At 64.6% G+C, this 45,053-nt stretch carries 49 protein-coding genes, 1 tRNA gene and 1 other RNA gene; 23 read left to right on the top strand and 28 right to left on the bottom strand.

What is annotated here, in order from left to right; genetic code table 11:
* Window positions 1-291: 291 nt before the first annotated feature.
* Window positions 292-768, bottom strand: coding sequence for an Lrp/AsnC family transcriptional regulator (locus tag A7V84_RS14410; protein WP_025515776.1), 477 nt, complete (start codon window positions 766-768; stop codon window positions 292-294).
* A gap of 144 nt (window positions 769-912) precedes the next feature.
* Between A7V84_RS14410 and hppD the strand changes: the two genes are divergently transcribed.
* Window positions 913-2,025, top strand: coding sequence for a 4-hydroxyphenylpyruvate dioxygenase (gene hppD / locus A7V84_RS14405; protein WP_025515774.1), 1,113 nt, complete (start codon window positions 913-915; stop codon window positions 2,023-2,025).
* Between the two features lie 64 nt (window positions 2,026-2,089).
* Here hppD and msrA read toward each other — a convergent pair whose 3' ends face one another.
* Together msrA and A7V84_RS14395 are read right to left on the bottom strand one after the other, a co-directional pair.
* Window positions 2,090-2,647, bottom strand: coding sequence for a peptide-methionine (S)-S-oxide reductase MsrA (gene msrA / locus A7V84_RS14400; protein ID WP_025515772.1), 558 nt, complete (start codon window positions 2,645-2,647; stop codon window positions 2,090-2,092).
* A gap of 17 nt (window positions 2,648-2,664) precedes the next feature.
* Window positions 2,665-2,994: a c-type cytochrome gene (locus A7V84_RS14395; RefSeq protein ID WP_025515770.1), complete on the bottom strand. Its 330-nt coding sequence runs from the start codon at window positions 2,992-2,994 to the stop codon at window positions 2,665-2,667.
* Between the two features lie 161 nt (window positions 2,995-3,155).
* On the opposite strand from A7V84_RS14395, the gene lgt reads away from it, so the two are divergent.
* Window positions 3,156-3,956 carry a prolipoprotein diacylglyceryl transferase gene (gene lgt, locus A7V84_RS14390; RefSeq protein WP_025515768.1) on the top strand — a complete coding sequence of 267 codons (801 nt, stop codon included), beginning with the start codon at window positions 3,156-3,158 and terminating at the stop codon, window positions 3,954-3,956.
* On the opposite strand, the gene A7V84_RS14385 is transcribed toward lgt, so the two are convergent.
* The 4 genes from A7V84_RS14385 to A7V84_RS21770 all read right to left on the bottom strand — a co-directional run bounded on the left by A7V84_RS14385 (window position 3,919) and on the right by A7V84_RS21770 (window position 5,773).
* Window positions 3,919-4,674, bottom strand: a complete 756-nt coding sequence (locus A7V84_RS14385; RefSeq protein WP_063491534.1) for an SIMPL domain-containing protein — start codon at window positions 4,672-4,674, stop codon at window positions 3,919-3,921. The two genes, lgt and A7V84_RS14385, sit on opposite strands and share 38 nt — an antisense overlap.
* 104 nt (window positions 4,675-4,778) lie before the next feature.
* Window positions 4,779-4,963, bottom strand: a non-coding RNA gene (gene ssrS / locus A7V84_RS14380) — 6S RNA.
* Window positions 4,964-5,015: 52 nt separating this feature from the next.
* Complete coding sequence (locus A7V84_RS14375; RefSeq protein ID WP_025515763.1) at window positions 5,016-5,327, bottom strand: cell division protein ZapA; 312 nt, start codon at window positions 5,325-5,327, stop codon at window positions 5,016-5,018.
* Window positions 5,327-5,773, bottom strand: coding sequence for a hypothetical protein (locus tag A7V84_RS21770; protein WP_252870557.1), 447 nt, complete (start codon window positions 5,771-5,773; stop codon window positions 5,327-5,329). The genes A7V84_RS14375 and A7V84_RS21770 overlap by 1 nt, the downstream gene beginning before the upstream one ends.
* 476 nt (window positions 5,774-6,249) lie before the next feature.
* Between A7V84_RS21770 and A7V84_RS14365 the strand changes: the two genes are divergently transcribed.
* The 4 genes from A7V84_RS14365 to A7V84_RS14350 all read left to right on the top strand — a co-directional run bounded on the left by A7V84_RS14365 (window position 6,250) and on the right by A7V84_RS14350 (window position 10,248).
* Window positions 6,250-6,705, top strand: coding sequence for a tripartite tricarboxylate transporter TctB family protein (locus A7V84_RS14365; protein ID WP_025515760.1), 456 nt, complete (start codon window positions 6,250-6,252; stop codon window positions 6,703-6,705).
* 21 nt (window positions 6,706-6,726) lie between these two features.
* Window positions 6,727-8,232, top strand: a complete 1,506-nt coding sequence (locus A7V84_RS14360; RefSeq protein WP_025515758.1) for a tripartite tricarboxylate transporter permease — start codon at window positions 6,727-6,729, stop codon at window positions 8,230-8,232.
* Between the two features lie 147 nt (window positions 8,233-8,379).
* Window positions 8,380-9,285 (top strand): NAD(P)-dependent oxidoreductase, encoded by a 906-nt coding sequence (locus A7V84_RS14355; protein WP_025515756.1) that lies wholly within the window; start codon window positions 8,380-8,382, stop codon window positions 9,283-9,285.
* A 33-nt stretch (window positions 9,286-9,318) separates the two neighbouring features.
* The gene (locus tag A7V84_RS14350; RefSeq protein WP_063491535.1) at window positions 9,319-10,248 is read left to right on the top strand and encodes a LysR family transcriptional regulator; all 930 of its coding nucleotides are present in this window, start codon (window positions 9,319-9,321) and stop codon (window positions 10,246-10,248) included.
* Window positions 10,249-10,277: 29 nt separating this feature from the next.
* On the opposite strand, the gene A7V84_RS14345 is transcribed toward A7V84_RS14350, so the two are convergent.
* The 5 genes from A7V84_RS14345 to A7V84_RS14325 all read right to left on the bottom strand — a co-directional run bounded on the left by A7V84_RS14345 (window position 10,278) and on the right by A7V84_RS14325 (window position 15,240).
* The gene (locus tag A7V84_RS14345; RefSeq protein ID WP_025515752.1) at window positions 10,278-11,801 is read right to left on the bottom strand and encodes a tripartite tricarboxylate transporter permease; all 1,524 of its coding nucleotides are present in this window, start codon (window positions 11,799-11,801) and stop codon (window positions 10,278-10,280) included.
* Window positions 11,802-11,807: 6 nt separating this feature from the next.
* Window positions 11,808-12,242 carry a tripartite tricarboxylate transporter TctB family protein gene (locus tag A7V84_RS14340; RefSeq protein WP_025515750.1) on the bottom strand — a complete coding sequence of 145 codons (435 nt, stop codon included), beginning with the start codon at window positions 12,240-12,242 and terminating at the stop codon, window positions 11,808-11,810.
* Window positions 12,243-12,469: 227 nt separating this feature from the next.
* Complete coding sequence (locus A7V84_RS14335; protein WP_063491536.1) at window positions 12,470-13,981, bottom strand: sensor histidine kinase; 1,512 nt, start codon at window positions 13,979-13,981, stop codon at window positions 12,470-12,472.
* Between the two features lie 22 nt (window positions 13,982-14,003).
* The gene (locus A7V84_RS14330; protein WP_025515747.1) at window positions 14,004-14,690 is read right to left on the bottom strand and encodes a response regulator; all 687 of its coding nucleotides are present in this window, start codon (window positions 14,688-14,690) and stop codon (window positions 14,004-14,006) included.
* The gene (locus A7V84_RS14325; protein ID WP_025515744.1) at window positions 14,671-15,240 is read right to left on the bottom strand and encodes an RNA pyrophosphohydrolase; all 570 of its coding nucleotides are present in this window, start codon (window positions 15,238-15,240) and stop codon (window positions 14,671-14,673) included. The genes A7V84_RS14330 and A7V84_RS14325 overlap by 20 nt, the downstream gene beginning before the upstream one ends.
* 64 nt (window positions 15,241-15,304) lie before the next feature.
* Here A7V84_RS14325 and A7V84_RS14320 point away from each other — a divergent pair, with 64 nt between their 5' ends.
* The 8 genes from A7V84_RS14320 (at window position 15,305) to ybgF (ending at window position 22,438) form a co-directional block, all read left to right on the top strand.
* Window positions 15,305-17,035 (top strand): proline--tRNA ligase, encoded by a 1,731-nt coding sequence (locus A7V84_RS14320; RefSeq protein ID WP_025515742.1) that lies wholly within the window; start codon window positions 15,305-15,307, stop codon window positions 17,033-17,035.
* A gap of 54 nt (window positions 17,036-17,089) precedes the next feature.
* Complete coding sequence (ybgC, locus tag A7V84_RS14315) at window positions 17,090-17,512, top strand: tol-pal system-associated acyl-CoA thioesterase (protein ID WP_025515740.1); 423 nt, start codon at window positions 17,090-17,092, stop codon at window positions 17,510-17,512.
* Between the two features lie 2 nt (window positions 17,513-17,514).
* Entirely contained in the window at window positions 17,515-18,189 is a 675-nt protein-coding gene (gene tolQ / locus A7V84_RS14310) for a protein TolQ (protein WP_025515739.1), read from the top strand.
* The gene (gene tolR, locus A7V84_RS14305) at window positions 18,189-18,650 is read left to right on the top strand and encodes a protein TolR (protein ID WP_025515738.1); all 462 of its coding nucleotides are present in this window, start codon (window positions 18,189-18,191) and stop codon (window positions 18,648-18,650) included. Before tolQ ends, tolR begins: the two co-directional genes overlap by 1 nt.
* Before the next feature lie 35 nt (window positions 18,651-18,685).
* Window positions 18,686-19,810 (top strand): cell envelope integrity protein TolA, encoded by a 1,125-nt coding sequence (tolA, locus tag A7V84_RS14300; protein ID WP_033535075.1) that lies wholly within the window; start codon window positions 18,686-18,688, stop codon window positions 19,808-19,810.
* A 16-nt stretch (window positions 19,811-19,826) separates the two neighbouring features.
* On the top strand, window positions 19,827-21,137 hold the full coding sequence (gene tolB / locus A7V84_RS14295) for a Tol-Pal system beta propeller repeat protein TolB (RefSeq protein ID WP_025515737.1): 1,311 nt from the start codon (window positions 19,827-19,829) through the stop codon (window positions 21,135-21,137).
* A gap of 31 nt (window positions 21,138-21,168) precedes the next feature.
* Complete coding sequence (pal, locus tag A7V84_RS14290) at window positions 21,169-21,669, top strand: peptidoglycan-associated lipoprotein Pal (protein WP_025515736.1); 501 nt, start codon at window positions 21,169-21,171, stop codon at window positions 21,667-21,669.
* An 88-nt stretch (window positions 21,670-21,757) separates the two neighbouring features.
* Window positions 21,758-22,438 (top strand): tol-pal system protein YbgF, encoded by a 681-nt coding sequence (gene ybgF / locus A7V84_RS14285; protein ID WP_025515735.1) that lies wholly within the window; start codon window positions 21,758-21,760, stop codon window positions 22,436-22,438.
* A gap of 6 nt (window positions 22,439-22,444) precedes the next feature.
* On the opposite strand, the gene A7V84_RS14280 is transcribed toward ybgF, so the two are convergent.
* A complete protein-coding gene (locus A7V84_RS14280; RefSeq protein WP_025515734.1) occupies window positions 22,445-22,942 on the bottom strand; it encodes a YbaK/EbsC family protein in 498 nt (165 codons plus the stop codon).
* 101 nt (window positions 22,943-23,043) lie between these two features.
* On the opposite strand from A7V84_RS14280, the gene A7V84_RS14275 reads away from it, so the two are divergent.
* The gene (locus tag A7V84_RS14275) at window positions 23,044-23,841 is read left to right on the top strand and encodes an alpha/beta fold hydrolase (protein WP_063491537.1); all 798 of its coding nucleotides are present in this window, start codon (window positions 23,044-23,046) and stop codon (window positions 23,839-23,841) included.
* A 6-nt stretch (window positions 23,842-23,847) separates the two neighbouring features.
* On the opposite strand, the gene A7V84_RS14270 is transcribed toward A7V84_RS14275, so the two are convergent.
* Complete coding sequence (locus A7V84_RS14270; protein ID WP_033535028.1) at window positions 23,848-24,312, bottom strand: Lrp/AsnC family transcriptional regulator; 465 nt, start codon at window positions 24,310-24,312, stop codon at window positions 23,848-23,850.
* A 218-nt stretch (window positions 24,313-24,530) separates the two neighbouring features.
* On the opposite strand from A7V84_RS14270, the gene A7V84_RS14265 reads away from it, so the two are divergent.
* Window positions 24,531-25,487, top strand: a complete 957-nt coding sequence (locus A7V84_RS14265; RefSeq protein WP_063491538.1) for a DMT family transporter — start codon at window positions 24,531-24,533, stop codon at window positions 25,485-25,487.
* 95 nt (window positions 25,488-25,582) lie between these two features.
* Here the strand turns inward: A7V84_RS14265 and A7V84_RS14260 are convergent, their stop codons facing one another.
* From A7V84_RS14260 to A7V84_RS14250, 3 genes are all read right to left on the bottom strand, one after another.
* On the bottom strand, window positions 25,583-26,047 hold the full coding sequence (locus A7V84_RS14260) for a universal stress protein (protein WP_025515726.1): 465 nt from the start codon (window positions 26,045-26,047) through the stop codon (window positions 25,583-25,585).
* Between the two features lie 78 nt (window positions 26,048-26,125).
* A complete protein-coding gene (locus tag A7V84_RS14255) occupies window positions 26,126-26,470 on the bottom strand; it encodes a protein tyrosine phosphatase family protein (RefSeq protein ID WP_025515725.1) in 345 nt (114 codons plus the stop codon).
* Between the two features lie 42 nt (window positions 26,471-26,512).
* The gene (locus A7V84_RS14250) at window positions 26,513-28,009 is read right to left on the bottom strand and encodes an aminotransferase-like domain-containing protein (protein WP_063491539.1); all 1,497 of its coding nucleotides are present in this window, start codon (window positions 28,007-28,009) and stop codon (window positions 26,513-26,515) included.
* A gap of 209 nt (window positions 28,010-28,218) precedes the next feature.
* On the opposite strand from A7V84_RS14250, the gene A7V84_RS14245 reads away from it, so the two are divergent.
* Together A7V84_RS14245 and A7V84_RS14240 are read left to right on the top strand one after the other, a co-directional pair.
* On the top strand, window positions 28,219-28,851 hold the full coding sequence (locus tag A7V84_RS14245) for a LysE family translocator (RefSeq protein ID WP_025515721.1): 633 nt from the start codon (window positions 28,219-28,221) through the stop codon (window positions 28,849-28,851).
* Between the two features lie 49 nt (window positions 28,852-28,900).
* On the top strand, window positions 28,901-29,794 hold the full coding sequence (locus tag A7V84_RS14240; protein WP_025515720.1) for an alpha/beta hydrolase: 894 nt from the start codon (window positions 28,901-28,903) through the stop codon (window positions 29,792-29,794).
* 7 nt (window positions 29,795-29,801) lie between these two features.
* Here A7V84_RS14240 and A7V84_RS14235 read toward each other — a convergent pair whose 3' ends face one another.
* Window positions 29,802-30,632, bottom strand: coding sequence for a ChbG/HpnK family deacetylase (locus A7V84_RS14235; protein WP_063491540.1), 831 nt, complete (start codon window positions 30,630-30,632; stop codon window positions 29,802-29,804).
* An 81-nt stretch (window positions 30,633-30,713) separates the two neighbouring features.
* On the opposite strand from A7V84_RS14235, the gene A7V84_RS20790 reads away from it, so the two are divergent.
* Window positions 30,714-31,121: a GtrA family protein gene (locus tag A7V84_RS20790; RefSeq protein WP_081695058.1), complete on the top strand. Its 408-nt coding sequence runs from the start codon at window positions 30,714-30,716 to the stop codon at window positions 31,119-31,121.
* On the opposite strand, the gene A7V84_RS14230 is transcribed toward A7V84_RS20790, so the two are convergent.
* On the bottom strand, window positions 31,033-32,646 hold the full coding sequence (locus A7V84_RS14230; protein WP_025515716.1) for an ArnT family glycosyltransferase: 1,614 nt from the start codon (window positions 32,644-32,646) through the stop codon (window positions 31,033-31,035). The two genes, A7V84_RS20790 and A7V84_RS14230, sit on opposite strands and share 89 nt — an antisense overlap.
* Window positions 32,643-33,692 (bottom strand): glycosyltransferase family 2 protein, encoded by a 1,050-nt coding sequence (locus A7V84_RS14225; protein ID WP_025515714.1) that lies wholly within the window; start codon window positions 33,690-33,692, stop codon window positions 32,643-32,645. The genes A7V84_RS14230 and A7V84_RS14225 overlap by 4 nt, the downstream gene beginning before the upstream one ends.
* Window positions 33,693-33,847: 155 nt before the next feature.
* Between A7V84_RS14225 and A7V84_RS14220 the strand changes: the two genes are divergently transcribed.
* The gene (locus A7V84_RS14220; RefSeq protein ID WP_101605097.1) at window positions 33,848-34,366 is read left to right on the top strand and encodes a GNAT family N-acetyltransferase; all 519 of its coding nucleotides are present in this window, start codon (window positions 33,848-33,850) and stop codon (window positions 34,364-34,366) included.
* On the opposite strand, the gene A7V84_RS21520 is transcribed toward A7V84_RS14220, so the two are convergent.
* The 8 genes from A7V84_RS21520 to A7V84_RS14185 form a co-directional block, all read right to left on the bottom strand.
* On the bottom strand, window positions 34,360-34,536 hold the full coding sequence (locus tag A7V84_RS21520) for a hypothetical protein (protein ID WP_025515710.1): 177 nt from the start codon (window positions 34,534-34,536) through the stop codon (window positions 34,360-34,362). The two genes, A7V84_RS14220 and A7V84_RS21520, sit on opposite strands and share 7 nt — an antisense overlap.
* A gap of 301 nt (window positions 34,537-34,837) precedes the next feature.
* Entirely contained in the window at window positions 34,838-35,296 is a 459-nt protein-coding gene (locus tag A7V84_RS14215; protein ID WP_063492537.1) for a YaiI/YqxD family protein, read from the bottom strand.
* A gap of 125 nt (window positions 35,297-35,421) precedes the next feature.
* A tRNA-Val gene (locus tag A7V84_RS14210) sits at window positions 35,422-35,496 on the bottom strand.
* A 73-nt stretch (window positions 35,497-35,569) separates the two neighbouring features.
* Complete coding sequence (dnaQ, locus tag A7V84_RS14205; RefSeq protein ID WP_033535025.1) at window positions 35,570-36,295, bottom strand: DNA polymerase III subunit epsilon; 726 nt, start codon at window positions 36,293-36,295, stop codon at window positions 35,570-35,572.
* Window positions 36,296-36,316: 21 nt separating this feature from the next.
* On the bottom strand, window positions 36,317-39,385 hold the full coding sequence (locus A7V84_RS14200; protein ID WP_025515705.1) for an efflux RND transporter permease subunit: 3,069 nt from the start codon (window positions 39,383-39,385) through the stop codon (window positions 36,317-36,319).
* 13 nt (window positions 39,386-39,398) lie between these two features.
* Complete coding sequence (locus tag A7V84_RS14195; RefSeq protein ID WP_063491543.1) at window positions 39,399-40,481, bottom strand: efflux RND transporter periplasmic adaptor subunit; 1,083 nt, start codon at window positions 40,479-40,481, stop codon at window positions 39,399-39,401.
* A 118-nt stretch (window positions 40,482-40,599) separates the two neighbouring features.
* Window positions 40,600-41,061, bottom strand: a complete 462-nt coding sequence (gene rnhA, locus A7V84_RS14190) for a ribonuclease HI (protein ID WP_025515701.1) — start codon at window positions 41,059-41,061, stop codon at window positions 40,600-40,602.
* 92 nt (window positions 41,062-41,153) lie between these two features.
* Window positions 41,154-41,906, bottom strand: a complete 753-nt coding sequence (locus A7V84_RS14185) for a methyltransferase domain-containing protein (protein WP_025515699.1) — start codon at window positions 41,904-41,906, stop codon at window positions 41,154-41,156.
* A 17-nt stretch (window positions 41,907-41,923) separates the two neighbouring features.
* On the opposite strand from A7V84_RS14185, the gene gloB reads away from it, so the two are divergent.
* From gloB to fabI, 3 genes are read left to right on the top strand one after another with little or no spacing between them, the layout of a single operon-like run.
* Window positions 41,924-42,733 carry a hydroxyacylglutathione hydrolase gene (gene gloB, locus A7V84_RS14180; protein WP_063492538.1) on the top strand — a complete coding sequence of 270 codons (810 nt, stop codon included), beginning with the start codon at window positions 41,924-41,926 and terminating at the stop codon, window positions 42,731-42,733.
* Window positions 42,734-42,740: 7 nt separating this feature from the next.
* Window positions 42,741-44,120, top strand: a complete 1,380-nt coding sequence (locus A7V84_RS14175) for a transglycosylase SLT domain-containing protein (protein WP_025515696.1) — start codon at window positions 42,741-42,743, stop codon at window positions 44,118-44,120.
* A 57-nt stretch (window positions 44,121-44,177) separates the two neighbouring features.
* Window positions 44,178-44,963 carry an enoyl-ACP reductase FabI gene (fabI, locus tag A7V84_RS14170; RefSeq protein ID WP_025515693.1) on the top strand — a complete coding sequence of 262 codons (786 nt, stop codon included), beginning with the start codon at window positions 44,178-44,180 and terminating at the stop codon, window positions 44,961-44,963.
* The last annotated feature ends 90 nt before the right edge of the window (window positions 44,964-45,053 follow it).

Raw genomic sequence — 45,053 nt, 5'->3', positions numbered from 1 at the left:
TGCCTGGACACCTCCGACGTTTCGCTTTGCGATAACCGCCCTGGAGCACTGCCCGGGAACTGCTTCGTTCCGGCCCGCCTCACTTGAACAACTTGGCGCCGGAGCGCTTGCGTTGTGTTCTGTGCTGCGAGGGGGCGAACTATAGCACAGAAGATTTCCTTGTGTCAGGAATATGGCACTTTTTTTAAAAAAAGATTGCGCCCATGGCTCGCTCCAGCCGCATCCGCCCCCGCCACCTGAGCGCTCTCTATATATAGGGGCCGGGAACCGGCGCTGCCAGCGCCTGTTTCACTATAGATGGAGGACGGTCGTTTCCTTGACCGGCTGCAAGGCAAAGTATGACTTCATGTCCACCACAGCCGGGTGCAGCATCAGCGTATCCATGGCAAAGCGCGAGAAGTCCGCCAGATCGGCCACCTGGATGCGCAGTAGATAGTCCATATCGCCGGACATGGCGTAGCACTCGACCACTTCCGGCCAAAGCTGGACGTCACGGTGAAAGTCCGCCATCGGAGCATGACTGCCTTCGACATGCTTGCTCAGGCGAATCGATACGTAGGCCAGCAAGCCCAGCCCGACCTTCTCGGCATCGACCAGGGCTGCATACCGTTTGATATAGCCCTGCTCTTCCAGGCGACGGACCCGCCTCAGACATGGACTGGGCGAGAGCGACACACGGTCTGCCAACTCCTGATTGGTCAGCCTGCCATCGCGCTGCAATTCGGCCAGGATGCGACGATCCGTTCTATCGAGTTCTTGTTCGGGCATTTTTAACCTGTTTTTTACACCACTGAGCAATCTGATTGCCGATGATAGGCTTTATATGGGCATATTCGCAATCTCCTGCCGCGCCAAACACCTAGAATCTGCTCTTTAGACATCATCACCACAACAACACAAGGGAGCCAGATCATGAGCACGCCATTCCAACCCTGGGACAACCCCATGGGTACCTGCGGATTCGAATTCATCGAGTACACCGCACCCGACCCCCAGGCGCTGCGCCAGGTGTTCGAGCTGCTCGGCTTCAAGGCCATCGCGAAGCACCGCAACAAGGATGTGACGCTTTATCGCCAGGGCGGCGTGAATTTTCTGATCAACGCCGAACCGGACTCCTTTGCGCAACGTTTCGCGCGGCTGCACGGCCCCTCCATCTGTGCCATCGGATTCCGCGTCAATGACGCCGCCCAGGCCTACCAGCGCGCCCTGGAGTTGGGCGCCTGGGGTTTTGACTCTCACAGCGGCCCCATGGAACTGAACATCCCGGCCATCAAGGGAATCGGCGATTCGCTGATCTATCTGGTGGACCGCTGGCGCGGCAAGGGCGGCCATGGCGGCATCGGCGACATCAGCATCTATGACGTGGACTTCGAACCGCTGGATCCCGACAACGCCGCCGCCGACCTGAACCACGCCGGCGCCGGCCTCACTCTGGTGGACCACCTGACCCATAACGTGCACAAGGGCCGCATGAGTGAATGGGCCGAGTTCTACGAGCGCCTGTTCAACTTCCGCGAAGTGCGCTATTTCGATATCGAGGGCAAAGTCACGGGCGTCAAGTCCAAGGCAATGACCTCACCCTGCGGCAACATCCGCATCCCCATCAACGAGGAAGGCACCGACGAGAAAGGCCAGATCCAGGAATATCTGGATCTCTATCGCGGCGAAGGGATCCAGCATATCGCCATGGCAACGGACAACATCTACGAAACCATCGAAGCCTTGCGCAAGAATGGCGTGGTCTTCCTCGATACGCCCCAGACCTACTACGAACTGCTGGATCGCCGACTGCCCGGTCATGGCGAAGATGTGGATCGCCTGTGCAAGAACCGCATTCTGCTCGACGGCGCACCCGATGGCGGGCTGCTGCTGCAGATCTTCACGGAGAATCAGATCGGCCCTATTTTCTTCGAGATCATCCAGCGCAAGGGCAATGAAGGCTTTGGCGAGGGCAACTTCAAGGCCTTGTTCGAATCGATCGAACTGGACCAGATGCGTCGCGGCGTGGTGAAGTCGGTCGAGTAGCCGTTCCGCAAAAAAAAAGCCCCCGGCATGAATCACTGCCGGGGGCTTTTTTTTGCAACCGCTGTCAGCGTTTCAAGCGATCGTGAAACTGGCGCCGGAACTTGGCGACCTTGGGCGCAATCACGAATTGGCAATAACCTTGCTCGGGATGCAACGCAAAATAGTCCCGATGGTAATCCTCGGCCGGCCAGAAATGGGCCGGCGGCAGCAGCCGGGTCACGAGGGGCGCGTCATACACCCCGGCCGCCTCGATCTCGGCCATGACGGCCTGCGCCTGTTCGCGCTGCGCCTCATCCTGCCAGAAGATCGCAGACTCGTATTGCGGACCGACATCATTGCCCTGACGCCCCGGCGTGGTCGGATCATGGGTGGCGAAGAACACACGCAACAGATCCGAAAATGTCAGCTCGGCCGGGTCGAACTCGATGCGCGCCACCTCGATATGCCCGGTTTGCTTGCCACACACCTGCTCATAGGTCGGCTGCTGGACATGGCCCCCTGCGTAACCGGGCTCCACGGCGCACACACCGCGCAGATCCGTGAAGACCGCCTCGACGCACCAGAAACAACCACCCCCCAACACCGCCACTTCGCGGTCGGGTCGTGCAGATAGCGTTGCCATGGTTACTCTCCCGTTGCTTACTTGGCGGGCGCCAGCGTCATGATCCACTCGGCCAGCGCGCGCGCATCCTCAGGCGAAACATGGGATTGCGCCGGCATCGGCACCGCCCCCCAGGCCCCGCGCCCGCCGCCGCGAATCTTGCCGGCCAGATAATCCACCGCGTCGGCCTGCCCGGCGTAGCGCTCGGCCACGCTCTTGAGGGGCGGCCCCACGCGCTTGTTCTCTACCTGGTGGCAGGCCATACAGGCCTTGCTCTTGGCCAGGTCGATGCCCGTGGTCTGCGCCGCAGCCGTCGCGGTACAGGCCAGCGCAGCACAGGCCAGGGTCAATTTGAGTATCGAGTGCATATATCCGGAATCCACAATACGGTACATCAGCCGAAACCTGTCCGGCCGCTACGATGGTACCCGAAAGCGGCCCCGGGCAAGTGCGACCGGCTGTCGCTGCCGCACCCCCGCGAGCCCGGCGCGCCGGTTATCATCGGACAACACTTTGCCTGCGGATTGCTATGCTTCAGTACCCTCAATTCGACCCCGTCGCCCTGCAGATTGGCCCCGTGGCCATTCACTGGTATGGCTTGATGTATCTGCTGGCGTTCGCGCTGGTCTATGGACTGGGCCGCTATCGCCTGGCGCGCGACCCCGCCGCCATCATGACACCCAAAGGACTGGAAGACCTGATCTTCTATAGCGTGCTCGGCGTCGTCCTAGGCGGGCGCCTGGGCTACGTACTGTTCTACAAGCCCGACTACTACCTGCAGCACCCGCTGGAGATCGCCTACCTCTGGCAAGGCGGCATGTCCTTTCATGGCGGACTGATCGGGGTAATCGTGGTGATGCTGCTCTTTGCCCGCAAGAAGGGGCTGCCTTTCCTGGCGGTCAGCGACTTTATCGCGCCGCTCATTCCACTGGGCCTGGGTGCAGGCCGCCTGGGCAATTTCATTAATGGCGAGCTTTGGGGCCGCCCGAGCGATGTGCCCTGGGCCATGGTATTTCCGCAGTCCGGCGACAACCTGCCGCGCCACCCGTCGCAACTGTATGAGTTGGGGCTGGAAGGATTGCTGCTGTTTGCCGTGCTGTGGATCTATTCGCGCAAGCCCCGCCCGCTGGGTCGGGTCAGCGCACTCTTTCTGATGGGCTATGGCGCGCTGCGCTTTGCCGTCGAGTTCACACGCGAACCGGATAACTTCCTGGGATTGCTGGCTGGCGGCATGAGCATGGGGCAATGGTTGTCCCTGCCCATGTTCCTCGCCGGCCTGCTGCTGTTCGTGCTTACTGCAGGAAAATCGTCCCAGCCACCGTCACGCTGACGGTCACTTCCCCGGCTTCCAGCGGCACGCCCGGCGCGCCGCTATCCGCCGCCCCCTTGGCCATGGCCGCCTCCATCATGACGCGCGGCATGGGCGCCGGCGATCCCCCGCCTCCCAACTCCAGCTTGGACAAGCGGTAGCCTGAAAACCCGAAAGCATTGGCGGCGGCCAGCGCACGCGACTTGAACGCCTGGGCGGCCTGGCTCAGCAGCTTGCGCTCCTCGGCCTCGCGCCCCTCGCGCGACAGGAAGAAACCAATATTGGAAATGGCCGTCTTGTCGCTGAGCTTGGCAGCCAGCGCGGAGGCGGCCTCGAAATCGGTGGACTCCAGGATGATCTCACCCTGGCCCCGCCAATTGGTGATCTTGCCCTTGGAGTTGGTATTGGGCCAGACGTTGTAGCCGCCGCTGCGAACCTCGACGTTCTTGGCGCCGCGCGCCCGCTTGACGACGTCATCGAGCGCTGCCGTCAGGCGCTTGCCGACGCTTGCCTGATCGTTGGCCTCGACCTCAGCTGACAGAGTGATGCGCACCGTATCCTGCTTGACTTCGCTCGACGCGGACGCCTGCAACGTCAGCTCAGGCGCGCTGCGCGCCGACTCGGCGGCGGCAGGCGTGGCGGCAGTCTGGGCCAGGCTGGGCTGAGCGACGGCAACAGCCAGCGAGGCAAAGCAGGCGGCAGCGATCCGATTCAACGAAAACGTGAAGGCACGAGTCATGTAAAACCCTGTTGTTGAGGAAAGCGAAATAAGAGGGAGAATCCGCGAAGCACGGAAAGGCTGATCGGGCAGGGCCCGCCGCCGATAGGGCGGGCCCGCCGAATAAATGCCCCGCATGTGCCGTCTAGGCCGGCATCTCGAACCCATAGGTTCAAGGTGGTCGCGATCCGAAGAGCATCGGGTTCGTCAGCTATGTGACGATCACTCCAGCCCTGCACTCCCGCAACCAGTATGCCAAAGGCATCGGTTCAGAGACTGTATGGCCATGTCACGAACACCGCAGGGACAAACTGCAGCGCTGCTGCCAGGCCGGCGGCAGCGCATATCTGAAACAGAAAGGCTTAAAGAAGCTTTTCCTGGCCCGACAAGGCATCGTCAAGCATCAGGTTCATTTCTTCAATTCTACGCTTGAAGTCGCCCACTGCCAAACCGCCCAGAGGACCATCGGGCGCCTTCATGGCAAGCAATTCACCGGCAATCTGCAGCGCCGCCATGACGGCGATGCGCTCGTTGCTGGACACTTTGCCCGTGCCTTGGATGCGCAGCATGAGCTGATCGACGTGTCGTACCGCAGCCAGCAGGATGGGTTTTTCTTCGGCCGAACACGCAAGCGAATACTCGCGGCCCAGGATAGAGACATCTAGGCGTTCCATCAGGCTTGCTCTCCAGCTGCGGCACCGGGCAGACGCGCCAACACGGCGTCGATACGCTCACGCGCCGAGGTGGCAACCGAACGCAGACGCTGCAACTCGGCCTCTCTGGCGGACAACACCTGCCGCATTTCTTCCTCTCGGGCGACAAAGCGTGCCTCAAGGGCCTGGCGCTGGGCAGTTTCACGGGCCAGTTGCTCGCGCAGATCGCTTTCGGCCTGCTGGGCCTGCTCTTTGGCGCGTTCCAGGAGGCCGTCGTGATCGCGCGACTGCTCACGCAAAGCGCGCAGCTCGGCATCGCGGTCGGCGCAACGCTGCGTCAGCGTCTGCACCTGGCCTTCACTGTCATTCAGACGGACACGCAACGCATCACGCTCGGCGTGAAGTTGCCGGGTGCGTTGCACCAATTGCCCTATGCGGGCGGCGAGTTGATCTAGGTCTTGCAGCATGGGCGATATCGTAAACCATCCGGAAGCGATTCGGGATGCTTCACGTAAGCAGATAAGTACGGCAATATTCGGTACAGGATGAAAGTTGTTTGGCAGAAGTCTGTCACCTCGCCGCAACGGCGAAATCCCCCAGCCGACAACCTGCTTTCGCACAACTTTCTAGCTCCTTTCAATTTCCTTTCAATCTCCCATCAGCCCATCCCCGCCGTTACAAAAAAAACCGGGAAGTTCCCCTAGTTGATGCGAAAACGAGGGAAAACCCCAGTGCATCAGGGTAGCCCCAGGGTTTGCACGCTTGATCCCCTCCATTACCATTCGGCCTTCAAAAAAGCGTCTTTCTGCTTTCACAACTGCGGAAAGCGCTTTCAATAAAAACGAATGGCACCTCCAAATGCCTTTTTGTGGCTGGCTGTCCGTGTCCCGGCACGGCAGCGGTCTATGAACCCTACACGCTGTAAAACAGGAGCCAACCAATCATGCAGCTACGCAATCGACAGGACTTCTGGTCGGGGGTGATGTTCATCGCCCTTGGACTGGGATTCGCCTGGCAAGCCACCAGCTACCAAATGGGCACAGCTGCCCGCATGGGCCCGGGGTATTTCCCCTTCTGGCTGGGACTTGTCCTGGCCTTGTTGGGCGCCGTCGTGTTGCTCGGGTCGTTGTCGAAGAAGGCCCAGGAAACGCACGTCGACCGTTTCGACTGGCGCATCGTCTTCCTGGTGATCGGCTCCGTTGTCTTCTACGCCGTGGTGCTCAACTATCTGGGCGTCTACATCTCGGTATTCCTGCTGGTGGTGCTCAGCAGCCTGGCCAGCCATGAGTTCAGCATCAAGGTCGCCGTTGCCAACGGCATTTTCCTGGTGGTGTTCAGCTACCTCGCCTTCATCAAGGGCCTGGGACTGATCTTCCCGCTGTGGCCGTCGTTCATTTAAGGCTAGAGGAGCACACTCGCCATGGAATTGTTTGACAACCTCATGCTGGGTTTCTCGGTGGCGTTCACGCCCGAGAACCTGGCCTATGCCCTGCTGGGCTGCATTCTGGGCACCCTGATCGGCGTGCTGCCGGGGATCGGCCCGGTGCCGACCATCGCCATGCTGCTGCCCATCACCTATGTGCTGCCGCCGGTGGCTGGCCTGATCATGCTGGCCGGCATCTACTATGGCGCCCAGTACGGCGGCTCGACCACTGCCATTCTGGTGGCGCTGCCAGGGGAGACATCCGCAGTGGTGACCGTGCTGGACGGTCACCAGATGGCTCGCAACGGCCGCGCAGGCGCCGCCCTGGCCATCGCGGCCCTGGGCTCGTTCTTCGCCGGTTGCGTGGCCACGCTGCTGCTGGCTGCCTTCGCGCCTCCGCTGGCGGAAGTTGCGTTCAAGTTCGGCCCGGCCGAGTATTTCTCGCTGATGGTGCTGGGCCTGGTGGGCGCCGTGGTGCTGGCCTCGGGCTCGCTGCCCAAGGCCATCGCCATGATCATCCTCGGCCTGTTGCTGGGCATGGTGGGCACGGACGTGAACTCCGGCGTGGCCCGCTATGACTTCGGCATCCCAGAACTGCAGGACGGCATCGACTTCGCCATCGTGGCCATGGGCGTGTTCGGCTTCTCCGAAATCATGACCAACCTGGAGCAGAAGGAAAACCGCGTCGACATCACCGACAAGATCGGCACGCTGTATCCCAACTTCCAGGAATTCAAGGAAGCGGCTCCGGCGGTCGTGCGCGGCACTGCGCTGGGTTCGGCCCTGGGCATCCTGCCGGGCGGTGGCGCCGTGCTGTCGTCGTTCGCCTCCTACACGCTGGAAAAGAAGATCTCGCGCAACCCCGAGCGTTTCGGCAAGGGTCACCCCGCCGGCCTGGCGGGCCCCGAGTCGGCCAACAACGCTGCCGCGCAGACCTCCTTCATCCCGCTGCTGACGCTGGGCATCCCCGGCAACGCCGTGATGGCTCTGATGGTTGGCGCCATGACCATCCACAACATCCAGCCGGGTCCGCAGGTCATGTCCAGCCACCCCGAGCTGTTCTGGGGCCTGATCGCCTCGATGTGGATCGGCAACCTGATGCTGGTGGTGCTGAACCTGCCGCTGATCGGCCTGTGGGTCAAGCTGCTCAAGGTGCCCTATCGCATTCTGTTCCCCGCGATTCTGGTGTTCTGCACGATCGGTGTGTATTCGCTGAACTACAACACCTTCGACATCTTCATGACCGCGGCTTTCGGCGTGATCGGCTACGTCTGGTCCAAGCTCAAGTGCGAAGGCGCCCCGCTGCTGCTGGGCCTGGTGCTGGGCCCCATGATGGAAGAGAACTTCCGTCGCGCCCTGCTGCTGTCGCGCGGCGACTTCATGACCTTCCTGAACCGTCCGCTGTCGGCCACCCTGCTGGCCCTGGCGCTGGGCCTGGTGATCCTGGTTGCCCTGCCGGCCATCCGCAAGAAGCGCGAAGAGACTTTCGTCGAGGAAGACTGATCCTCGCGACACCTCAAGGCGTCATCCGAACCGGGCCCTCGCGGGCCCGGTTTTTTATTGCCCCTCCCTTTCTCGCGAGACTGCACAGGGCCGGGAGGATTGGGGTAAGTTATCGGCTTCACAACCTCGTTTTCCGGAAAATCAGACATGCCAAGCATCGGTTCGAAAACCTACGACAACGTCGCCGCGCACAAGGTCGCTTTCCTGGGTCTGGGCGTCATGGGCCTGCCGATGGCGGGACACCTGGCGCGGGCCGGTCACGACGTCACGGTGTACAACCGCAGCCCGGCCAAGGCCGAGGCGTGGGTACAGGAATTCGGCGGCAAGCTGGCGGCCACCCCGCGCGAAGCCGCCCAGGGCGCACAAATCGTATTTGCCTGCGTGGGCAACGATGACGATCTGCGCAGCGTGGTGCTGGGCGAGGATGGCGCCTTCGCGGGCATGACTGCCGGGGCCACATTCGTCGACCACACGACCGCCTCGGCGGACGTGGCGCGCGAACTCTACGCGCTCGCCAAGAACCGCGGCCTGAACTTCATCGATGCGCCGGTATCCGGCGGCCAGGCCGGCGCGGTCAACGGCGTGCTGACCGTGATGTGCGGCGGCGATGCAGCCGTGTTCGACGCCATCCAGCCGGTGGCAGCGGCGTTCGGCCGGGCCGTCACCCGGGTCGGCGAGGCAGGCGCGGGCCAGCTGGCCAAGATGGTCAACCAGATCTGCATCGCCGGTGTGGTCCAGGGCCTGGCCGAGGCGATCGCCTTCGGGCAGGCCTCCGAGCTCGATATGAAACTGGTGCTCGACGTCATCAGCAAGGGGGCTGCGCAAAGCTGGCAGATGGAGAATCGTGGCGGCACCATGGTCGATGGCAAGTTCGACTTCGGCTTTGCCGTTGACTGGATGCGCAAAGACCTCGGTCTGGTGTTGAGCGAAGCGCGTCACAATGGCGCCCGCCTGCCCCTGACCGCGCTGGTGGACCAGTTCTACGGCGACGTGCAGCGGCAAGGCGGCGGACGCTGGGATACCTCCAGCCTGATCACGCGCCTGAACAAGTAATGGAGCCGGCGGCCGCGGCCGCCTGACAGCCCGATGCAGGACCTCAACGATCTCTACTATTTCTGCCAGGTGGTCGAGCAAGGCGGCTTCAGCGCCGCCGCGCGGGCGCTCGACATTCCCAAGTCGCGCCTGTCGCGGCGCATCTCGCAACTCGAAGAACGCCTGGGGCTGCGCCTATTGCAGCGCACGACACGTCGCCTGCGCCTGACCAGCGCCGGCGAACGCTATCTGCACTACTGCCGGGAAATGACCGCTTCGGCTCTGGCGGCCGAAGAAGCCATGCAGCAGTTGCAAAGCCAGCCGTCCGGGCCGGTGGTCGTGAGCTGTCCGATCTCGATTGCCCAGCAGTTGCTGGCGCCGTTGCTGCCGGAGTTCATGGAGGCCTGGCCGGAGATATCGATCCGCATGCTGGCCACCAACCGGCGAATCGACCTGATCAATGAGGGAGTCGACCTGGCGCTGCGCGTGCGCACCCGCCTGGACACCGACGCCGAGTTCGTGGTGCGCCAGCTGGGCATGGCCTCGGGCATGTTGGTGGCCAGCCCCGGCTATCTGGCCCAACATGGCACACCGGCCGCCCCCGAGGCGCTGGCGCAGCACCTGACCCTCAGCTTCAATGATCCACAGAGCGAAGTGGTCTGGGCCCTGCACCATCGCGACGGCGAAAAACGCCAGATCGTGGTGAGCCCGCGGCTGTCGTGCAACGACTTTATCGTTCTGACCGAAGCCGCCATGCGCGGACGCGGGATCGCCCTGCTGCCTTCCGTTGCGATCCAGGAGGCGCTGCGGTGCGGCGAGCTGGTGCCGGTGTTGCCCGATTGGCGCCTGCCCGAGGGCATCGTGCACTGCATCTACCCTTCACGACGCGGCATGATCCCGGCCGTGCGGGTGTTCCTGGATTTCCTCTTCGAACGCCTGCCACCAACCTACGAACCGCTGGGCATGCGGCGCATGGCGCCCTGAAGAGCAAGCGCGCACCGCTGCGGGCGACCTCAAGCCGCGCCGGGCGCCACGTCGGCGGGCTTGCGGCGATTGCGGCGCATGAAGGCCCACACCTGCACCAGGATAAGCACGGCGCTGGCGCCGATGAACCAGGCGCTGATGGGGCGCTCGACGAACACGGCCAGATCCCCGCGCGACAGCAACAAGGCTCGCCGGAAATTCTCCTCGACCATGGGCCCCAGCACGAACCCCAGCAGAATGGGCGCGACCGAGAAGTCCAGGAACATCAACAAGGCGCCGATCACCCCGAAGGCCAACACTTCCCAGATCTGAAAGAGGCTGTTCTGGGTACTGAACACACCGACTGCGATGAAGAACAGCGCCGACGGGAACAGATAGCGGTACGGCACCTGCAGCAGCTTGACCCACACGCCGATGAGCGGCACGTTGAGCACCATGAGCAGCACATTGCCGACCCAGAAGCTGGCGATCAGCCCCCAGAAGATATCCGGATGCTCGGTAATGAGCTGCGGCCCCGGCTGGATCCCCTGGATCAGCAAAGCGCCCAGGATCAGCGCCATCACGGCGTCGCCCGGGATTCCCAGGCTCATGGTGGGGATGAAGTCCACCTGCGTCTTGGAGTGCGAGGAAGCTTCCGGAGAGGCCACGCCGCCAATCATGCCAGTGCCGAATTTCTCCGGCGTCTTGGAGATCTTGCGCTCCAGTGCATAGGCCACGAAGGTGGTGATGGTCGGCCCGGTGCCCGGCATGGCCCCGAACAGGGTTCCCACCAGCGTGCCCCGCACCATGGGCATGAAGGCCTCTTTCATCTCGGCCTTGCTGGGCCGCATGTCCCGCACGCGCAGCTTGGCGCCGCTGCCGATGGATGCCATGCGGTTGACGCTCATCAGAAAGTCGGCCACGCCGAACAGGCCCATCGACACCGCCACCAGTTCCAGTCCGTCGGACAGGTCGATCAGGCCAAAGGAAAAGCGGATCGAGCCGGTGTTCACATCGGTGCCGACCACGCCGCATAGCAGGCCGAACAATGTCATCGCTACCCCACGCAGGGCAGAACCGCGCGACATCGTGGCGCCGGCCAGCAGGCCCAGCAGCATGATCGAGAAGATCTCGGTGGGGCCGAACTTGAAGGCCACCTCGACCAGGAGCGGCGAGGCGAAGATCATGACGATAATGCCGACCGAGGCGGCAAAGAACGAGCAGATCATCGTGATGCCCAGCGCCGTGCCGCCCTTGCCCTGCTTGGTCAGGGGGTAGCCGTCCAGGCAGGTGACGGCATGAGGCGGGTGCGAAGGCAGGTTCAACAGGATGGCGCCGATGGCGCCGCCGTACTGCGAGCCGTAGAAAATGCCGGCCAGCATGAGGATGGCCGGCACCGGCTGCATGACATAGGTCAGCGGCAGCAGAATCGAAATAGCCGACAGCGCCCCCAATCCGGGCAGTACGCCGATCAGGTTGCCGACCAGCACCCCGAAGAACGACCACATGAGGTTGTGCCACTGGAAGGCAATGCCAAAGCCATACCAGAGGTCACTCAGAGATTCCATGATCATGGCGCATCAGCTCCATTGAAACAGCGGCAGCTGCAGTTGCAAGGCCCACCAGAACACCGCCACGGCGACGGCGCACATGGCGAGTGACAACAGGAAAGCCTGCTTGAGCGTATTGCTGCGATCGCCCAGCGCCGAAATGAACACGATGGCGAAGGTGGCCGGCAGCAGCCCGCCCCACTCGCCCAGCAGCAGAAATGCCAGAATGCCCAGCACGATGCAGGCAGCCCCACGCAGGTCGGGAAAGGCATGCTGATGGCCATCCGCCGCGGGCTTGACGTCATCGGCAGTGGGCGCCGGCCGTGCCGACAAGGCGATCAGCAGGCCCACGAAGGCCAGCAAAGTGCCGATCGCCGCCGGGAAAAAACCCGGCCCCATGTGCGACAAACTCCCCAGGTGATACTGCGTACCGGCGTACACCGCACCCAGCCCGACGATCACCATCAGGGCCCCTCCGTAATAATCTTTTTGTCGACTTGATAAATCCACGCTCGCTCCTTTCGCGTCTTGGTGACGCGGTATCCCCCCAGGCCCGGAAAAGAGGCGCAGGGCCTGTCCTCGTGAAGAAAACAGGCCTGCAGGATAGGAAGCGAAGCTGCGAAAGCGCTTTCTACGCGCTGTCGGAAAACTGAATTCCGGGGTAATCCCTAGCCCCGCCGGAAGCGAAGCTTTTAATAAGCTTTCTTTTGATTGTCCATCAGCTGAATTTCGGCTGTCTCGAAAGCGCGGGGCATGTGAAACACGGCTGCCAGGCCATAGCCGCCGGCGGCATTCGGCTCGCCGTCACGCAGCTCGATATCGCCGCCATTGCGGCGCGCGAAGGCTCGGGCGATGGACAGCCCCAGGCCGCTGCCCGAGGAGGTCGCCGTGCGATCCACCATGATGCGTTCAAAGCGCGCAAAGGCACGCTCGCGCATGCTGGCCTCGATGCCCGGACCATTGTCGGCGACGATCACATCGACGCCCGAGCTGCCCGGCACCACCGAAACCGTGATCTGCGCACCGCTGCCGGCGTAGTTGATGGCGTTGTGGATCAGATTGGAGAGCACTTCGTGGACTTCGGCCTCGCTGCCCAGCACGGGTGCGACCGCCCGGCCATCTTCGGCCCACATGCCTTGATCCCCGCGCGCATCCACCCAGCCCAGATCCTGGCGACGCTCATGGGCCAGGGGCAGATACTGCAACACCACCTCGCGGGCCAGTTCGTTGAGGTCGAAGACACGGTGCGGCGTGGCCTCGGCCTGATGGGCGTGGGCCAGCGACAGCAGCTGTTCGGTCAGCCGGCGCGTGCTGCGCAATTGTTCGACGATGGCACGCAACCCTTCCTGCGCGCGCGCCGGATCACGCTCACGCAGGGCATACTGGGCCTGCGTCAGCATGATGGCCAGGGGCGTGCGCAACTGGTGCGAGGCGTCGGCCAGAAACTGGGACTGCTCGTCGATCACCCGGCGGTGGCGGGCGATGTGATAATTGACCGCCTCGACCAGCGGGATCACTTCGCTGGGCACGCGCGAGGCGTCCAGCGGTGTCAGGTCATCCTGTGGGCGCGAGCGAATATCGTTGCGCAACCGCCCCAGGGGCCGCAGCGCCCAACTCACGCCCCACCAGACCAGCAAAGCCACCAGCGCCAGCATGCGCGCATCGCGCAGCACCTCCTGGCGCTTGGCGGCCTCTTCGGCCGCCAGACGCTTGCCAATGCTCTCGGCCACGATCACCATGACCTGCCGGTGCACTCCGTGATAGTGCAGGTCGCGCAAAACGGCCACCATCCGCACTGGATCACTGCGGTAGACCCCGTCATAAAACACGGGCTCACCGTCACCCGACGGCCAGACCGGCGGGCGAGGCATTTCGGGCATGCCCGCCAGCGTCTGCCCGGGCGGAGGCTCCCCTTTCTGCGAGGGCTGCCAGGGCGGATCGATTTCCTCGATGCGATAGTACTTGCGCAGCCCGGCACGCGACTCCAGCATCACCTGGGCGTACAGCGGCGTGGCAACCTGAAGGTTGCCGTCGGGCATGAATTCGAGACTGCTTTCCAGCACCCTGGCAGGCTCCAGCAAAGCCGAGTCATAGGCTTCGTTGGTGATCGACGCCAGGGTGCGGTAGTCATTCAGGCTGTCGATGACCAGCAGCAGGATGACGCCGGGCAGCAGCAGGGAGATGAGCAGCGCCCGGATGCCCATGACGGGCCAGCGCGGCTGCGGGTCAGGATTCGGAAGACTCACGCGCCACGCTTTCGAGCATGTAGCCCAGGCCGCGTACCGTCACGATGCGCACGTCGCTGCCCGCCAGCTTCTTGCGCAAGCGGTGCAGCACAACCTCGATGGCGTCCGGGTTGGCCTCGCTATCGTGGGTGAAAACCTTGCCGAAGAGCTGCGCCTTGTCGACCGGGTAGCCGCTGCGGGTCAACAGCGCCGCCAGCGCGGCATGTTCGCGCGGCGTCAGAAACAGCAGCGAACCATCCAGTGTGAAAGCGCGGCTCTCGCCATCATAGGAGAGCGAACCGCATTGCAGGCGTGGATGCTGACGCCCGCGGCTGCGCCGCACCAGGGCGGTCAGGCGGGCTTCCAGCTCTTCGAGGGCGAAAGGCTTGGTCAGAAAGTCATCGGCCCCCAGGTTCAGGCCCCGCACCCGATCCTGCAAGGCCCCCTGGGCCGTCAGCAGCAGAACCGGCGTGCGGTCGTCGCGATTGCGCATTTCGCGCAACAGCACCAGGCCGTGCTTGTCGGGCAGACGCAAATCCATCACGATGGCGTCGTACTCGTTACCGGCCATCAGCCCTTCCGCCGTGCGCGCATCGGGCGCGTGATCAGGCAGGAAACCACTCTGGGCAAGCGCGCGCATGAGCCATGAAGCCATGTCGCGCTCATCTTCAACCAACAATATGCGCATGTCCGTCCGTTTCTGCCGGGTTGTCCGTATTCCTGGGGCCGTGCACACGCTGCCGCAAATAGCGGGTTTCGTGATGCCGACGGAACAGGATGGTGGCGAGTTCGTTGAGCGCCTGCGTGTAGACGTCGCGCTTGAACTCGATCACAGCATCCAGCGGTACCCAATACTGGCTCCAGCGCCAGGCGTCGAACTCCGGATGCTGCGTCGAGCGCAGGCAAACGTCGCTGTCACGCCCGGTCAGGCGCAGGAGAAACCAAATCTGCTTCTGTCCTTTATAGTGTCCACGCCACTCACGCCGGACAAAGTGGTCCGGCACGTTGTAACGCAACCAATCACGTGTTCGCCCCAAAATGCGGACATGCTCGGGCTTTAGGCCCACTTCCTCGTGGAGTTCGCGATACATGGCCTGCACCGGGCTTTCGCCGTACTTGATGCCGCCCTGCGGGAACTGCCAGGCGTGCTCCCGGATTCGCTTGCCCCAGAAGACCTCGTTTTTTCCGTTAACGAGAATGATGCCGACATTGGGACGGTAGCCTTCGCGATCAAGCATGGCCACCCCCACCGAATTCAATACAATTACGGACGATTATACGTATCTGCTGCCACCTTTAAACATGCGCGCATCCAACTACCACATCAACACCCTCAAAGAGGCGCCCGCCGACGCGGAAGTCGCCAGCCACCAGCTCATGACGCGCGCGGGCATGATCCGCAAGCTCGCAGGCGGCATCTACACCTACATGCCCCTGGGCCTGAAGGTGATCCGGAAAATCGAAAACATCATCCGCGAGGAAATGAACCGGGCCGGCGCCATCGAGCTGCTGATGCCGGTCGTCCAGCCGGCCGAGCTCTGGATGGAATCGGGCCGCTGGGAACAGTACGGCCCGGAACTGCTGCGCATCAAGGATCGCCACCAGCGTGATTTCGTGCTGCAGCCCACCTCCGAAGAGGTCATCACCGATGTGGCGCGCAATGAAATCCACAGCTATCGTCAGCTGCCGGTGAATTTCTATCACATCCAAACCAAGTTCCGCGACGAGCGCCGCCCGCGCTTCGGCGTGATGCGCGGGCGTGAATTCACCATGAAGGACGCCTACTCCTTTGATCGTGACGAGGCCAGCGCCGGGCGCAGCTACGACATCATGTTCGACGCCTACCAGCGCATTTTCGGCCGCCTCGGGCTGGAATTCCGCGCCGTGGCCGCCGATACCGGGTCGATCGGCGGCTCGCGCAGCCATGAGTTTCAGGTGATCGCCGATACCGGCGAAGACCTGCTGGTCTTCAACCCCGACTCCGACTACGCCGCCAACATCGAGCTGGCCGAGGCCGTCAGCCTGCTGCCCGAACGTGCCGCGCCCGCCGAAGCCATGGCCAGCGTGCCCACCCCCGGTGCGGCCAAGTGCGAGGACGTCGCCACGCTGCTGGGACTGCCGCTGTCGCAAACCATCAAGTCCATCGTTCTGGCCACCGATGGCGAGGACGGCAAGGTACAGATCTGGCTGCTGCTGCTACGCGGCGACCACGAACTGAACGAAATCAAGGCCGGCAAGGTGCCCGGCCTGCACAACTTCCGCTTCGCCACGGAAACCGAGATCGTCGAACACTTCGGCTGCAAGCCCGGCTATCTGGGTCCGGTCAAGACGGCCAAGCCGGTGCGCGTGATTGCCGACCGCACGGTGGCCAATATGGCTGACTTCGTTTGCGGCGCCAACCAGGAGGACTTCCACCTGCGTGGGGTGAACTGGGGCCGCGATCTGCCCGAGGCCGAATTGGTGACGGATCTTCGCAATGTGGTTGCCGGCGACCCGTCACCGGACGGCAAGGGCACGCTGGCCATCCAGCGCGGCATCGAAGTCGGCCACGTATTCTTCCTCGGCACCAAGTATTCGGAAGCCCTGAAAGCGACCTTCCTGGATGAAACCGGCAAGCCGGCCATCATGCAGATGGGCTGCTACGGCATCGGCGTGACCCGGATCGTGGGCGCGGCCATCGAGCAGAACTTCGATGCGCGCGGCATTATCTGGCCGCGCGCCATCGCGCCCTTCGAGGTCGTGATCTGCCCGGTCGGCTGGGGGAAAAGTGAAACTGTTCGCAACAAGGCCACCGAGCTCTACGAGGCCCTGCGCGAACGCGGCATCGACGTCATCCTGGATGACCGCGACAGCCGCCCCGGCGTGATGTTCGCTGAATGGGAGCTCATCGGCGTGCCCCTGCGGGTCACCATCGGCGATCGCGGGCTGAACGACGGCGTGGTCGAGTTGCAAGGCCGCCGCGATACGGAAGCTGCAAAAATTTCCGTGGATTCGGCACTGAAAGAGATACTGGACAAACTCGAAACGCTGTAGACTGCGCCCCGGGTCCTAGTAGACCCGGGTTTCCCCCAAGGCCTGCCATTTATCGTGAGCCCAACGTTGTCCACCGAGTCCATCTTTCGCGTCCGCGTCTACTATGAGGACACCGACGCCGGGGGAGTGGTCTTTTACGCCAACTACCTCAAATTCTTTGAGCGTGCCCGCACCGAATGGCTGCGCGAGTTCGGGGTCGATCAATCCCGGCTGGCCCTGGAAGAAAAACGCCTGTTCGTCGTCCAGTCGCTGAACATGGCCTACCGGCGCCCGGCCCGGCTCGATGACCTGCTGACCCTGCGCAGCCGGATCACACACCTGGGGCGGGCTTCGATACACTTTGCGCAAAGCGCCGAACGCAACGGGGAACTGCTGGCCGAAGGCCAGATCCAAATCTGTTGCGTCGATGCCGAACGCATGCGACCCGCCGCGCTCCCCGATTTTCTCCGCGCCAAACTGGAATTCACTCAGGAATAGCCATGCAAGTGACCAGCGACATGTCGTTGTCTTCGCTGATTTTCAATGCCAGCCTGCCGGTTCAGCTCATCATGTTGCTGCTGCTGGCCATCTCCGTCGTTTCCTGGACATACATCTTCGCCAAGCGCATGGCCATCCGCCGCGCCAACCAGCAGACCCGCCGGTTCGAAGATGACTTCTGGTCAGGTGGCGACCTGGCCATGCTGCAGCAGGCCGTCTCCAGCCGCCGCGATGAACAGGGCGCGCTGGCGCGGATCTTCGATGCCGGCATGACCGAATTCCTGAAGGCCCGCCGCGGCGGCGCCGATGCCGCCAGCCAGCTGGACGGGCCGCGCCGCGCCATGCGCGCCGCCTACCAGCGCGAAATGGATACGCTGGAGTCCCACCTGAACTTCCTGGCTTCGGCGGGCTCCGTCAGTCCGTATATCGGCTTGCTGGGCACGGTCTGGGGCATCATGCACGCCTTCATCGGCCTGTCCAACATGCAGCAGGCCACACTGGCCTCGGTGGCTCCCGGCATTGCCGAAGCCCTGATCGCCACCGCCATCGGCCTGTTCGCGGCCATTCCCGCCGTGGTGGCCTACAACCGCTTCACCAACGACATCGACCGCATCTCGATCCGCTTCGACAGTTTCGTCGATGAGTTCCTGAACATCTTGCAGCGGCAGGTGCGCTGATGCCTTCGGTACGCTCCAGCGGCCGGGGCAGCCGCCGCATGAAAGCCGATATCAACGTCGTACCGTATATTGACGTGATGCTGGTGCTGCTGGTGATCTTCATGGTCACCGCGCCGCTCATCACGCCCGGGCTGATCCAGTTGCCTTCGGTCGGCAGTGCCTCCGATGTGCCGGCCAAGCCGCTGGAAGTGCAAATCGCCGAGGACGGCAAGATTTCCCTTCGCCTGCGCGAGGCAGGCGCCGAGTTGCAGGATATCGCCCGCAACGAACTGGTCGATCAGGTGCGTTCGCGCATCACCGCGGAGACCCCGGTGGTGATTGCCGCCGATGGCAAAGTGCCCTACGAGACCGTGGTCAAGGTAATGGATGAGCTGCGCAGCAACGGCGTCACCCGTCTTGGCCTGCTGGTAGACCAGGGCGGCGCGCAGCCGGCCGACACCAAACCCGCCAGAAATCGTTGATCGGCTGGCCCCGTGCCAGCCACCGTTTTGAGCCCATGCCCCCGATCCTACGTTCCGACAGCCCTGCTTCCGGCTCCCTTGAGCGCAAAGACACCCGACGGTCCTTTGCGCTGGCGGTGCTGGTGCACGTGCTGCTGGTCGTCGTGCTTATCTTCGGCCTGAACTGGCAGACGGAAAACCCCGGTCCGGTCCAGGTCGAACTATGGATGAACGGCGACGACCCGCAGGCGGCGCCAACGCCGGCCAAGCCGGAACCGGAGCCCGAACCAGCGCCCCCCAAACCGGAACCCAAGCCGCAACCCAAGCCGGAACCTGCGCCGGCGCCGGAGCCAGAACCCGAACCACAGCCCGAGCCGCCCCCCGCACCCAAGGCTGCCCCGCCTGAGCCCGACCCCGAGATCGCACTCCAGGAGGCCCGCAAGCGCGAACAGGAAGAGCAGGCGCGCCAGGCTGCCGAGCGCGCCAAGGAAAAGGCGCGCCTGGAAGAAGTCCGCCGCCAGGCCGAGCTGAAGGAAAAGCAGCGCCTCGAGCAGGAGCGCAAGGTCGCCGAGCAGAAGGCCAAGGAAGAGGCTGAAAAGAAAGCCAGGGACGAAGCTGCCAAGAAGGCTGCCGCCGAAAAAGCGGCTGCCGAGAAAGCCGCAGCCGAAAAGGCAGCAGCCGAAAAAGCCGCAGCCGAAAAGAAAGCCAAGGAAGAGGCCGCCAAAAAGGCGGCGGCCGAGAAAGCGGCTGCCGAAAAGGCCGCCGCCGAGAAAAAGGCCAAGGATGAAGCCGCCAAAAAGGCGGCCGCCGACAAGGCGCTGCGCGACGCGTTCCGCAACGACATCCTGGGCAACCCCGGCCGCCCGGGCGGCACCGCCGACCGCAACCAAGCCGGAGGCGGGCGTGACACCGGCTACGGCGCCAAGGTACGCGCTTGCGTGCAGCCGGGTGTTGCCTATCCGACACCATCGCGCTCCGGATCGGCCAATCCTACCGCCGAATACCGGGTACAGTTAGGCAATGATGGCCGGGTACGCAACGTGACGCTGACGCGCTCATCCGGCAATTCCGGCTTCGACCGCGCGGTCGAAACCGGTATCCGCCGCTGCAACCCCTTCCCCAAACCGTCGACGGGCAGTTACGAGCCCCTGATCGACGTTGTGTACCGTATGTATGATTGACAGGAGACCGCCGACCATGACATCCGCTTATCGCCGAGCTACCCTGCCCGGCATCATGCAAGCCTTTATGGCGATGCTGATGCTGGCTGCCCTGCTCGCCTGGCAGCCCGCTCATGCGCAGCTGCGCGTTGATATTTCGGGCACCGGCGCCACGCAGTACCCCATCGGCATCGCCGACTTCTCCGGTGACGAAACCCGGGGCCGTGCAATGGCCGAAGTCATCCGTGCCGACCTGAGCCGCACCGGCCAGTTCCGCCTGATCAACACGGCCGGCGCCGGCCTGACGATCGACTCGGCCATCGCCTATGACGACTGGCGCGGCCGTGGCGCGGACTTCCTGGCCTACGGCACCATTGCCCAGGGCCCGGACGGGCGCTTCCGCATCAGCTACCGCCTGGCTGACACCGTCAAGAAAAACCAGCTCGATACCGCCGAATTCTCGGCCACCGAGCAGGAACTGCGCAGCATCGCCCACCAAATCGCCGATCGCATCTACGAAAAGATCACCGGCGTTCGTGGCGTGTTCAACACCCGCATCGCCTATGTGCTGAAGAAGGGCAACACCTACGAACTCCAGGTCGCCGACGCCGACGGGCAAAACCCGCAGGTGGCCCTGCGCTCGCGCGAACCCATCATTTCGCCCACCTGGTCGCCGGACGGCTCCAAACTGGCCTACGTAAGCTTCCATTCGGGCAAACCGGTGGTCTACGTCCAGTCGCTGCGCGGTCGCTCACAGATCCCGGTGGCCAACTTCAAGGGCAACAACAGCGCCCCGGCCTGGTCTCCGGATGGTTCGCAACTGGCTGTCGCCCTGACGCAGGATGGGCTGTCGCAGATTTACATCGTATCGGCCGACGGCAGCGCCAAGCCGCGCCGCATCACCCGCTCGCCCGGCATCGACACCGAGCCGGTGTTCACGCCCGACGGACGCTCGATCATCTTCACCAGCGACCGCAGTGGCGGCCCGCAGATCTACCAGATCAGCCTGGACGGCGGTGACGCCCGTCGCCTGACGTTTAATGGTAGTTACAACATCTCACCCCGAATTTCTCCTGATGGAACGACGTTGCTGTACGTTGCAAGACGCGATGGCGCCTTCCGTATCGCTTCGCTAAACCTCGCCACCGGTGCGGAGAACGTGCTGACGGATGGTCGTGATGACCAGTCACCGAGCTTCGCACCCAATGGCATGCAGGTGCTTTACGCCACGATGCAAAATGGCCGAAGCGCACTTGCCGGTGTATCGAGCGATGGCCGCGTACGGCAAACGCTGTCTGTCCTGAATGGGGAAATACGTGAACCGACGTGGGGCCCTTTTACTCGATAACACGTGTGACTCTCTTTGCAAAGGAACTATCATGAAGTCGCGCATTGCCAAAAGCCTAACCATTGCCGCGTTGGCTGCTGCTCTGGCAGCTTGCAGCTCCGTCCCCCTCGACGACAGAGCCGGCCAAGCTGGCGGCAACTCCCAGGATGGCTCGAACATGGGTCAAATCCTGGACCCCTTCAACCCCCAGAGCGTCCTGGCGCAGCAGCGCTCGGTGTACTTTGATTTCGACAGCTACGGCGTGTCGGATCAGTATCGTGGCCTGGTCGAAACCCATGCCCGATACCTGGCTGCCCATCCGCAGCAACAAATCAAGATCGAAGGCAACACCGATGAACGCGGCGGCGCCGAGTACAACCTGGCCCTCGGCCAGCGTCGTGCCGATGCCGTGCGTCGCATGATGACGCTGCTGGGCGTCGCGGATGCCCAGATCGAGGCGATCTCCTTCGGCAAGGAGAAACCCAAGGCCACCGGCATGACCGAAGCCGATTTTGCAGAGAACCGCCGCGCAGACATCGTCTATCAGCGTTAATCTCTAGCAATACCCAAGAGCCCCACACAAGCGTCGGGACGGTCTACCGGCCGTCCCGACGTTTCGTTTTCAGCGACCCAGGAATTCCATGCGCGATCGAGCTTACTCCCTACGCTACCTGACACTGTCCGCCAGCGTCCTGCTGGCTACGCTGGCCGCGCCGGCACAGGCCTTCTCCGATGACGAAGCGCGCCGCGCCATCCTCGACCTGCGCAAGCAGTTGCAGCAGCAGTCGGAACAGAATGCGCGCGCGCGCCTGCAATTGGCTGACCAGATCCAGTCCATGCAACAGGAAATGGCCCAATTGCGTGACCAGATCGAACTGATTTCCCGCCACCAGCCGGGTCCGCAAGGCCAGGGCGCACCCGGCAACGCGCCGGGCGGCCAGATCAGCGACCCGCAGGAGCAAGCCGCCTACGATGGTTCGATCGACCTGTACAGCAAGGGCCAGTACAAGGATGCCGCCGAATCCCTCGCGGCCTTCATCGCCCTGTATCCCAACAGTTCGCTCGCTCCCATGGCCCAGTTCTATCTCGGCCGCGCCCGCTACGCAACGCGCGACTACAAGGGGGCCATCGAGGAGCTCAACAGCATGGTGCAGAAGGCGCCCGACAACGAGCGCGCGCCCGATGCCTTGCTGGTGATCGCCGGCAGCCAGATCGAACTGAACAATCGCGCCGGCGCCAAGGCGACGTTGCAGCGCATCGTGCGGGACTATCCCAGCTCGGATGCCGCCGCCACAGCCAAGAGCCGCCTGCAGGTTCTCTGAGATGCCTCAGGCGCGTAGCGCCACCGCAGCGCTCGGGGCGCCGGTCATGGCTTGCAGCTGGGCCGGCGTCAGATTGAAGACGGCATGCGGGTGGCCCGCCGCCGCCCAGAGGCTGTCGTACTGGAACAGGTCTTCATCCAGCAGCATCACCGGCTTGACCGCGTGGCCGATGGGGCACACGCCCCCAATGGCATAGCCCGTGGACTCGCGCACGAAGCGCGCATCGGCCTTGCCCAGCTCTCCCACCAGCGCGGCCACCTTGGCCTCGTCGACGCGATTCACGCCGCTGGCCACGACAAGCACGGGCGCGCCATCGGACAGCCGGCGGAAAATGATCGACTTGGCAATCTGGGCGACTTCGCAGCCCAGGCCGGCGGCCGCCTCGGCAGAGGTTTTCCCGGTAGAGGGCAAAATCACTACTGGTTTGTCGTGGCCCAGGGACTGCAGCAACAGGGCGACCCGGCGGGCCGATTCCGGCAATTGTTCAATCTCGACAGCAAGCATTGGGGGACGTTCAAACGAAATGGATACCGATGCAGTGTATCAGCCAGCTTCAGACCGTTTCAGCCTAGAATCTTGCGCCATCGTCCCAACCCCTGTCGCCCATGCGCACCGAACCTGACCTTGATCTGAAAACCGTCGAGATTGACGGCTATCCCCTGCACTATGCCGAGGCCGGCAGCGGCACTCCGTTGGTGCTCGTTCACGGTTCTTTGTGCGATGCACGTTACTGGAAGCCGCAATTGCCGGCCCTGGGACGACACTTCCGGGTGCTGGCCCTGTCGCTACGGCATTACTGGCCCGAACGCTGGGATGGCAGCGGGGACGGATTTTCCATCTGGCGTCATACCGAGGATGTGCTGGCCTTCATCGAGCAGGTCGCCGGCGGCGACGCCCATCTCGTGGGCCACTCTCGCGGCGGACGCATCGCCCTGGAAGCCGCCCTGCGCTCACCCGCCCGCGTGCGCAGCCTGGTTCTGGCCGATCCCGGGCTGTCGCGTCCCGATCAGGACAGCCGCGGTGATTTCCGCCAGCGCGCCCGCAACATGATCGAAGCGGGCGACGCCGATGGCGGCCTGGCGCTGTTCATCGATACCGTCACCGGCCCCGATACCTGGCGGCGCATGGTGCCCTGGTTCAAGGACATGGTGCGTGACAATGCCACCACCTTGCTGGGCCAGGCACGCGAACCGGCCACCCCGCTGGGCGATGTGCGCGCCCTGACGCTGCCGGTGCTGCTGATCGGCGGAGCGCTCAGCCCCGCCCCCTACCCTGCCATGCTGGATTGGCTGCAAACACAACTGCCGCAGGCGCATCGCGTCGACATCGCCGGCTCCTCGCACGGCATGAACCTGGGAAACCCGCGCGCCTTCAACAACGCGATCGCCGATTTCCTGGCCTGAATGCCCTCAGACCGCCACTGAGGCGGATTGCTTCAGGCGTTTGAGCACAAACGTCGAACGACTGTGGCGCAGACCAGGCAGGCGGTACAGCCGCTGGCGCAGGAATTGTTCATAGCCTTCGGTTCCGCTGACTGCCACCTTGATGAGGTAGTCGTACTCGCCCGTCACCAGCAGGGCTTCGACCACTTCCGGCAACGCGATGATTTCTTCGCCGAAGCGCTGCAATGTGGCCTCGTCGTGATGCTCAAGGGTGACCTCGATGAGCACCGTGTCGGGCAGGCCGAGCGCCTTCTGGCTCAGCAACGCGGCATAACCTTCGATCACCCCCGCCTCTTCGAGCGCACGCACGCGGTTCCAGCAGGGGGTCGGGGACAGGCCGACACGCTCGGCCAGACGAATATTGCTCAGCCGTCCATCCTGGCGCAGTTCGCGCAGAATCTTCAGGTCTGTTTCATCAAGTTTGACGCTCATGACGGCTCTTTGGAGATGATTGTTTCTCGATTTTTTGATAATAAAAATTATCCTCTGCCAAAAACGCCTTTATAGCAAAAACAAAGAACCCTATTTTGACCACAACGGCATAGAATCTCCTTGAGTCGGCCCTTACCCGGGCCGGTTGCCCCCTGGGGCTGCCTTACCCGGCGCCCCGCCCTGCCTGTTGCCGCGCGTGATCCGCGCCGTTGTCGTCCATGTCTGCCGTTTCCGTTTCCAGCGCCCCTGCCGGGCGCGATGTCACCACGTTGGCCCTGCTGCTGCTGGCGCCCGCCCTCTTTGCCTCCAATATGATTGCCGCCCGCTGGGCCCAGGCCGCAGAGCTGCCGCCGGTGTTCCTCGCATTCGGCCGCTGGCTGCTCGCCTTCGTGCTGCTCGCTCCCTGGGTGGCGCGCAGCGCCTGGCGTTGTCGCGCCCAGTTGCGACGCGCCGCGCCAGTGCTGGCACCGCTGGCCCTGCTGGGCATGGGGGTGGCCGTGGCCCCGCAGTACATCGGTGCGCGCCATACCAGCGCCACCAATATCGCCTTGATCTTTTCCTGCAGCCCGCTGCTGGTCAGCCTGCTGGAAACCGTCATCTGGCGCCAGCCCATGCCGCCACTGCGCGCCGCCGGCCTGCTGCTGGCCCTGGCCGGCGTACTGGTCGTGCTCACACGCGCCGAAGCTGCCGCCCTGGCCAGCCTGCGTTTCGGGCAGGGCGATCTCTGGATACTCCTGGCGGCCACCGGGTGGGCGCTGTACACCGTACTCTATAAGCGGCTGCCCATGCCTGAGTTGCCCGACAGCCTGCGTCTGGCTGCGCTGATCGGCGGTGGCGCGCTGGCCCTGGCCCCCATGGCCGGCATGGAAAGCCTGATGGGCAATGCCCCGACATGGAGCGACCCGCGCCTGCTGCTGTGCCTGCTTTTCCTGGCTCTGGTGCCGAGCCTGGGCGCCTACTATGCCTACGGCAAGCTGGTCCGGCGCGCCGGCTCCTCAACGGCCGGCCTGGCGATGTTCCTGGTGCCGGCCTATGCCGCCCTGCTGTCATGGCCGCTCCTGGGCGAAGCGCCCAGACACTATCACGCGGTGGGCTTTGTCCTGATCCTGGCCGGCGTCCGCCTGGCCTCGCTGCGGGTGCGCCGCACGGCTGCCAGCCAGGTCGCAGCGGCCTGAGCGTACCGCCCCGCACGCCTCTCCCAAAAAAAAACCCCGCCGGCCGAAGGCCTGGCGGGGGGATCGTCAACCGGCCCTGAGACCGTCGCAGACGATTATTTCTTGTCTTCCTTGACGCGATAGACCAGCACGGCGGTGGTGGCCAGCGACAACACCTTGGCGGTGACGCTGCCCAGCAGCAGGCGCGACAGGCCGCTGCGGCCGTGACTGCCGATGAAGATCAGGTCGCAGCCGGCGTCCGTGGCGGCCTGCACCACGCCATCGGCGACGTTGAAATTGGACACGGCACGCGACTCGACCGTCACGCCGGCGGTGTGGGCGCGGTCGACGATCTGCTTGAGGTACTTGTCGGCCTGCTCGGCAGCAGCCTTTTCGTAGTCTTCGTCGGTGATGGCATAGGCGGCAGCCATGCCGTCAAAGCCGATGGTGGCCGCAAAAGGCTGCGTCACATGCAGCGCGACGACTTCGGCGCCCACGGAACGGGCAAAGCTGATGCCTGCGTTGGCCGCCTGTGCGGACAGCGGGGAACCGTCGGTGGGAATCAGGATCTTCTTGAACATGCTGCCTGCTCCTTTCTAGTCAGAAATATCATGCTACCGGAAAAACGCCATTGCGCGCGGTTGCGCGGTTGATACCGGTCAAGCCAGTTGCTGCGCAGCGGCGAAAAGATTGGTACAGCGCGTGCCCGTGCGGCAATAGGCCAGTACCGGCGCGGGCAGGGTCTCCAGCAACTCGGCAAAGCGGGCCACATCGGCCATGGTCATGGCACTGCCCACCACCGGCTGGTAGACCACGGCCAGGCCGGCGGCCTCGGCAGCGGCGGACACATCGGCGGCGGTCGGCTGATCGGCACCGGCCTCGAAATCAGGGCGGTTGATGATCACGCTTTTATAGCCGGCCTCGGCCACGGCCGCCATATCCTGCGGACCCAATTGCGGGGCGACGGCGAAATTCTCGGTCAGGGGTCGAATCGGCAAGCTCATCCAGGCATCCTTCGGTAAGCGCCCACGCGGTCGCGGACGGGATCAAGCCTGAGAGTATAGTGGCCCGGCATCGTTCCTGGCGCTGCCCGGCCCCATCAAATCGCGCAGGATGTCCCAAGCCTGGGGCGCGTCGACCATGGCCACCGAGAAACGCAGCATCCGCGAAGGTTGCTGAGCCGGCGAAAACAGGGTTCCCGGCGCCAGCAGCATGCCGCGATCGGCCGCCTGGCGCGCCAGCGCTTCCGAGTCGCGGCCGCAATCGGCCCAGATGAACATGCCTGCCTGCGGCTCGTGCTCCACCGTCAGGCCAAGAGGCTGCAACCGGCGCAGACATTCACGCCTTGCCTCATCGACCCGCTGGCGCACCCGGTCGACATGACGCCGGTATTGACCATCCATCAGCACCCGGTGCACTACCCGCTCCCCCAGCTCAGGCGAGGTCAGGCCGGCCAGCATTTTCAGGTCTGCCAGGGACTGCAGAATGTCGCTGCGGGCCGCCACATAACCGACCCGCAGGCTGGCAGCCAGTATCTTCGAGAACCCGCCCACCAGGATGACGCGGTTCAGGCGATCGAGCGCGGCCAGGCGCATGGCGCCGCCAGGATGCAGCTCGCCATAGGTATCGTCCTCGACCACCATGAAATCGTGTTTCTCGGCCAGTCGCAGCACGCCGTAGGCCGATCCGGCCGACAGGGAATGCCCGGTCGGGTTGTGCACCACGCTGTTGATGATGAACAACCGGGGCTTGTGCTCAGCCGCCAGGCGTTCCAGCCTGGCCAGGTCCGGGCCATCCGGGCCGCGCGGCACTCCGATCACGCGCGCCCCGAATGTCGCCAGACGCCCGAAGAACACGAACCAGGCGGGGTCTTCGACCAACACGGTGTCGCCCGGCTTGACCAGCAGACGGGCGATGAGATCCAGCCCATGCGTCACGCCGTTGGTCGTCAGCAGGTGGAGTTCAGGATGGGCGGGAATGCCCTCGCCCTGCAGCATCGACGCCAGTTGCTGGCGCAGCGGCAGATAACCCTGTTGGCTGCCATAGGAAACCAGCTGCTGGCGCACCGAGCGGCCCACGGCGCGGATGGCGCCTGCCACGAGATCGGGATCGAGCCAGTCGGCCGGCAACAGGCCTGCCCCGCCCGGCGAGCCCGGCACGCTATCGCGGAACATGCTGCGCAGCAGCCAGGCGACATCGACCCGGGCCGGCACAGTCAGGCCACCGGCGCCGCGGTTGACCGGGGCCAGCGGGTTGCTGCGGGCGCGCACGAAAAACCCCGCTCCCCGACGCGACTGCACCAGACCGCGCGCCACCAGGCGATCGTAGGCCTCGACCACGGTGAAACGGCTGACGCCCGCCTGCTCGGCCATGCGCCGGATGGACGGCAGGCGCGTGCCCGGGCGCATCCCCTGCTCGTCAATGCGGCGCGCCAGGTCATCGGCCAGTTGGGAGACCAGGGTCGCGTCGCTCTCGCGTACGGGCTGCCACCCGGCGGGCGGGCCGGCGGTTGCGCCGCCTGGGAGTTCGGAAAAGACTGTCATGGAAGTTCTACCAGGCCAGTTATCAAACTGACCCGTCAAAGTGTACCGGTACTGTATTGCTGGCAATGCGTAGAGTGACAGGGTTCCCGGTGTCCGGCAAGTGCGGCGCAATGCACGCGCCGCCCCCCCGATCCCGCCCCCTCCAGGGGCGGGCGGATTGCCGGGCCCCACGTTGAACTGCTATCGCCCTGACCTTTCCGGAATTGTCCATGCTGACGGAACACGCCCCCATCCTGTCGCTGTCGCTGCTCGGGCCGCTGGCCCTGTTCGCGCTGGTGTCCTCCATTACCCCCGGCCCGAACAATGTCATGCTGGCCTCATCAGGGCTGACCTTCGGATTTCGCCGCAGCATCCCCCACATGATGGGCATCACGATCGGCTTTTCGGTCATGATCCTGCTGGTCGGTCTGGGCCTGGGCGCCCTGTTCGCCCGCTTTCCCTGGCTCTATACCGCGCTCAAATATGGCGGCGCCGCCTACCTGCTCTATCTGGCCTGGCGCATCGCCCGCTCCGGTCCGCTTGAGGACGGTTCGCAGCGCGCCCGCCCGCTGACCTTCCTGCAGGCGGCCCTGTTCCAGTGGGTCAACCCGAAGGCCTGGGTGATGACGGTCGGCGTCGTCGCCACCTATACCCCGCAACAGGGCTTTCTGAACAATCTCTGGATTGCGGCGCTGGTGTGCGGCCTGGTCAATCTGCCCAGCATTTCAGTGTGGGTGTCTTTTGGCATGGCGCTGCGCCGCGTGCTGCACCGGCCCGCTGCCATCCGCGCCTTCAACGTCAGCATGGCCATCCTGCTGGTGCTGTCGCTCTACCCCATCGCCCTGGAGTTGCTGCAGACCTGAGGTAGCCGGCGGGAACTCGCCTGCCGGGAGGCAGTCTGAGTCAAACCCTATGCTGACCCTCCTGTACCGATTCCGCTTCTGGTTCCTCTCCGCCCTCTTGCTGGCCGCCGGCGCGGGGGGATGCGCTGCCATCGACAGCTGGCAGCGCCAGACTATTTTTTCGCCGCAACCCGCGCCCCAGCGCTGGTGGCGGGAAGCGCCGGCCGGCACCGAGGTCTTCGATCTTGCGGTGGGGGGCAATGAAACCGTGCGCGCCTGGTACTGGGCAAGCCCGCTGCCAGATGCCCCCACCGTGCTGTATCTGCATGGCGCACGCTGGAATTTGAATGGCAGCGTGTTCCGCCTGGAGGCCTGGACCCGGCTGGGATACTCGGTGCTGGCGATCGACTACCGCGGATTCGGCGACTCGTCGGCCCGCCTGCCCTCGGAACAAAGCGCCCTGCAGGATGCCGGTGTGGCCCTCCAGGAATTGGCGCGCCGCCAACCCGATCCGGCTCGCCGCTTCGTGTATGGGCACAGCCTGGGCGGCGCAATCGCCATCGGCCTGCTGTCCGAGCCGGCCCGGCCGCCGGTGGCCGGCCTGATCGTGGAGTCGAGCTTCAGCAGCATCGCCGACATGATGACGCTATACCGCTGGGGCCGCCTGCCGGGCGCCTCCTGGCTGGTGACCCAACCCTTTGACTCCGCCCGGAAGCTGGCGAACCTGTCGACGCCCTTGCTGCTGCTGCATGGCACATCCGACCAGGTGGTGCCTCATGCCATGAGCGACGTGCTGTACGCCGCGGCCGTGGCCGTACCCGCCGGGCTCAAGCGGCTGGTCAAGCTGGATGGGGTGTCGCATTCGGGTGCGGTGCGCGCGGGCAGCAGCTATTCGGAGGCCGTGACGCGCTTCATTCAGGATGCGAGCCAGGCCTATCGCCCGGCCAGGATGGCCGGCCGCTGAGCCTGGTTCAACGGCCTGTCGCGGGCCGCCAGCGTGCGCCGACCGCGCCCGGCGCAGCCCAGGCGGCCGAGGCCAGGATGACGCTCATGCGTTGCACCGACAGACCATTGACGGCCAGCCAGCCGCCCAGATCCGGATCGGCCAGCACTTCGTATTCCGCCTTGCGCTGTGCGGCATGTTCAATCTCACCGGCGAGGGCCGGGTGGCACATGAGCAGATCGCCATCACGGGCATGCACAAGCCAATGGTGCAGCATGCGCGCATAGCCGCGCCGCCCGCCCTCAAACCCATAAACGCCGAGAAACCCCCGGTTGGATGGCCAGTTCAAGGCCCGCGCGCGCGCGGCCAGCGCGTGACCACCCAGGCTGGCGATGGCGTGAGCCTTGATGTGTGCAGCCCAGGGCAGGCCGTCCAGCGCGGCCACAGACGTCAGGCGCAGCCAGGGCCGGCGCCCGGCATAGCGCCGCTGCAATTCGGCCAGCAGCAACTGACGCACGCCGGGGAGTTGGTGGACATGCTGGTGGCCGTCGATGTAATCCGGCGCCAGGCCCAACACATCTTCAAAGCGGTCAAGCTGGCGGCAGATCTCCTGGTTGACCCATTGCAGATCGAGTTGGCGGCTGTAGGCCCGCCACAGCAGCCGGCGTAGCGCCGGCCGCGGGGTATCGGCCAGCCCCAGGCGTTCGGTGAGGTTCAGGTGCAGGCCGATATCCGCGCCACTGTTCAGCAGCTCGGCGCCCCGGGTGGCAAAGCCTGGCGCGCTGCTCATGCAGCTTGCCGCGCTCAGGCGGCGCGCCTGGATCAGGCGGAGAATCGCGTGATCAATGCCGGCATCCATGCCAAAATCATCGCCGCAGATCGCGACACGACGAGCCTGCCTTAACGTATCCATCCCTGCATCCCTTACTGACTTCCCTGCCTGCCCACCGTGCTTCGCCAAATTGCCTGGTTCGTCTGCGTCGGTACCGCTGCGGCCGCCACCCACTGGTTGGTGGTCGTGCTCTGCGTACAACTGGCCGGCCTGCCTGCCGCATGGGCCAATGTGATCGGCTGGCTGGTCGCCTTCGTGGTGTCTTTCAGCGGTCACTATCTGCTGACATTCCGGCATCTTGCAATTTCCTGGACCATAGCAGCGCGGCGTTTCTTTCTTGTGTCAGCCGCCGGATTCGCCCTCAATGAGGCCGCCTACATCTGGCTGCTGCACGTCACCCGCGTGCCCTACGAACTCTTGCTTGCGTTCATTCTGCTTGCTCAGGCGGGGCTGACTTTCGTGGCGAGCCGCCTGTGGGCGTTTGCCCGCAAACCCGCTGACGCACGGCATCGTTGACCTCGATCCGCCAGACCCGGCGGCGGCTGTCGCCCACCAGGGCGGACTCGCCTCGCAAGGCCGGATAGGCATCCTGATCGGAGGGCTGCCCCCAGATCCAGAACCTGGCCCCCGTGTCGGCCCTGCACAGCCTGGCATTGAAGTCCTCGTTGGAGACCAGCACCCCCTGCCCCACCTCGGGCTCGAACTGAGCCGCGTCATAAAGCTCCTTGCGCCAATTGTCGCGCGTCGGGATCTCGGGATTGCGCCAATCGTCGACCACCCAGACCGGTTCACGCAGGTTGCCGTAAACGCCCAGGTCGAACGGGAACTGGTGCAGGGCCACCGTGGTGTCGCCGGGCTGCATCAGCGTGATCACCTGACGCGCCAACGGGCCATTGCCACCGCGCGGCTTGAGGGTGGCCACCGCGATGCCCGTGACGCACAGCGCCGCGGCCACGCCCGCCGATACCCATACACGAGCGCGCCGCCCCTGCTCCCAGGCAGGCAGCACCAGATCCGCCACCAGAAAGGCCAGCGGCGGCAGGGCCGGCAGCACATAGCCGATGAGCTTGGAGCTGGGAATGGAGAAAAAGCCCACGATCACGGCCAGCCACAGCAGCATCAGGCCGCGCAGGCCGTCCTGGTCTTCGTGGCGCCAGAACGACCGCCGCAGCGCGCCGCCCAGCCACAAGCTCCAGGGCAGGGTCAGGCCGATCAGCACGGGTGGATAGAACCAGAACGGCTGCACATTGTTGAAGCCGGTCAGGGTGAAACGCTGGAACTGCTGATAGATGAAGAAGTAATGGAAGAAACCCGGATAGCGCCATTGCAGGTAGGCAAACCAGGGCACGGCAACCAGCAGAAACATGCCGATGGCAGGCGGCCAGAGCAAAGCCTTGATGCCGCGCCAGTCACGTCGCAGCAGCAACCAGCCCAGCACGATGGCCCCCGGCAACACCAGCCCGATCAATCCCTTGGCAAGCACCGCCAGGCCGGCAGCCGCCGCCGTGGTCAAGGCCCAGCGTCGCCAGGGTTGCCCCGCGGCCGCACATAGCGCCGTGTGCACACCCGCCAGCACGCACAGGGCGATCAGGCCCGCGACCGACATGTCGGTGTTGGCAAACTGCGCTCCGCCGTAGAAGAACGGCATGGTCGACAGCACCGCAGCCGCCGTCAGCGCGAAGCGCTCGCCCCGGTAACGGCGCGCAAAAGCATACAGCGCCGCCACGCTGGCCCAGGCGATCAGCAAGGACGGCAGGCGCGCGGCCCATTCGTTCAGGCCGAACACGGCAAACGACATCTGCGCCAGCCAGTAATAGAGCGGCGGCTTGTGAAAATAAGGCATGCCATTCATGAGCGGCACCATGGGCGAGTCGCTGCGCAACATCTCCCACGCCACCCCGGCATAGCGTCCTTCGTCGGGCAGGGTCAGAGGCCGTGCCCAGGCCAGGCAGGCCAGCCACACGGCAATGCCGGCCAGCACCACCCAGGCGGGCAGACGAGGGGCATCGGCGGGCGCCCTGGACAACGCGACCGCCTTCATCGGGCCTCCCCCTGGCGCGCGCCCCGGGCCCGGCCACGCCGCTGGCGCGCGATATAGAGCGGACGCCCCTTGACCTCATCGAAGACCCGCGCGACATACTCGCCCACCACGCCCAGGGAGATCAGATTGATGCCGGCGAAGAAAAGCAGAGCGGTCACAATGGTGGTCCAGCCGGACACGGCGTTGCCCTGCGCGAAATAGGCGGCCACCAGATAGCCGCCGTAGATCATGGCCAACACCGCCAGCGCCAGACCCAGCAGGCTCACCATGCGCAACGGCCAGGTCGTGAAGGCCGTCAGCCCGTCCAGCCCCAGGCGGATCAGCCGCCAGGGACGGAAATGGCTTTCCCCGTGCACGCGGGCCTGCGGCACATAGGTGAGGGCCTCGCTTTTGAAGCCTACCCAGGCATACAGCCCTTTCATGAAGCGCGTGCGCTCGGGCAGGGACACCAGGGCCTGCACTACCCGGCGATCGAGCAGCCGGAAATCGCCGGCCCCGGGCGGCACCTGGACGCGTGCCCCGGACATCAAACGGTAGAAGCAGGCGGTTCCGAAGCGCTTGAAACGCCCTTCGTCCTGGCGATCGCGGCGCACGGCGTAAACCATCTCGGCGCCGGCGCGCCAGCGGCGCAGCATCTCCTCGATCAGGGCAGGCGGATGTTGCAGATCGGCATCCATGCAGATGACCGCCTCGCCATCGGCAGCCTCCAGCCCTGCGCTCAGCGCCGCCTCCTTGCCGAAGTTGCGCGCCAGCTGCACATAGCGAAATCCGTCGACCAGCGTCCATTGCGCCATGAGGTCGGCGGTATCGTCCGTACTGCCGTCATCGACGACGATGATTTCCCAGCGATCGCACATGGCCTCCAGGCGATTGCGCAGCGCTGGCAACAACAACCTGAGATTGTCCGCCTCGTTGAGGCAGGGCACGACACAGCTGACCAGCGCCGGGACGAAGAACGCCTGACGGGTTTCAGCCTCGATGTCGGCGCTGGCCGGCGTGCCGGCCAGGGCGGCGGGCAAGGAAGAAGAACGGAATTCATATCGCATGCTGCAGACCCACTGGGTGGAATGTGCTGCGAGTATGCAAACCCGAATGTCAAATTTTTATCAAATCCGCCTTCACCAATGCCCGAATCCGCCAAAAGCAGCCCTTACGCCCGGCGACTACAATGATTACCGGTACCAAACCTCTTGATCCGACCATGCTGCAAACCCTCTGCCGCCCCATGACGGACAGCGATCTGCCTGCCGTGCTGGCGCTTCAGGCCCAGGTCTATCCGGCCGACATCCTCGAAGAAGAAGCTTTTTTCCTGAACCGTCTGGCGCTCGCCGCCTGGACCTGCCGGGTGACGATCCGGGAGGAGCGCCTGTTGGGCTATCTGGTCGCCTACCCCTGGAGCGCCGATCTGCCGCCTGCACTCAACCAGCCCCTCGAGCGCCTGCCGCAACAGGCCGACAGCTGGTTCGTCCACGATTGTGCGGTCTCGCCACAGGCCCAGGGCCTGGGCCTGGCCAGCCTGATGCTGCGCGACAGCGCCCTGAGCGCGGGCCAGGCGGGCCTGACGCGCGCCAGCCTCGTGTCGCTGGCACCCGCGGTGGGATACTGGGAAAAACAGGGCTATCGGCCAGTGCCGCACACACCGGCACTGGTTGCCAAGCTGGCCGGATACGGCCCTGGCGCAAGCTATATGACGCGCGAGCTGGACGGCTCCGGTCAGTAAAAGGAACTGAAGGTGATGTAGGCCTTGTAGACGATCGTCAACACCGCCACGATCAAGCCCAGGCCCATCAATCCCAGGCCCAGATTGCGGTCACGCAATCCAAAGCCGACCAGCATCAGCGCAACCGCGATGCAGATAATCACGATCATGGTGTTGGTGCTAGGGTGCATCTTATCGTCCTCCAGACGGAAGGCGGTCGCTTCCGGCCGCCACCTTGCCCCGGATTCCGCCCGCACGACTTCAACTACGCAACGCGCCCAGCGCCGTGGGCTGACACCCCGGCGCCTGCTGGCCGCACGCTGGCGCAGGCACTCCCCGCGCCTGCATCAGCAAGATGATGCCATGGTAACCAGATAGGCGGGGACGCAACAGAGGCCCCGAAGCAACACTGCGTTGCGCCACGTCAAGCCACTACACTGAAAACAAGACTTATCTTTATCTTTCCGCTCAGATAGACGCGATCATCGGTCATCAGGGGCGCAAACGGGCAACATCCAGCATCAGCCGATCCAGGGCGCTGGCGAACGCACGCCGATCCGCCTGGCTCAGGGCAGACGGGCCGCCCGTGTCCACGCCCGTGGCCCGCAGCTCTTCCATCATGTCGCGCAGGGCCAGACGCTCGCGGATCGTGTCGGCCAGATAGCGCTCGCCACGCGGGCTGAGCACCAGGGCGGCCTTTTCCAGCGCCTCGGCAGCCAGGGGGATATCACCGGTGATCACCAGGTCGCCAGCCACCAGATGGCGGACGATATAGTCGTCGGCGACATCGAAGCCTCTTGGCACCTGCACCGCCCGCAATAAAGGCGAGGGCGGCGTGCGCAGCATCTGATTCGCCACCAGCGTCAGGGGATGCTGCCAGCGCTGTGCCGCCCGGAACAGGATCTCTTTGATGACGGCCGGACAGGCGTCGGCATCAACCCAGATGTGCATGGCGGCCACCGGCAGTCAGGAAGAATCGGGACGAGGACACGCGACAGGCCTCCCGCAGCGCCGCAGGCGCGCAAAAACAAAAAACCCGCTGCACGGAATGCGGCGGGTTTTCTCTTTGGGGTTCTTGGTGGGCGGTACTGGGTTCGAACCAGTGACCCCTGCCGTGTGAAGGCAGTGCTCTACCACTGAGCTAACCGCCCCAAGAGAAGAAAGATTCTAGCATGTATTTTTTTAACTATGCAAGCGTTCTGGAAAAAATCTGAAGATTGCGACTCAGGATGGGGTCTGGCCAGCAGGCTCAAAGGTACGCCAGAGGCAGCTTCCGTCCGCAGATTTGTCGAGCACTTCCAGGTAGGCGAGATGCTCAGCCAGGTCTTCGCCCTCGGCGGCGACCACCTGCAGCACGGAAGCATCGAACTGCCCCAGCTCAATTTGCGCGCCGCCGCTGCCGGCGCCATCATCGACGTCGATCAGCAGGGCATCCTGGCCGCGCGTCATGGCCAGCCAGACCTCGGCCAGCAGTTGCGAGTCGAGCAAGGCGCCGTGCAGGGTGCGGTGGGCGTTGGAAATGCCGAAGCGATCGCACAAGGCATCGAGCGAGTTGCGCTTGCCCGGGAACAGCGTGCGCGCATGCGCCAGCGAGTCCGTGATGCTGCCGCAGTAGTTGTCCAGCGTCTTGTGCCCGGTGTTCTGCAACTCGGCGTTGAAGAACTTGACGTCGAAGTTGGCGTTGTGGGCGATCAGTTCGGCGCCTTCGATAAAGCGCAGGAACTCCGCAGCCACCTCGCCAAAGCGCGGCTTGTCCGACAGAAAGTCGGTGGTCAGGCCGTGCACGGCAAGCGCCTCGGGATCGCTGTCGCGATCCGGATTGAGGTAGATATGCAGGTTACGGCCGGTGACGGCCCGGTTGACGACTTCGACACAGCCGATTTCGACGATGCGGTGACCCTGGGCAGGGTCCAGTCCGGTGGTTTCGGTATCGAAGATGATCTGACGCATGGCAGGCAGGAATAACAGTAGCTACTTGGTGGCTGAGGCCGGTTCGGCGGCGACCCCGGCGGCGTGCCGGATGGACGGCGCAATAAGGGTATAGGCGACCGGCACCACGAACAAGGTCAATAGTGTACCCAGGCTAAGCCCGCCTACCAGCACCCAGCCGATCTGCTGGCGCGACTCGGCGCCGGCGCCGCCTGCCAGGGCCAGCGGCACGGTGCCCAGCACCATGGCGCCGGTGGTCATGAGAATCGGGCGCAGGCGCAGCACGCTGGCCTCGATCACCGCCTCGACCATGGGCTTGCCCTGCTCGCGCAGTTGATTAGAGAACTCGACGATCAGGATGCCATGCTTGGTGATCAGGCCCACCAGGGTGATCAGGCCGATCTGGCTGTAGATGGACAAGGTTCCGCCGCTCAGCCACAGCGCCAGCAGCGCCCCGGTCATGGACAAGGGCACCGACAGCATGATGATGAAGGGACTGCGCCAGCTCTCGAATTGCGCCGCCAGCACCAGATAGATGAAGGCCAGCGCCATGGCGAACACCAGATAGATGCTGCCCGACGAATCGCGGAACTCGCGCGACTGCCCGTCCAGGTCGATCACCACGGTCTGGGGCAGCACTTCGCGCGCCACCTTGTGCATGTGATCGAGAACCTCGCCCAGGGCATAGCCCGGCGCCACCGACGCGTCCACCTTGACGGCCCGCAGGCGGTTGAAGTGGTTGAGCGATTGCGGCGATACGCTTTCATGGACCGACAGCAGGTTATCCAGCTGCACCATGCTGCCGTCCCGCGCCCGGACGTAGATATCGGAAATGTCGGTAGGCGTGGCCCGATCGCGCGGGGTGACCTGCACGATCACGTCATATTGCTCGCCTTCGTCCTTGTAGCGCGTGACCTGGCGCCCGCCCAGCATCGACTCAAGCGTGCGCCCCACCACATCCACGTTGGCTCCCACGTCGGCCATCTTGTCGCGATCGACCTGCACGCGCAGCTCGGGCGTGTTGAGCCGCAGGTCGGTGTCCAGGTTCTGCAGACCGGGATAATCACGCAAGGCATCGAGGAACACCGTCACCAGCTTGGAGAGCTCGGGATAGGAGGCCTGGCTCATGATCACGAATTCGATCGGCTTGGAGCGTGCCGACTGCCCCAGCGACGGCGGGTTGGTCGGGAAGGCTTTCACACCCGGCAGGGCCGCGAACTTCGGTTGCAGCTCGCGGGCGATCTCCTGCTGGCGGCGGCTGCGCTCCTCCCAGGGTTTCAGCCTCAGGATGGCCGTGCCGTCCGTGACCGTGGGGAAGCCCACGGTGCTTTGCGCCACGCTTGCCTCGTCGATCCCCCCGTACAGCGCTTCGATGGCCAGCATGCTGTCCAGGGTGTAACTCAGGGTGGCGCCTTCGGGCGCGTTGACAATGCCGAAGATCACGCCCCGGTCCTCGATCGGGGCCAGTTCGCTCTTGACCACGCTGAACAGCCCCACGCTGCCGGCCGCCACGACCAGCCCCAGGCCCACCACCGTCGCGCGATGCGACAGCGACCAGCCCAGCGCCGTGCGATAGCCCCGCCCCAAGCGTTCCAGCCCGCGCTCGATGAAGTTGTAGCAACGATTGTGACTGGTTTGATGGCGCAACAGCAGGGCGCACATCATGGGCGTCAGCGTCAGCGCCACAAAACCCGAAACCAGCACGGCGGCCGCCAGGGTCAGGGCAAACTCGATGAACAGCCGCCCGGTGCGGCCCGTGGCGAACACCAGCGGCGCATAGACGGTCACCAGCGTGAGCGTCATGGCGACCACGGCGAATCCGATCTCGCGCGAGCCCTGGATGGCCGCCTGCAGCCGCGGCATGCCATCCTCGATGTGGCGGAAGATGTTCTCCAGCACCACGATGGCGTCGTCGACCACCAGGCCGATAGCCAGCACCATCGCCAGCAGGGTCAGGGTGTTGATGGAGAACCCGAACATGTACATGATGGCGCAGGCGCCGATCAGGGACACGGGGATGGTGACGATGGGCACCAGGCTGGCGCGCAGGTTGCGCAGAAAGAAGAAGATCACCAGCACCACCAGCACGATGGCCTCGGCGATCGTCTTGTAGACCGACTCGATCGAACGTTCGATGAACACCGAGGTGTCATACGAAATGTTGAGCTTCATGCCCTCGGGCAGGCTGAGGTTCAGGCGCTCGACCTCCGCGCGCGCGGCGGCCGAGAGCTCCAGCGGGTTGGCGGTGGACTGGCGCGTGACCCCGATATTGATGGCTTGCTTGCCGTTGAAACGCGACAGGATGCGGTCATTGGCGGCATCGATGCGAACGTCGGCCACGTCGCGCAAGCGCAGAGGATAGCCCTTGACGTTGGCGATGATGATGTTCTCGAACTGCCTCGGCGTTTGCAGGTCGGTCGAGGACACCACCGAGAATTCGCGCGCGCGGGATTCGATCCGACCCGCCGGAATTTCCACGTTCTGGCTGCGCAGCGCCGCCTCCACATCCTGCACGGTCAGGTTGTAGCCCGCCAGCTTGTCGCGATCGACATAGATGCGCATGGAAGGCTGGCGATCGCCAAAGACGCGCACCTCGGCCGCGCCCGGCAGCACCGACAAGCGCGTCTTGACGTAGCGGTTGATGATGTCCGAGGTCTGGATGGCCGAGTACGGCCCTGACTCTACGGCAATGTAGATGATGGGCTGGGAGTCGGCCTCGACCTTGCCGATGATGGGCTCGTCGATCTCGTCGGGCAGGAAGCGGCGCGCGCGCGAAACCTTGTCGCGCACTTCGGCGGCAGCGGCGTCAGGGTCGCGCGTGAGATTGAAACGGATATTGATCAGGCTGCGTTCGGAGCGGCTGCGCGAGGTCATCACGTCCACCCCTTCGATACCGGCCAGCTGGTCTTCCAGCGGCTTGGTCACCTGCGACTCGACCACCTCGGGCGAGGCCCCCTTGTAGGTGGTGTCCACCGAGACGATGGGCTCGTCGATCTTGGGATATTCGCGCACGGTCAGGCGGGAATACGAAATGATGCCGATCAGCAGAATGACCAGCGACAGCACCGTGGCGAACACAGGGCGGCGTATGCAGATTTCCGAGATGACCATGGCCGGCTCCGGATCAACGCGCCGCGTCCGGATTGAGCACGCGCACCGGCGCGCCATCGGTCAGGCGCTGCAGGCCGGCAATCACGACCACATCGCCCTCGCCCAGGCCGCTGAGCACTTCGGCACGGCCTTCGCGCCGCTCGCCCAACACCACCTCGACCCGTTCGGCCCGGCCGTCGGCCACCCGGAAGACATACTGTTTCTGGCCCGACGGGGCGAGCGCCGCCTCGGGCACCGCCAGCGCCGGCTCCGCGCCGAACTGCAGCTGCACGCGCGCAAACATTCCGGGGCGCAACACATCATCGTCGTTGGGCACGGTGGCGCGCAGCAGGATGGACCGCCCGCCGGCGTCGACCAGCGGGCTGACCGCATACACAGTGCCGACGCGCTCCTGCCCCGGCAGGGCATCCATGCGCACGGCCAGCGACTGCCCCACCCGCAGCTTGCCCAGATACATCTCAGGCACGCGGAAATCCACCTTCAGCGGGTTGACCGCCTCCAGCGGCGCAAGATCCTGCCCCTGGCTGACGTAGTCACCCACCGACACGTTGCGCAGGCCCACGATACCGGCGAAGGGCGCGCGGATGGTCATTTTTTCGAGCTTGGCCTGAGCCAGTGCGGCCGCGGCCTGCTGCACTTTCAGGCTGCTGACCGCCTCGTCACGCGCCTGCTGGCTGACGAAGCCGCGCCCGTGCAGATCCACGGCACGGCGGTGCTGGGTCTCGGCCAGCGCCAGATTGGCGCGCGCCTGCTGCCACTCGGCCCGCGGGATGGAGGCGTCCAGCTGCACCAGCACCTGGCCCTTCTCGACCGCCTGACCTTCCTTGAAATCGATCTGCTGAATGCGACCGGCCACTTCCGGGCGCAGCATCACCGCCTCGTCAGAGCGCAGACTGCCGACCGCAGAAATGCCGCGCGGCCAGGGCAATTGCACCACCGGGGCGACTTCCACGCGCACCGGCGCGGCCACCGGGGCGGCGTCGACCTTTGGCGTGACCTCAGGCGTTGCGGCCATCCAGCGGGGCACAAACCAGGCGCCAGCGGCCCCGACGGCCAGACCGGCGACAAGCGCGGCGAGCAATGCGGCTTTTTTCATGCGGAAACAGGATGGCGCCGCCTGGCGCGCACAAAGGAACGGAAGCTAGCGACTGTAGCATCAGGTCTTACCTCCCGGCAGCAATGCGGGTGAGCACCTAGGGCTTTCCCGCCTCGCCTCAGCGCCGCATGACGCTGGCCACGCCCTCGTTGGCGAGCTGGTCAGCCATTTCATTGCCCGGGTCGCCGTTATGGCCGCGCACCCAGCGCCAGCTGACCTGGTGCCGCGCCACCTGGGCATCCAGTTCCTGCCAGAGCTCGGCGTTCTTGACCGGTTTTTTGTCGGCGGTGAGCCATCCCCGGCGCTTCCAGTTGGGCAGCCATTCGGTCATGCCCTTCATGACGTACTGGGAGTCGGTATGGATGATGACCGTACAGCGCCGCTTCAGCGCGCGCAGACCCTCGATGACGGCGAGGATCTCCATGCGGTTGTTGGTGGTTTGCGGTTCTCCGCCGCAGAAGGTCTTGCGATGCTCGCCGAAGGTCATGAGCACCCCCCAGCCGCCCGGGCCCGGGTTGCCCTTGCACGCCCCATCCGTCCACATTTCAACGACATCGGCAGGGGCAGCAGCAGTAGACATGGGAGTATCCGGTAATTCTGGGAAAGCCGCCCAAGATACTGGAAAAACTCCCGGCCTGCATGACACCGCCCCCGCAGGCGGTCGGGCCGGGATCAGTCGGTCTGGCGGTTGACCACGACGGCGGCCCGCTTGGGCGCCTTGCGTTTTTTCTTCCAGGACGGCCCGATGATGCGCATGCTGGTCACCCGCTTGACGGCCGAGACTACATAGACCGCGCCGCCCATGCGCCACCAGCGCTCGCCCACGCCTTCCATGAAACGCCAGCGCCGCAGCCATTGCTCGCTGCGGCAGGCCGGCACGAAGCAGCCATAGCGGCCCCGGTCGACATCGAAGGACAGCAACTGCAGCCAGTCGCGCAGCCTGTGCAGCGAGACCTGCGATTTCACCGACACCGGCAGCCAGGCCTCCATGCCCGGCAGGGCATTGCGCGCCCCCCAGAGGCTCCAGGGGTTGAAGCCCGAGATCACCAGCCGCCCTTCCGGCATCAGCACGCGCTCGGCCTCGCGCAGCACGCGGTGCGGCGCCTGGGCGCATTCCAGCAGATGCGGCAACACCAGCAGGTCGACGCTGCCGGACTCGAACGGCAGGGACTCGGGCTGGGCCAGCACCCGGGCCGGCCACGGCGCCTCGGCGTTCAGGATCTCGCCCCCCGCCCAAGCCTTGAAGGGCATGCGATTGCTGCGCAGGAAATCCGGCTCGTCCAGCCCCAGTTGCCAGGCGTAGTAGCCGAACACGTCGGCCACCTCTTCGTCGAAGCGGGCGCGCTCCCAGTCCAGGACGTATTTTCCCGGGGGAGTCTCGAACCAGTCGGCCAGATCTACAATCGGCGATGTCATTTCCGCCACTTCGCCTTCCTCTCATGATGCCAGCTCATCCCGAACTCCAGGACAAGGCCAGCCAGGTCATTCCCATCGCGGCCTTCAGCGACAACTATATTTGGGCAATCGTGCGCGACGGCCAGGCCGTCGTGGTCGACCCCGGACAGGCCCAGCCCGTACTGGAATTCCTGGCCGCGAACCGGCTCGGGCTGCGCGCCATTCTACTCACCCACCACCATGGCGACCATGTCGGCGGCGTGCTCGAACTGCTCGATCACGCGACCGTGCCGGTCTATGGCCCGGCCCGGGAGAGCCTGCCGCACTGCGATGTCCGCCTGAGCGAGGGAGACCGGGTCGAGATCCCCGAAGTGGGTCTGTCCCTGACGACCCTGGATGTGCCCGGCCATACCGCCGGCCACATCGCCTATGCCGGGAATGCCGGCGGCGGGCCGCTGCTGTTTTGCGGGGACACGCTGTTTGCCGCGGGCTGCGGCCGCCTGTTCGAGGGTACACCCGAACAGATGACGGCTTCGCTGGCCAAACTGGCGGCTTTACCGGAAGATACAGAGGTTTTTTGCGCCCACGAGTACACTCTTGCGAACCTTCGCTGGGCGATGGCGGTAGAATCGGCCAATTCCGCCCTGCGTCAATGGCAGCAACAGGCGTCCCAACTGCGCGCCTGTAACCGCCCCACCCTGCCGTCCACGATCGACAGGGAGCGGCAGACCAATCCGTTTCTTCGGACGTCGCAGCCCGCCGTGATCCAGGCAGCCGAGGCATGGGCCGGGCACAGTCTGGCCGGTCCGGTAGCGGTATTCGCAGCCCTGCGCGATTGGAAAAACAATTTCAAGTGACACGCCCATGAGCTTTCTACGACTCCTGCTACCCGTTTTTCTTGTCGTTCTGGCCGGCTGCGCCAGCAGCGGACTGAAGCAGGGGGCCGAAGGCTCATCCAGCCGCTACGTGGCCAAGGACACCTCTCGCACGGTGGACCTGACCAGCCCCCCGCGCGATGCCTGGGACCGCATCCGCCGCGGCTTCGCGATCCCCAACCTGAACACCGACCTGTCGCAGCAGTGGACCGATTATTACGCGGCCCACCCGGAATCGGTGCAGCGCATGGCCGAGCGTGCTGGCAAGTATCTGTATTTCATCGTCGACGAGGTCAACCGCCGCGGCCTGCCCACCGAACTGGCGCTGTTGCCGTTTGTCGAAAGCGCCTACAACCCGACTGCACTGTCGCGCTCGCAGGCCTCGGGCCTGTGGCAATTCATCCCCTCGACCGGGACCTATTTCAAGCTCAAGCAGGACTGGTGGCGAGACGAGCGACGCGACCCCATCGCCTCCACTTACGCCGCCCTGGACTACCTCGAAAAGCTGTTCGAAATGCAGGGTGACTGGTACCTGGCCCTGGCCTCTTACAACTGGGGCGAGGGGTCGGTGCAGCGGGCCATGGCCAAGAACGATGCCGCCGGCCTGCCGACCGACTATCTGTCGCTGAGCATGCCCGACGAAACACGCAATTACGTGCCCAAGCTGCAGGCCATCAAGAACATCATCGCCGATCCGGGCAAGTATGCCGTGGCCCTGCCCAAAGTGGAGAACACGCCCTACTTCGTGGCGGTGCAGAAAAATGCCGACATCGACGTCGAGCTGGCTGCCCGCTTCGCCGAAATGTCGGTGGAGGAGTTCAAGGCGCTGAACCCATCGTTCAACCGCCCCCTGATCCGTGGCGAACATGCCCCCACGCTGCTGCTGCCTGCCGACCGCGCCGCAGCCTTCCAGGCCAATCTGCAGAATCACAAGGGCGACCTGAGCACCTGGGGAACCTACGCTTCCCGCCGGGGCGAGAGTTACGCCGCCATTGCCAAGCGCTTCGGCGTCACCGAGGCCCGCCTGCGCGAAATCAACGACGTGCCCTCGCGCCAGAAAAGCGCCCTCGGGCAGACGTTGCTGGTGCCGGCCAAGCCGGACGCCGGCAGCGCGGTGCAACTGGCCTCGCTGAGCACGCCGATCGGCGCGCTGGACAGCCCGGCCCTGGCGCCGGCCAAGCCGGCCGTGCGCACTGCGGCCCGCGCCCACGTGCGCACGCACAAGGTGGGCTCCGGCGACACGCTGTTCAGCCTGGCCAAGCGCTACGGCACCACCGTGGATGCGCTGCGCGCCCTGAACAACCTCAAAGGCAACAACCTGAAGATCGGCACGCAATTGCGCGTGCCCGGCACCGGCTCGCGCGGCTGATCGTCGCGCTGGCCGTAAAATAGCCGTCTTCAAGCAAGGCAACCAAAGGAAAACACAATGGGCTTTCTCGCTGGCAAGCGCATCCTCGTGACCGGGGTGCTCTCGAACCGTTCCATCGCCTACGGCATCGCGCGCGCCTGCCACCAGCAAGGCGCTGAACTGGCCTTCACCTACGTGGGCGACCGCTTCAAGGAGCGGGTGGCCGAATACGCGGCCGAATTCGGCAGCGACATCGTGCTGCCCTGCGACGTCGCCGAAGACAGCCAGATCGAAGCCACCTTCGCCGAACTCAAGACCCGCTGGGATGGTCTGGACGGTCTGGTGCACTCGATCGGTTTCGCGCCGCGCGAAGCCATCGCGGGCGACTTCCTGGACGGCCTGTCGCGCGAAGCCTTCCGCGTCGCGCATGACATCTCCGCCTACAGTTTCCCGGCCATGGCCAAGGCTGCACTGCCCCTGATGGAGGGCCGCCAGTCCAGCCTGCTGACGCTGACCTACCTCGGCGCCGAGCGCGTGGTCCCGAACTACAACACCATGGGCGTGGCCAAGGCCGCCCTGGAAGCCAGCGTGCGCTACCTGGCCTCCTCGCTGGGCCCGCGCGGCATCCGCGCCAACGGCATCTCGGCCGGCCCGATCAAGACCCTCGCCGCCAGCGGCATCAAGGACTTCTCCAGCATTCTGAAGTTCGTCGAAGCCACCGCCCCGCTGCGCCGCAACGTCACCATCGACGACGTCGGCAACGTGGCCGCCTTCCTGCTGTCGGATCTGGCCGCCGGCGTCACCGGTGAAATCACGCACGTGGACGCGGGCTTCTCGACCGTGGTCCCCGGCATGCAGGAATAAGACCGGCGCCACGCCCGTCCCTGCCGCCCCTGGCTTGCCAGGGGCTTTTTTTCGTCTGCGCGCCGCCCAGACACGACAGGAGATTGAAAC

Source organism: Bordetella trematum, assembly GCF_900078335.1.
Classification (GTDB): Bacteria; Pseudomonadota; Gammaproteobacteria; order Burkholderiales; family Burkholderiaceae_B; genus Bordetella; species Bordetella trematum.
This window is presented reverse-complemented; position numbering and strand designations above follow the sequence as displayed.

Coding starts and splice junctions, on each gene's coding strand:
- A7V84_RS14410 (WP_025515776.1), bottom strand. CDS start 768: ATGCCCGAACAAGAACTCGATAGAACGGATCGTCGCATCCTGGCCGAA.
- hppD (WP_025515774.1), top strand. CDS start 913: ATGAGCACGCCATTCCAACCCTGGGACAACCCCATGGGTACCTGCGGA.
- msrA (WP_025515772.1), bottom strand. CDS start 2,647: ATGGCAACGCTATCTGCACGACCCGACCGCGAAGTGGCGGTGTTGGGG.
- A7V84_RS14395 (WP_025515770.1), bottom strand. CDS start 2,994: ATGCACTCGATACTCAAATTGACCCTGGCCTGTGCTGCGCTGGCCTGT.
- lgt (WP_025515768.1), top strand. CDS start 3,156: ATGCTTCAGTACCCTCAATTCGACCCCGTCGCCCTGCAGATTGGCCCC.
- A7V84_RS14385 (WP_063491534.1), bottom strand. CDS start 4,674: ATGACTCGTGCCTTCACGTTTTCGTTGAATCGGATCGCTGCCGCCTGC.
- A7V84_RS14375 (WP_025515763.1), bottom strand. CDS start 5,327: ATGGAACGCCTAGATGTCTCTATCCTGGGCCGCGAGTATTCGCTTGCG.
- A7V84_RS21770 (WP_252870557.1), bottom strand. CDS start 5,773: ATGCTGCAAGACCTAGATCAACTCGCCGCCCGCATAGGGCAATTGGTG.
- A7V84_RS14365 (WP_025515760.1), top strand. CDS start 6,250: ATGCAGCTACGCAATCGACAGGACTTCTGGTCGGGGGTGATGTTCATC.
- A7V84_RS14360 (WP_025515758.1), top strand. CDS start 6,727: ATGGAATTGTTTGACAACCTCATGCTGGGTTTCTCGGTGGCGTTCACG.
- A7V84_RS14355 (WP_025515756.1), top strand. CDS start 8,380: ATGCCAAGCATCGGTTCGAAAACCTACGACAACGTCGCCGCGCACAAG.
- A7V84_RS14350 (WP_063491535.1), top strand. CDS start 9,319: ATGCAGGACCTCAACGATCTCTACTATTTCTGCCAGGTGGTCGAGCAA.
- A7V84_RS14345 (WP_025515752.1), bottom strand. CDS start 11,801: ATGATCATGGAATCTCTGAGTGACCTCTGGTATGGCTTTGGCATTGCC.
- A7V84_RS14340 (WP_025515750.1), bottom strand. CDS start 12,242: ATGGTGATCGTCGGGCTGGGTGCGGTGTACGCCGGTACGCAGTATCAC.
- A7V84_RS14335 (WP_063491536.1), bottom strand. CDS start 13,981: ATGGGCATCCGGGCGCTGCTCATCTCCCTGCTGCTGCCCGGCGTCATC.
- A7V84_RS14330 (WP_025515747.1), bottom strand. CDS start 14,690: ATGCGCATATTGTTGGTTGAAGATGAGCGCGACATGGCTTCATGGCTC.
- A7V84_RS14325 (WP_025515744.1), bottom strand. CDS start 15,240: ATGCTTGATCGCGAAGGCTACCGTCCCAATGTCGGCATCATTCTCGTT.
- A7V84_RS14320 (WP_025515742.1), top strand. CDS start 15,305: ATGCGCGCATCCAACTACCACATCAACACCCTCAAAGAGGCGCCCGCC.
- tolQ (WP_025515739.1), top strand. CDS start 17,515: ATGCAAGTGACCAGCGACATGTCGTTGTCTTCGCTGATTTTCAATGCC.
- tolR (WP_025515738.1), top strand. CDS start 18,189: ATGCCTTCGGTACGCTCCAGCGGCCGGGGCAGCCGCCGCATGAAAGCC.
- tolA (WP_033535075.1), top strand. CDS start 18,686: ATGCCCCCGATCCTACGTTCCGACAGCCCTGCTTCCGGCTCCCTTGAG.
- tolB (WP_025515737.1), top strand. CDS start 19,827: ATGACATCCGCTTATCGCCGAGCTACCCTGCCCGGCATCATGCAAGCC.
- pal (WP_025515736.1), top strand. CDS start 21,169: ATGAAGTCGCGCATTGCCAAAAGCCTAACCATTGCCGCGTTGGCTGCT.
- ybgF (WP_025515735.1), top strand. CDS start 21,758: ATGCGCGATCGAGCTTACTCCCTACGCTACCTGACACTGTCCGCCAGC.
- A7V84_RS14280 (WP_025515734.1), bottom strand. CDS start 22,942: ATGCTTGCTGTCGAGATTGAACAATTGCCGGAATCGGCCCGCCGGGTC.
- A7V84_RS14275 (WP_063491537.1), top strand. CDS start 23,044: ATGCGCACCGAACCTGACCTTGATCTGAAAACCGTCGAGATTGACGGC.
- A7V84_RS14270 (WP_033535028.1), bottom strand. CDS start 24,312: ATGAGCGTCAAACTTGATGAAACAGACCTGAAGATTCTGCGCGAACTG.
- A7V84_RS14265 (WP_063491538.1), top strand. CDS start 24,531: ATGTCTGCCGTTTCCGTTTCCAGCGCCCCTGCCGGGCGCGATGTCACC.
- A7V84_RS14260 (WP_025515726.1), bottom strand. CDS start 26,047: ATGTTCAAGAAGATCCTGATTCCCACCGACGGTTCCCCGCTGTCCGCA.
- A7V84_RS14255 (WP_025515725.1), bottom strand. CDS start 26,470: ATGAGCTTGCCGATTCGACCCCTGACCGAGAATTTCGCCGTCGCCCCG.
- A7V84_RS14250 (WP_063491539.1), bottom strand. CDS start 28,009: ATGACAGTCTTTTCCGAACTCCCAGGCGGCGCAACCGCCGGCCCGCCC.
- A7V84_RS14245 (WP_025515721.1), top strand. CDS start 28,219: ATGCTGACGGAACACGCCCCCATCCTGTCGCTGTCGCTGCTCGGGCCG.
- A7V84_RS14240 (WP_025515720.1), top strand. CDS start 28,901: ATGCTGACCCTCCTGTACCGATTCCGCTTCTGGTTCCTCTCCGCCCTC.
- A7V84_RS14235 (WP_063491540.1), bottom strand. CDS start 30,632: ATGGATGCCGGCATTGATCACGCGATTCTCCGCCTGATCCAGGCGCGC.
- A7V84_RS14230 (WP_025515716.1), bottom strand. CDS start 32,646: ATGAAGGCGGTCGCGTTGTCCAGGGCGCCCGCCGATGCCCCTCGTCTG.
- A7V84_RS14225 (WP_025515714.1), bottom strand. CDS start 33,692: ATGCGATATGAATTCCGTTCTTCTTCCTTGCCCGCCGCCCTGGCCGGC.
- A7V84_RS14220 (WP_101605097.1), top strand. CDS start 33,848: ATGCTGCAAACCCTCTGCCGCCCCATGACGGACAGCGATCTGCCTGCC.
- A7V84_RS21520 (WP_025515710.1), bottom strand. CDS start 34,536: ATGCACCCTAGCACCAACACCATGATCGTGATTATCTGCATCGCGGTT.
- A7V84_RS14215 (WP_063492537.1), bottom strand. CDS start 35,296: ATGCACATCTGGGTTGATGCCGACGCCTGTCCGGCCGTCATCAAAGAG.
- dnaQ (WP_033535025.1), bottom strand. CDS start 36,295: ATGCGTCAGATCATCTTCGATACCGAAACCACCGGACTGGACCCTGCC.
- A7V84_RS14200 (WP_025515705.1), bottom strand. CDS start 39,385: ATGGTCATCTCGGAAATCTGCATACGCCGCCCTGTGTTCGCCACGGTG.
- A7V84_RS14195 (WP_063491543.1), bottom strand. CDS start 40,481: ATGAAAAAAGCCGCATTGCTCGCCGCGCTTGTCGCCGGTCTGGCCGTC.
- rnhA (WP_025515701.1), bottom strand. CDS start 41,061: ATGTCTACTGCTGCTGCCCCTGCCGATGTCGTTGAAATGTGGACGGAT.
- gloB (WP_063492538.1), top strand. CDS start 41,924: ATGCCAGCTCATCCCGAACTCCAGGACAAGGCCAGCCAGGTCATTCCC.
- A7V84_RS14175 (WP_025515696.1), top strand. CDS start 42,741: ATGAGCTTTCTACGACTCCTGCTACCCGTTTTTCTTGTCGTTCTGGCC.
- fabI (WP_025515693.1), top strand. CDS start 44,178: ATGGGCTTTCTCGCTGGCAAGCGCATCCTCGTGACCGGGGTGCTCTCG.